We start from the raw sequence: 56978 nt of genomic DNA on the forward strand, positions 1-56978 counted from the left end.
AAGGCCGCCGCCGATGCCTTTGGCGTAGGGCCAGGCCTCGTAGATCGCGGATTCGATGCCGGCGCGGCGCAGCAGGATCGCGGTGACGGGTCCGGCGATGCCGGCGCCGATGATCAGGGCCTTGCGGGGACGGTTGGACATTGTCTTGCTCCCGACGTTTCCGTGGTGCTAGGAGAAATTACGGTCGCTAAATCTCTTAGTGACTAAGATATATATCAACTAAGATATGAGGCCGGCCTTGTCAAGGACGAAGGCGCGCGCTGCGCTGTTGCAGGAGCTGGAAGAGGCGATGCGCAGGTCGTCCGCGCAGGGCGTGCTCTATGGCCAGACCGTTGCCAACGTTGCCGGAATTGCCAATTCCGACCTCGAATGCATGGACATCCTGTATCTCGAAGGCCGCGTCACCGCCGGCCGGCTCGCCGAAGTCACGGGCCTCACGACCGGCGCCATCACCGGCGTGGTTGACCGGCTCGAGAAGGCAGGACTCGTGCGCCGCGAGCGGGATGAAAACGACCGGCGCAAGGTCTTCATTGCCGTCGTGCCGGAAGCAGCCATGAAGATCGGCCAGTTCTACGTGCCGATGCAGCAGGCCATGGAGAAGGTGTTCAACGTCTATTCCGACGAGGAACTGCGGCTGCTGTTGCGCTTCGCGACGGAGGGTTACAAGGGCGTGCTCGCGGCGACCGAGGCACTCAAGGGCCTGATCGATACCCCGCCCGAGAAGCGTCCGGATCTCAAGCTGAAGAAGCTTCGTCGCTAGAGCATTTTCGAGCGAAGTGGATACCGGTTCGCGACAAGAAAACGCGTCAAGACAAGAAACCAGACATCACCGTTCCGATTCTATCGGAACGGTGATGTCCCTGATCTTGTAGATCTGCGCAGCCGCGATCATGCCCCACATCGCGCCCAGCATCATCCAGAAATGCCGCCAGTGGTCGGTGTCGATCACGAAACTTTCGCCGACGGTGCCGACGAAGGCGGAGAACACGGCCAGATAGGCGCGCTGCCATGGGACTCGCACGAAGATGTGCCGGAAGCCCATGATCATCGTGGTGAACACCAGCGCGGGATAGCAGACGCCGGACAGCCAGCCGCCGGACATGAAGGCGTTGAGATAGGAGTTGTGGGTGTCCTCGGGAAAGAAGCGGTGGAATTGCAGCGGGCCGATGCCGAAGGGCAGGTCGAGCGCCATCTCCGCACCCAGGATGTGCCGGCCGAACCGGCCGAACCGGCCCTCGTCATAGCTCTGGTCGAAGCTCGCACGCTGCTTGAACATCTCGGCGGTGGACTCGAACGACATCAAAACCGCGATCAGCGCGAGGCCCAGCACCGCGGCCAGGACCGCCATGACGATGATGCGCGAGCGCTGCGCGTTGGTGCGGCTGGTCAGCACCATCAGCGCCAGCATGAAGGCGGATGTCAGCACCAGCCCGCCCCAGGCGGCGCGAGAGAACGCGAGCAGGATCGCCAGCGACATGATACAGAAGGCGATGACGTTGCGGAACGCCTTGCCGAGCTTGTCCGAAACCACGCTCTGGAGCGCGAACAGCGCCGGCAGGATCAGGAAGGCGCCGAGCACGTTCGGGTCCTTGAACGTGCCGCGCGCGCGTCCGTAGAGTGTGAGAAGGTCGTCGCCACCGGGAACCAGGTGGAAGTAGCCGGCGACCGCCGACAGCGAGGCGACCATCGCGCCGACCACGAGCCCGCGGCGGAGCATGTCGAGCCGCGCCGCTGTGTCCTCCGACGTGACCATGGCGAAGAACACGACCGTCACCGCCATGTACCAGGAGGTCGCAATCCAGCTCACCACCTCGGATTGTTCGAAGAGCGGGATCGCGCTGATGGTGTAGCCGACGTTGAGCAGGACCAGCATCAGCACCAGCGGCATCAGCGCGAGCCGCAGGCGCAGGCCGGTGGCGAAGAAGATGACGGTGGCGAGCAGCGTCACGATCTCGTAGGGGCTCGGCTCGATGAAGACGATCGCGCCGGAGGCGCCGACCAGCCACACCATCGCGCGCTGCAGGGCCAGCACGCCGGGCGCAGCGCGAACCGCTGCATTCATCTCCCCGGCTGTCGCCGCATACGCCATCACACGCTCACACCACTCGTACGCCAGAATACCGCTGTCATCGCCAGGTCAGGCCGGGGCGCGACCGCAACTCAATACGCGTTCTCGTTCTTGGTCAGCAGTGCGATCGGCGTCTTCAGGAGAATGACGAGATCGAACAGCACCGACCAGTTCTCGATGTAATAGAGGTCGAACTCGACGCGCTTCTGGATTTTCTCCTCGTTGTCGATCTCGCCGCGCCAGCCATTGATCTGGGCCCAGCCGGTGATGCCGGGCTTGACGCGGTGGCGGGCGAAATAGCCGTCGACGGCTTCGTCGAACAGGCGGCTCTGGAGCTTGCCCTGCACCGCGTGCGGGCGCGGCCCGACCAGAGAGAGATTGCCTGAGAACACCACGTTGAAGAGCTGCGGCAGTTCATCGAGGCTGGTCTTGCGAATGAAACGGCCGACGCGGGTGACGCGCGGATCGTTCTTGGTCACGACCTTCGAAGCAGTCGGGTCGGCCTGGTGATGATACATCGAACGAAACTTGTAGACGTCGATGCGCTCATTGTTGAAGCCGAAGCGCTTCTGGCGGAACAGCACGGGGCCGGGGCTGTCGAGCCGGATCGCGATCGCCACGAGGGCCATGACCGGTAGCGCCGCGAGCAGCGCCAGGCTGCCGACGACGCGGTCGAACAGCCATTTCATCACCAGGTCCCAGTCGGTGATCGGCGCCTCGAACACGTCGAGCGTCGGCACCTCGCCGAGATAGGAATAGGAGCGGGGACGGAAGCGCAGCTTGTTGGTGTGCGCGGAAAGGCGGATGTCCACCGGCAGCACCCAGAGCTTCTTGAGCATCTCCAGGATGCGCGTCTCGGCCGAGATCGGCAGCGCGAACAGCACGAGATCGACGCGGGTGCGGCGGGCAAACTCGACGATCTCGTCGACCTTGCCGAGCTTGCGCGCGCCGGCGCAGGTGTCGAGCGCGCGGCTGTCGTTGCGGTCGTCGAAGACGCCGAGCACGTGGATATCGGAATCCTCCTGCGTGTTCAGCGCCTCGACCAATTGTTCGCCGTTGCGGTCGGAGCCGACGATGATGGTGCGGCGGTCGAGCCGGCCCTGGCGCGCCCAGGCGCGCACCAGCGAGCGCAGCACCAGGCGCTCGCAGATCAGCGCGACGAGGCCGAGGAAGTAGAAGGCGGCAAGCCACAGCCGCGATATTTCGCTGCCGAACTTGGCGAAGAACGAGATGCCGATGAACAGCAGGAAGACGAACGACCAGGAGGAGATCATGCGCGTCATCTGGCGGAGCTGACCGCGGAACAGCTGCACCTGATAGATGTCGGCTGCCTGGAAGCAGACCACGGCGGAGACGGCGACGGCGACGATCTCCGCGGGATAGGCCCAGCTGAAGGCGCCGGCGAGCGGCATGACATAGCCGACATAGACCGCGATGCCGACGAGGCTCAGCAGCGTGAAGTCGGCGAGGCGCACGATGCCGGTGATCACGATCGGCGAATAGGCGCGGGCGACCTTCTGGTTGACGACGTCGAGCGCGGCGGGCGACAGCCGGCGGCGGCGCTCGACAAAGGGCTGGTCAACCGGTTTCGCCGCGGCACTGGTCGCGGCGTCGAGCATCGAGCGTGCGTTGAGCGGTTCCACGGGTGTCCACGTCCATTCCAAAAACCCGTGGGCACGGCCTTGCGCCCCGGGCAGCATCCCCTGGCACATCGATTATCGAACAAATCGGAAGATTCTCTAAAGCAGGCCCTAAGAATGGTTAATGATTGGCAAATGCGTCGCGGTAGCCCGCAAGCACGCCGTCGACCATCGCCTGCTGGGAGAAATGCGCGGAGATGCGCTCGCGCAAGGACACCGCGCGCTGCGCGGTTACCTGCGGATCGTCCAGAGCCGCAGCAATCGCCCCGGCCATGGCCTCGGGATTGCTCGGTGCGAACAGGGCGGGGCTCTCCGCGCCAAGGATCTCGGGAATGCCGCCGATCCTGGATGCGATCATGGGAATACCGGCGGCGCCGGCCTCGATCACGACATAGGGCATGGAATCGCCGCGCGAGGGAACGACCAGCAGTCGCCCCTTGGAGAAGCCGTAGCGCGCCTTGACGTGGCCGACGAAGCGGATGGAGCCGGCGAGGCCGAGCCTCTCGACCTGCGCCTTCAGTGCCGCGGTCTCCTCGCCATCGCCGCCGAGCGTCAGCGTGACCTTCCTGCCGCCCTCGTGCAGGCGCGCCACCGCATCGACCAGCAGATCGGCGCCCTTGATGTGCCTGAACTCGCCGACATAAGCGAGGTCGGTGGCATCGTCGGCGATGACGATCGGCTCGAATTCCTCCGGTGTCACGCCGTTGAAGACGCAATGCACCACGCCCTTCGGCGTGCCGACGATGCGCTGATAGGTGTCGCGGGCAAACGCGCTTTCGAACAGGAACAGGTCGGTCGCGCCCATCAGCGCGCGCTCGAGCCGCGCGTAGAACTCGCCCTTGAAGGTGTTGAGGGGATAATGCAGCGAGCCGCCATGGGGGGTGTAGATGCGGATGGTGTCGTCGGAACGCCGCCGCATGCGGATGAAGGCGCCGGCCTTGGCGCCGTGGCCATGCATGACGTCGGGCCTGAGTGTGGCGATCAGGCGCCGCATGCGAAGCCACACCAGCGCATCGTCGGGCGACGGCTCGCGGCGCATCGCCATCCGGTGCACGCCGAGCTTCAGCCGCGGCGCGAGCTCGGCAAGGGCCTTGTCGGCGCGATCGCCGCCGGTGAGGCTGTCGGCGAGGATGCCGACATGGTGGCCGCGATCGACCTGGCCATTGGCGACGTCGAGGATGTGGCGGAAGATACCGCCAACCGGAGCGCGTACGGCGTGAAGGATGCGAAGCGGCTGGTCGGGAGAGGGGGGCATGATCAAAACCAGCGCTCGGCGAATGCTCGAACAATGCTCACGAAATATCGAGACGGATTAAGGGCCCTCGTGGTTAACAAACGGTGACGAGCGCGCCCGCGCGAGCTGCAGGATGCCGCGATTAACCCAGCGGCAACCTTAATGGAGTGTAATCGCCCCGGTTGAGGTAGGTTCGTGGCGTTGCCCTGCGGGAGTGTTCGATGCGTTTAGCGTTCTGGCGTGCCGGCAAGGACAAGGCGGTTGTCGAGCGGGCCGTTTCGAAGGCCAAAGCCGAAGCCAGGCAAGCCGAATTCAAGCAGGCCGACTTCAAGCAAGCCGAACTCGAGCCCAGGATCGAAGCCAGGCCGGTATCCGCCGCGCCGAGGCAGGCGCCGTCCGAATCCGGCGACATCGACCTGCACGCGCTCGGCGCGGCCCTGGCGCGCAAGCGCGGCTGGATCATCGTGCCGACGGTGCTGGCGCTCGTCGCGTCCCTCGCGGCCGTCAATCTCGTCACGCCGCGGTACAAGTCCGAATCCCGCATCCTGATCGACGGCCGCGAGAACGTGTTCCTGCGCCCGAACAGCGACCGCACCGAGGAGCGGCAGGCGCTCGATCCCGAGGCCGTCACAAGCCAGGTGCAGCTCGTGCTGTCGCGCGATCTCGCACGTGAGATCATCAAGAAGAACAAGCTTGCGGAGCGGCCCGAGTTCGATCCGGTGCTGCAGGGGGTTTCTCCGCTGAAGTCGCTGGCGGCCCTGATCGGCATCGGCCGAGACCCGTTCTCGATGACGCCCGAAGAGCGGGTGCTCGATGCCTATTACGACCGGCTCCAGGCCTACGCCGTCGACAAGTCGCGCGTGATCGTCGTCGAATTCCAGTCCGCCGATCCTGATCTTGCCGCGCGCGTCGCCAACTCGATCGCCGACGGCTATCTGGTGCTGCAGCAGAATGTCCGTCAGGATCAGGCCAGGAACGCGAGCCAGTGGCTCTCCGGCGAGATCGACAGCTTGCGCAAGAAGGTTTCCGAGGCCGAGGCGAAGGCGGAGGATTTCCGCTCCAAATCGAGCCTGTTCGTCGGCACCAACAACACGACGCTGTCGAATCAGCAGATGGGCGAGGTCAACACCCAGCTCAACAACGCGCGTTCGATGAAGGCGGATGCGGAATCCAAGGCGCGGCTGATCCGCGAGATGCTCCAGAGCGGCAAGCCGATCGAGTCATCGGAAGTGCTGAACTCGGAATCGATGCGGACGCCGTCCCAGCAGCGGGTGGCGTTGCGGGCCCAACTCGCCGAGCAATCGTCGACACTGCTCGGCAATCATCCGCGCATCAAGGAATTGAAGGCGCAGCTCGCCGATCTCGACACCCAGATCCGCGACGAAGCCGCCAAGATCGCCCGTTCGCTGGAAAACGACGCACGCTTTGCCAGCGGACGTGTGCAGGAATTGACGTTGAGCCTCGAGCAGTTGAAGAAGCAGGCGACGTCGACCAACGGCCAGGACGTGCAGCTCCGCGCGCTCGAGCGCGAGGCCAAGGCGCAGCGCGACCTGCTGGAGACTTATCTTGCCAAGTACCGCGAGGCCAACACCCGCGAGACCATCGACACCGCGCCGACGGACGGCCGCATCATCTCGCGCGCCATCGTCTCGAACATGCCGGCCTACCCGAAGAAGCTGCCGATCGCGCTGATCGCGACGATCGCGACGCTGCTGCTCTCGTCCGGCGTCGTCATCACCGGAGAGCTGTTGCGCCAGACTGCGCCCCGTGCGGCAGCCGTGTTCGCTCCAGCGCAAACGCGGGCGCCGGCTCGTCAGGAACCGGTTGTCCAGCCGGCGTCCGCTGAGCCGATCGTCGATCCGGTCATGGCGGAGTCCGCGCCGCTTCAGCCGGAGATGGCCTCTGATGCCGATGCCGACGAATTCGCTGAGATCGAACATCTCGCCGACAGCCTGCGCACCGCGGGGACTGCGGCGAAGAAAGTCACGGTGCTCGGCACCGCCTCGGGCGAAGCCATCACGCTTTCGACGCTGACGCTGGCCCGGCATCTGGCGCGCGATACGCGGGTCGTCGTGGTCGATCTTGCCGCGTCCTCGCCGACAATGGCCGCGATATCCGTCGATGCTTCGGCGCCCGGCCTTGCCGAGCTGATGCAAGGCGAGGCGTCGTTCGCGCAAATCATCACCCGGGACAAGCTCTCGCGGCTGCATCTGGTCATGGCCGGCCGTCCCGGCTTCGACCGCAGCCTGTTGCAGTCGCCGCGGGTGGCGCTCGCGATCGACGCGCTGCTTCGCGCCTACGATCACGTGCTGCTCGACGCCGGCAGCGCTTCGGACCTCCCGGCGGAATTGCTGACGGCGAATGCCCGCGCCGTCGTGGTGCCCGACGCGTCGATGGCCGCGGATGCCCGCGCGCTGATGTGCGAGCAGCTGAGGGCCGTCGGCTTCGGCGAGGTGACGATGCTGGGCAAGCCCGTGCAGCCGTCAGATGCGGTGGAAGCACCGCGCGTGGTGGCAGCGTGACGTTCTTGCCTTCGCTGCGGGCCTGAGCGAGCGCCTCGTCCTTCGAGACGACCGCTTCGCGGTCTCCTCACAGGATGAGGCTTTGCTGGATCGGAGTCCGTTGAAGCTGCTGCCGCGAATTCCGTCCTCATCCTGAGGGCCCGCCGAAGGCGGGCGTCTCGAAGGATGCGCCGCGGGAGCGCGTCTCCCAACCGCAGGATACCTACCCGAACGCCTGGCGCAGCCGTCGGGCCAGATCGAACAGCATCTGGTTCTGCTTCACTAGCCGCTTGCCGTGGCTCAGCGAGGACATCGCCATCGCTGCGAGCCTGCCGCGCGAGGTCAGGGGCACGAAGCTGTCGAAGATGGCTTCGTCATCCTTGCAGAACATCCGCTTGTACTCGTCCGAGCCGATGCCGAGGTCGAGCGAGCGGTAGCCGCGCTCGGCGTAGCGGTCGATGATGTAGCGCATCAGGATCAGCCCGGGGCTGAAGCGGGCGTGCTCGGACATCGTGTAGGTGTTGAACATCATCGAGAAGCGCTGGCCGTCGGCGACGCCGGCGAAGATCGCGATCACCTCGTCGTCGCATTCGAGCGCGTGGATGTCGATGACGCGGCCTTCGCCGCGCGGCGCATGGCAGGCGCTGCGGATGAACGCTTCGACGCCCGGTTCGGCGAAGACGTCGGGGAGCTTCTGCTCGGCCATCCGCACCGGCTTGACGCGGAAGAACCAGTCGAGCAGGCGGGTGATGTCCGCGTCGGTGGTGGCAAGGTGATAGCGATAGCCGGCGAGCGTCTGGAGCTTCTTCTCCTTGCTCTTGAGGCGGCGGCGGAAGGAATTGCTGATGCGCGATGCGGGCGGACCGCCGGGCTCCATCACCAGCAGCGGACAGCCGTTGATCGCGCTCTGCCGCGGGAAAGCGGCAAACGGGTTCTGCTGATCGTGCCAGCGCAGCGGCTGCTGCGTCAGTGCGAGCACGTCGACATGTTCGCGCAGCGGCGCCTGCAGCGCGTCGAGATCGGCGGCAATCACCTGCGCTGCGAACTCGGCGTTCCACAGGCCCATGTTGAAGGTGGTATGTTTGCCGCCCATGAAGCAGGCCGTGCGCACGCCATGGGTCTGGCGCAGCGAGAGCGGCAGCAGCAGGAGCGGCCTGTGCTCGGCGTCGCGGGCGATCACGATGAAGGGCCGGGCGCCCTCGCAGCCACCGACCAGACCATGCCAGGGACTCAGCAGATCAAAGCGCTGATAAGGCGTGAAGAGGTGACCGGGCTCTTCGAAAGTGCGCCAGACCGCCTCGGCGGCGCCGAGATCGGCAACGATGTCGACATGCGCGATACGGCTCGCTTTCGACCGCGCTGGCGCTTCTGCCGTCCGGCTTTGCATCGCCGCAGCCATGGTCATTCGCGAAACCTGTCGAGAAATCAAAAATGTGCGTAATTCGGCCTGTGGCCGACCTTTGCAAAGAAATGTCAACAAAGGGTAATGACTATAGGGGAGGAAACAGGCGCCAACGCGTCAGGTGGGACATTGGCATCCGACGACAGATGGCTGGAACGGCTGCGGCTCGAGCTGACCTGGTTCAGCGGCCAGGCTGCGCTGCGCAGTCGTGGTGCCGGCGCCATCCTGCGCTTTGCCGATGTGCGGCCGCGACGTCGCGGCGGGTTTCAGCCGCTGCGCGAGAACGAGATCACTCCGCGCTTCCTCGACCGGGCCATCCGCGCGCTGAAGCGGTGGAGATATGATTTTGTCGGAATGGACGAGGTGTGCCGGCGTGCGGTGACGCTGCCGGAAAAGCGGCGCTTCGTGGCGCTCACCTTCGACGGTGCTGCCAAGGATCTCATCACGTTTGCCTACCCGGTGCTGGCCCGCCACGCCGTACCCTTCACGATCTACGTGCCCACCGCGTTTCCCGACGGCGTCGGGGAAGCCTGGTGGCTCGGACTGGAGCAGGTGATTGCGCGCGAGAGCCGCATCAGTCTGATGATGGGCGAGAGGGAGCAACGCTTCAACGTCACCGGCAATGCCGAGAAGCAGGCGCTGTTTTCGTTCGTCGAGGGCTGGCTGCTCTCACTGCCGCCGGCGGATTTGTCGGCTGCGATCGCCGACCTCTGCACGCGCTACCGGATCGACCTTGCCGCGCTTTCGCGCGAGGCGTCGATGAATTGGGAGGATCTGGCCAAATTGGCGGCCGATCCGCTCGTCACGATCGGCAGCGCGACCGTGAACTATCCCGTTCTCGCCAACATGAAAGACGCCGCCGCGCTGCGCGAGATGACGATGGGCAAGGCGGTGGCGGAAGCGGCGTTCCACCGCGAGATCGAGCATCTGGCCTTTCCGTTCGGCGATCGCGCCTCGTTCCGGCGCAGCCACGTCGTGATGGCGGAGGAGGCCGGCTTTGCCAGCGCGGTGTCGACGATCCCGGGCATCGTGGATGCCGGGGGGCGCACCAACCTGCGCGCACTGCCGCGGATTTCCTGGGACGGAAGGGGGCGCTCGTTGCGCATGCTGCGCGTGCTGGCGTCGGGCGTTGCCTTTGCGCCGGTGAAGCCGACCGGCACTCTTACGAACCAGACTTGACCCGGTCGGGCCGCTGCATCCAGCTCACGATCGGCATCGCCGGCAGCACCCAGCCCATGCCGACCACCACGTAATAGATCGCCTGCCGCCAGCCGGATTCGGCAATCCACGGCATCTGCGCCAGCGCCATGCCGAGCAGGGCCCAGACAGTGGCGAGCACCAGGAGGAGGATGGCGCCGAGGAACTTGCGGGTACGGATCGTCATGACGGAATGCTGCGGCTTTCGCGTAACTTGCGCTGCGGGAGCGGGGGACTATAAGGGGCGCGCAGTCCGGTTCAAGCCTCAAGTCGCTTAGGTACAAGGTTTGGTTTCGCCCTGAAATGACGCCGATTTCCACCCTCTCCGAGCCGTATCGCGCCGTGCGCTGGTGGCTGATTTCCGTGGCCGCGCTGATCGCCCTGATGGTGCTGGTCGGCGGCGCGACCCGGCTGACGGAATCCGGGCTCTCGATCGTCGAATGGAAGCCCGTCACAGGCAGCGTTCCGCCGCTTTCGGAGCGGCAGTGGACCGAGGCCTTCGAGGCCTACAAGAAGATCCCGCAATATCGCGAGCTCAACGCGGGCATGAGCCTGTCCGAGTTCAAGGAGATCTTCTGGTGGGAATGGAGCCACCGGCTGCTCGGCCGTTTCATCGGCGTGGCCTATCTGCTGCCGTTCCTGTTCTTCCTATGGCGCGGCGGTCTGTCCGGTGAATTGAAACGGCGGCTGTGGCTGCTGTTCGCGCTCGGCGGGCTCCAGGGCGCGGTCGGCTGGTGGATGGTGGCGTCGGGCCTGACGGAGCGCGTCGAGGTCTCGCAATATCGGCTGGCGACGCATCTGGTGCTCGCGCTCCTGATCTTCGCCGGCATCGTCTGGACGGTGCGGCGGCTCAAGGAACGTCCGCAGATCGCAGTGCCTGCGCGGCTGAGATTCACGAGCGTGCTGCTCCTCGTCGTGACTTTCGTGCAGATCTATTTCGGTGCGCTGGTCGCGGGCCTGCGCGCCGGCCGCGCCTACAACACCTGGCCGCAGATCGATGGCGCGTTCATTCCCTCGGCGGATCGGCTGTGGTTCGAGACGCCGTGGTGGCGCAACATGTTCGACAATGTGCTGACCGTGCAGTTCGAGCACCGCATGACGGCCTATGTGCTGTTCGTGCTCGCGGCGTGGCACGCCTTCGATGCGGTGCGCTCGCGCGCGGCGGCGGGCGGCGCGCTGTTGCTGCTGGGCGCGGTAAGCCTGCAGGCGGTGCTCGGCATCCTCACGCTGCTCAATCAGGTGCCGATCGATCTCGCGCTCGCCCATCAGGCGGTCGCCATCGTGGTGCTGACCCTCGCGGTGATGCAGACCGAGCGGCTCGCCTCGCGGCAATCTGCGCAAGCGCAGCCGCGCGCGGTTCCGCTCGGTCAGGCCGGCTGATCACCATCAGCCGGCTGATCAGCAATAGCCGTAGATGCCGCACGAGTAGGGCAGGCGCCAGAAATAGTCGACCTGCTTCCCGCCGTAATACGAGCCCTGATAGTCGTAGTCCCAGGGGCGGCCGTAATAGCCCGGCAGCGTGTGCGCGCCGGGCAGCAGCGGCGTGCCCGGCAGGTTGCGGATGTAGCTGCCGATGCCATAGGCCGGCGAGATCAGCGCATCCGGATCGGTTTCGACGTAGACTTTCGGCGGCTCTTGCGGCGGAGCCGCGGCCCGGCGCTTCGGCGTGGCCGGCAGATCGGCGGCGAGCGCGCCCGAGACCGTCAGCATTGCCGCAAGGGCAGGTACCATCCAGCGCAGCATCGTCGGCTCCGAATCAAAAAGGGCGATCCAAGGACGATGTATGCGGCCAATATGGTTAATGACTATTAACCGGCGGCGCGGTTCCGGGGCGGCTGTTTGCACCGCCCCGGAATGACAACAACTACGCGCCCAGTGCCTGTTCCAGATCGGCGATCAGATCTTCCTTGTCCTCGATCCCGATCGAGAGCCTGACCACGTCGGGGCCGGCGCCGGACTTGATCTTGGCGGCGTCGTCGAGCTGGCTGTGCGTGGTCGAGGCCGGGTGGATCACCAGCGAGCGGGTGTCGCCGACATTGGCCAGATGCGAGAACAGCTGCAACTTCGACACCAGCCTGACGCCGGCGTCATAGCCGCCCTTCAGGCTGAAGGTGAACACGGCGCCCGCGCCCTTCGGCGCGTATTTGCGCGCGAGCCGGTTGTACTTGTCGGTTGGCAGCCCCGCATAGCTCACCGAGGCCACCGCCGGGTGACCGGCGAGGAATTCGGCGACCGCTTTCGCATTGTCGCAATGCCTCTGCATGCGCAGCGGCAGCGTCTCGATGCCGGTGAGGATCATGAAGGCATTGAACGGCGACAGCGCCGGGCCGAGGTCGCGCAGGCCGAGAACGCGGCAGGCGATCGCGAAGGCGAAATTGCCAAACGTCTCCTGGAGCTTGATGCCGTGATATTCCGGCCGCGGCTCCGACAGCATCGGATATTTGCCGCCCGTGGACCAGTCGAACGTGCCGGCATCGACGATGATGCCGCCGAGCGAATTGCCGTGGCCGCCCAGAAACTTCGTCAGCGAATGCACGACGATGTCGGCGCCGTGGTCGATCGGGCGGATCAGGTAGGGCGAGGCCAGCGTATTGTCGACGATCAGCGGCACGCCCGCCTTGCGCGCCACCGTCGAGATCGCCTCGATGTCGGTGATGCTGCCGCCGGGGTTGGCGATGGATTCGATGAAGATCGCTTTCGTGCGCGGCGTGACCGCGCGTTCGAAGCTCGCGATGTCATCCGGATCGGCCCATACCACGTTCCAGCCAAAGCTCTTGAACGCGTGCGTGAACTGGTTGATCGAGCCGCCATAGAGCTTTCGCGCGGCGATGAACTCGTCGCCGGGCTGCATCAATTGCTGCAACACCACTACCTGCGCGGCATGGCCCGAGGCCACGGCCAGCGCGGCCGTGCCGCCTTCGAGCGCGGCGACGCGCTCTTCCAGCACCGCATTGGTGGGATTGCCGATGCGGGTATAGATGTTGCCGAATGCCTGCAGGCCGAACAGCGAGGCGGCGTGGTCGGCGTCGTTGAAGACGAAAGACGTCGTCTGATAAATCGGCGTAGCGCGCGCACCGGTGGTGGGATCGGGCTGTGCACCGGCATGCACGGCGAGGGTCGAAAATCCCGGAAGGCGATCGCTCATTGATGGCGTCCTGTTCTCATGATCTGAAATCGCGCGGCATGCTGATCGTCGCAGCGTCTGCCGTCAAGGCGCCGGTTCACATCAGGACAATCGTGCTACGCATTGTCGCGTTCGCGAAAGGAATCCTTCGCAAGTGCGTCAGCTCTGCTCGGTCTTGTTCTTGGCGGCGCGATCGGACGCCGCGGTGTCACCGCCGCCGACACTCATCCGATTGAGGGACAGCCGCATGCCTTGTGTCGGTGCCGGCGGGCGCTTGGAACTCAGCGTGCGCGAATTGACGCCCATCCATGAGATCTCGGACGACAGCCGGCCATATTCGATCTTGGGGCAGCGGTTCATCACCACCTTGATGCCGACCGATTCCGCCTTTGCCGCGGCGACATCGTCACGCGCGCCGAGCTGCATCCAGATCACCTTCGGCAGCGGATCGAGCGTGAGTGCTTCTTCGACGACAGGCAGGATGTGGCTGGAATTGCGAAAGATGTCGACCATGTCGATGGGATGGCCGATGTCGGACAGCGAGGCGACGAATGGCTTTCCGAGCAGCTCCTTGCCGACATGGCCGGGATTGACGGGGATCATGTCGTAGCCGCGTTGCGCCAGATATTTGAACGCGAAATAGCTCGGCCTCACGTTGACCGGCGAGGCGCCGACCATCGCGATCGACTTCACGCTGTTGAGGATGGCGCGGATGTAATTGTCGGGATAGGCGTCGTGGTTCATTGGCTCTTCTTTTTGCTGTCATTGCGAGGAGCGCAGCGACGAAGCCATCCAGTCTGTTTCCTCGGTGGGATTTCTGGATTGCTTCGCTTCGCTCGCAATGACGATTCTACTCATCCCGCCATGTCGGCGTGCGCTTCTCGATGAAGGCGCCGATGCCTTCCTCGGCGTCGCGCGCCATCATGTTCTCGGTCATGACCTCTGCCGCATAGCGATAGGCTTCCGCAAGGCTCATCTCGGCCTGGCGGTAGAATGCCTCCTTGCCGAGCTTGACGGTGTAGGCGGATTTCAGCGCAACCTGTTCGGCCAGCGCAAGCGCGGCGTCGCGCTCGGTGCCGGCGGCGACGACGCGATTGATCAGCCCGATCTCGCGGGCGCGGGCGGCCGGGATCGGCTCGCCCGTCAGCAGCATCTCCATCGCCTGCTTGCGCGGCACGTTGCGCGACAGTGCCACCATCGGCGTCGAGCAGAACAGGCCGATGTCGACGCCGGGGGTGGCGAAGCTCGCAGCGTCCGAGGCGATCGCAAGATCGCAGCTTGCGACGAGCTGGCAGCCGGCGGCGGTCGCGATGCCCTGGACGGCGGCGACCACGGGCTTCGGCAGGTGGACGATCGCCTGCATCATCGCGCTGCAGGCGGTCATCATCTCGGCGAAGAAGGCGCGGCCGCGATCCGGATCGGCGCGGCGCGCGGTCAACTCCTTCATGTCGTGGCCGGCGGAGAAGGCGGGGCCGTTGGCGGCGATCACGACGCCGCGGACCGCCTTGTCGTCGCCGATCTCGTTGAGTTCGGCATGCAGGCTTGCGATCATCGCCTCCGACAGGCTGTTGCGCGCGGCCGGGCGATTGAGCGTCAGGACCGCGATGGGGCCGACGGTCTCGCGCAGCAGGATCGGTGGTTGCGGGGAGGGGGCGCGGGCCTGGACGGGCATCGAAAGCGTTTCCGGTTGGATTCTTGCACTTGGATGACGCGGATGGATGATGCAGATAACCTAATGTAGCAGGCGAAGTGAAGCGAGGGTGAGGCGAAGCATGGCGTTAGCGAAAATGAGCGTGGTGGAGGTCGAGCAGTTTCTCCGTGAGGAATTTCCCCAGGCCTTCGGCGGCGACGACATCACGATCGAGAGCGCGGACGGCCAGACCTGCCTGCTGCGCCAGCGCTACAGCGAAAGGATGCTGCGGCCGGGCGGGACCGTGTCCGGCCCGACCCTGATGGCGCTTGCCGATTTCGCGATGTACGTGGTGCTTCTGTCCGCGATCGGGCCGATCGGGCTCGCCGTCACCACCAATCTCAACATCAATTTCCTGCGAAAGGGCCAGCCCGGCCAGGATGTGCTGGCGGAAGCCCGGCTGCTCAAGCTCGGCAAGCGCCTGGCGGTCGGGGAGGTAAAGCTGCTGTCCGGCACGTCGCCCGATCCGATTGCCCACGTCACCTCGACCTATTCCATTCCAAATGTTTGAGCTTTTCGCAGGTAATATCGCACCATATTTTTAACTTATTGATTTTACTTATGTAATTTCCACATTCGGGCATTGACCGTTGCACGTCTCTTCTCTAGAAAACCGCGCAGTCCGGTGCGGTGTTCGCGCCGATGCTCCCCGTCCACGGAAACTCTGACATGAAAACCTTTTCGGCAAAGCCGGCTGAGGTGACGAAGAAGTGGGTACTGATCGACGCCAAGGGTCTGGTCGTCGGCCGTCTCGCCACCATCGTCGCCATGCGCCTGCGCGGCAAGCACCTCCCGACCTACACCCCGCACGTTGATTGCGGCGACAACGTCATCATCATCAACGCGCAGCATGCGGTCCTCACCGGTCGCAAGCGCGAGCAGAAGACCTATTACAAGCACACCGGCTATGTCGGCCATATCAAGGAGCGCACCGCGCGCCAGATCCTCGAGGGCAAGCATCCCGAGCGCGTGCTCGAGAAGGCCGTCGAGCGCATGATCCCCCGTGGTCCCCTCGGTCGCGTCCAGATGGGCAACCTCCGCGTCTATGGCGGCGCCGATCATCCGCACGAGGCCCAGACGCCCGAGAAGATCGACATCGCCAAGTTGAACCGCAAGAACACGAGGGCCGCATAACATGGCCGAATCCATCCAGTCGCTCGATCAGCTCTCGCAGCTCAAGACGGCGGCCGCGCCCGACGCGCCCAAGCACGAGAAGAAGGTCGACAAGTTCAACCGCGCCTATGCCACCGGCAAGCGCAAGGACGCGGTCGCCCGCGTCTGGATCAAGCCGGGCGCCGGCAAGGTCACGGTCAACTCGCGCGAGGTCGAGGTCTATTTCGCCCGTCCCGTGCTGCGCATGATGATCGAGCAGCCGTTCTCCGTGGCTGCGCGTTCCGGTCAGTACGACGTGATCTGCACCGTTGCCGGCGGCGGCCTCTCCGGCCAGGCCGGCGCGGTCCGTCACGGCATCTCCAAGGCGCTCACCTATTTCGAGCCGGAGCTGCGCGGCGTGCTCAAGAAGGGCGGCTTCCTGACCCGCGACTCCCGCGTCGTCGAGCGCAAGAAGTACGGTAAGGCCAAGGCCCGCCGGTCCTTCCAGTTCTCGAAGCGTTAATCGCTTCGGTCACATTCGCCGCGAAAGCGGCTTCAATGAGATGCAAAAGGGCGCTGATTTCAGCGCCCTTTTTGTTGTTCGTTTGTACGCAAATTGATGACGAGTTTCCTGAAAAGTTGGGCTTGCGTGAAAACCTGAATGGAACCCGCGAGACATAGCGTCGCATTTGGAAGGGCGCGCAAATCGGCTGAGCCGATCGCGTAATTGCTATGTTCAAGAGGGGGCCGACATGATGTCGCTCGATAGCATCACGCTCTATTTGGTCGCCACCATGGTTGCCGCACTGCTCGGCGCCATGATGGTTTTCTTTGGCAGGCAGGAGAACAGCCCTGCGCTGAAATGGTGGGGCACCGCCTATCTTCTCGGCGCCGCCTCGGTCGCGCTATGGACCGCAGCCGGCGAAAGCCTGGGCCCGCATCTTTACCTCGCGCTGAACGCGGTCGGTTTCGTCGCCTGCGGCATGGTGTGGAATGCGGCGCGTGTCTTCCACGGCCGCAAGCCGAACTGGCCAGGGCTCCTCGTCGGTGCGCTCGTTTGGACCGCCGCCGTTACACTGCTCGATCCTGCGGCTTCAATGCTGCGCATGATCGTCGGCGCCGGCATCGTGTCGGTCTATGCGGCGCTGACCGCGAGCGAGCTCTGGGTCGAGCGGCGCAAGAGCCTGCAACGGCGCTGGCCGGCCTTCGTGGTGCCGGTGATGCACGGCTGTGTCCTGATGCTGCCGATCCTGCTCGGCAGCTTCCTGCGCCCGCACGATGCCGGTTTCTCCACCAGCATCTGGGTCACCGTGTTCGCGGTCGAGCTGGTGCTCTATGCCGTCGGCACCGTGTTCGTGATCTTCATGCTGGTCTCGGAGCGCACCGTCACCGCGCACCGGACCGCGGCGTCCACCGATCCGTTGACCGGCATGCTCAACCGCCGCGGCTTCTCCGAGGCCTGCGGACGCGTGATCGAGCGCGAGGCCAAGGCCGGGCGTCCCGTGACCGTGATGATCTTCGACATCGACCACTTCAAGTCGATCAACGACCGCTTCGGCCATCCCGCCGGTGACGAGATGCTGAAACTGTTCTCGACCGTCGTCGTCAGCAATCTGCGCATGACCGACATGTCGGGCCGTATCGGCGGCGAGGAATTCGCGGCGCTGCTGCCGTGTTCGCTGGAGGAGGGCGTGCTGGTCGCCGAGCGCGTGCGCGAGGCGTTCGAGACCTCCGGTATCGTGGTCGATGAAGGCCCGGTCGACACCACCGTCAGCATCGGCGTCGCCGGCGGTCCGGCCGGCACCGAGCTCGAGGTGCTGCTGGCCTCGGCCGACACCGCGCTCTACCAGGCCAAGCGCGGCGGCCGTAACCGCGTCGAGGCGGCCGAGGAGCTGCCGCTGTCGCTGGAGAACTGGCGCCGCCAGAGCGCGGCGCGGATCGGTCCGCCGCAGGCGCGTCCGGTCACGGCTTGAGGCAAAGGGGCCCTGCGGTAATCCCCTGTTTACCATTCGATTCCTACCATCGTGGCCATGGAATCGATCCGTCGACAGAACCCGCAGGCCGCCCTGATGTCGCTCGAAGCCGCTGCAGCCTCGGCACGCGGCGGCTTCGCCTGCCTGTTCTCCACCGCGGACGAATACGAGAGTGCGCTGATCACCGAGCGCCGCGCCCAGGGGCGCTACGCGCAAGGCCGCAGCTATTGGCCGGCCGCGCTGTTCGTCGGTTGCGTTCTGATCGTTGCCGGCACCGCTTTGCTGTTCGCCTGAGAGCGCCGCATTTTTGGCCGATCAGGGCGCCGTTTCGGCGCCTTTTTCTTTGCCGCCGTCTGCGGTAGACACGCCCATCAAACAAAGAAGGGTGGAAACCGATGATCACCGAGATCGCGCAAATCGACGTCAAGCCGGGCAGCGAGAAGGACTTCGAGGCTGCCGTCGCCAAGGCCAAGGCCGCCTTTGGCCGCGCCAAGGGCTTTCACGGTTTCGAACTGCACAAGTCGATCGAGAAGCCGCAGCGCTACCGGCTGATGGTGAAATGGGACACGCTGGAAAACCACACCGTCGATTTCCGCGGCTCCGAGAACTTCACCGAATGGCGCGGCCTCGTCGGCCAGTATTTTGCCACGCCCCCCGAGGTCGAGCACACCGAGACCGTGCTGACGACCTGAGCGGCTTTATGTCGGGAGCATGATCTCCGCGCAAACGCGCTCCGCGTTTGTCGCGAGGAAAAACCGCTGCAAACTTTTCCGCAATCTTGTCCTACGCCGCCTCCGCCAGAGGCGGCGCCTCATACGTCTTGAAATGGTCGATCATGACCTTGGCGATGGCGACGAGCGGCAGCGCCAGCGCCAGGCCCCAGATTCCAAACACGACGCCGAGGAGGATCTGGAACGCGAACAGCGTCGCCGGCGGAATGTCCAGTGCCTGCCGCTGCAGGATCGGCGTCAGCACATAGCTCTCCATGGCGTGCACGCCCATGAAGAGGAGAAAGGCCGACAGCGCAGGGATCCAGCCCGAGGCGAGGCTCGCGAGCACCACGACGACGCCGGCAATGATGGCGCCGACGGTCGGGATGAAGGCGAGGAGGCCGGCCTGGATTCCCAGGATGAAGGAGCCGGGAATGCCGATGACGGCAAGCCCGATCCAGGTCACCACACCGACCGCAAGCATCACGATGATCTGCGCGATCAGCCAGCGCTCCAGCGTCTCGCCGATGCGGTCGATGATGAGGGTGACGCGGGTGCGGTGTCTGGCCGGCGCAAGGAACAGCAGGCCGTCGTGATAGACGCTGGGCTGGGCGGCGAAGGCAAGGCCCAGGAACAGCACGATGAAGATGTTGCCGACGGCGCTGATAGTTCCGAGCAGCAGCTTGAAGGTCTGGCTTACGATCGCTCCGCCGCTGGAGGCGAGCGCGCCTGCGCCCGACAATCCGCCGTGCGAGCCTGGGCTCGAGGCGGGTGTCGGGCCCGTGTCGGTCGAGGCGGCGGGGGCGGCATTGCCGAGGTCGAACACGCTGGTGTCGATGCCGTGGTTTTCGAGGAAGGACCGGACGTTGGTGATCTGCGACCTGATGGTCTTGCTCAGCAGCGAGGCCTGGTCGGCGATGGTGGCACCGCCGAGATAGGCAACGCCTCCGAGCATCGCGGCCAGCAACGTGCAGACGATCGCCAGCCGCACCGCATGCGGCAGGTGCAGGCGGCGGCCGAGTGCGTTGGTCAGCGCATTGAGGCCGACGCCGAGCAGCATGCCGGTGAAGATCAGGAGCAGGGTGGTCGCAAAATACCAGGTGAAGACCAGCATGGCCGTGAACAGCACGATACCGATGCCCCCGACCGAGATCGACCAGGCCAGATCGGTGCGGATCCGGGTTCGTTCGTCGGCGGAGACTGGCACGTCGCTTCCTCTTTCAAGCTGTCCTTGCGAAGCCACTCTTTCTTCTATTGCGGCCGGGATCAAGCCGCATCAACGTCGCTGGGACGATGGCGGTCCTTGAGATCTCGTTGGCCCAGACGTCGTCACGAGCCGCGGCATTGCGCGAGGAACGTGTCGATCGCACCCGTTGATTGACTCAACCGCTAGTTCTGGCACAGACTCGATTCAACGTATTTTTCGACGCCTGTTTCGAGAAGCAGTTTGATGAAGAGAATGAAGGCTCTTTTTGCAGCGATGCTCATCGTGGCGTCGCTTGGGGCCGCCAACTACGTGGCATGGCTCAGGTTGCATCCCGAAGTTTCGGCCGTGGAATCGATTAATGAGAAGGCGAAATACAACGCCCATGTTGTGATGCTTCACCAGCGCGCCATGGAGCGCGTCGATCCGGGCACGAGCGAATCATATTTGCCGGTCTACGACGCGCAAAATCCCGGATTGTTCCTGCTGGTGGCGGAACTCGCCATACGAGCCGGCGCGACGACTCCACTCCCGCTCGAAGTTCTTTCCATCCTGCTGTTCAATATTGGAGCCTTGTGCTTCTTCTTTTGGGTCTATTTGCTGTTCAGCGACGTCATCGCCGCAACGTTTGCCACCGTATTCCTGGTGCTGTCGCAGTTCTTCCTGTTCTTCTCCGGCGTCACGCACACGATGCCCTATGAGTTCGTGTTCTTCAACCTGACGCTGCTGCTCTTTCTGCTCTACTTGAAGCGAGGCGAGCGGGTCTATCTCGTGGGGTCGCTGCTGGCCATGTTCCTCATGGCCATGAACTACTGGTTCTACTATATGTCATCGTGGATCGTGATGGTCGGTCTCTGGTGGCAGTATCGAGGTCGCCCCCGCCTGCGTGACGTTGCGCTGATTTCCGCTCCGCTTGTCGCGGCCGCCACGCTTACAGCCGCCATGATCATGTTCATCGTCGGCGGCTTCACAAGCGGAATTCTGCGGATGCTGGACCTGTTCGTGGCTCGAACCGTCGACGCTCGCATGCCGAACAGCCATTGGTATCCTGGCGTCAAGTTTGTTTCTGCTGCGGATTGGGATCGCTATCCCGATGTCGTCGCATCCCGACTGGAATGGGCATATAGTTTTGACCTGCAATCCTTCTCGATTGCGGCCGGCTGTGCGGTGATCTTGCTGTCAATCCGCAAGCGCAGCTCTGCTGTGTCGGCTCTGATTCTTTTGCTTGGAAGCCTGTCCTGGTACTTCGTGATGCTCCAGCACACGTTTGTCCATTCATTCAGTGGTATGTATAGCTTCCTCGGCATATGTCCGCTATTTGGCTTGATGATCGCCGAAGCGGTTGTCCGCCTCTGCGACGCGCTGAGTTCCACCCGAGCCTGCTTCACGGGCGGAAGCATTAGGCGCGCGGTTCTTTCGACATGTGTTGCGGGGGTGATGGTCGTCGTGTCGTGGTGGGCGGTGGTTCCGTTCTATCGGAACTCCGTCGGGTTAATCAAAAAGACGGTCGCTATCGCGGCCGACGTCGAGAAGAAATATCGGCTGGCGGTCCAGGACGCCTGTCGCGATAATTCAAAGGTGACCCTGGAAGAGTTGAAAGGGGCCGCGCAAGCGTGGGGCTTCCAGTGGACCCCCGAAATCCTCGCTGCCACCAACCAAATGCCGACCTGTTCCCGTTATAGCAGCGTGCAATGAGAGCCGACTGATGTCGGTCGACCGGGACCTGCCGGTCTGGACCGACGGATTTGGGCGGCAACTGCAGCGCGACATGACGCGCGTATTCCCTTGAGAAGCGCAATTTGCCCTGCTAATCGATGGATCGGAAAGCAAGGTCCGCATGGTTCAAGCCTCTCGTCCGCACCAGCCTGTTTCATCTGACAGTCTCAAGACTGGTGCCGATACCTATTCGAGCGCGATTGCGGACGCCCAAAACTACATGGATTGGGTGATCGAACAGTTCCGCCCCTATTTGAAGGGCGAGATTCTCGAAGTCGGTTTCGGCCACGGTCACTACAGCAACAGGCTCAGCCAGTTCGGCGACTATTGCGGTGTCGACCATGATCGCGAGAGCGTCGAGCATGCCAGGACCGCGATGCCCGGCCGGAAGTTTGCCGTCTGCGACATCTTGGCGCGAGAGCAACTGCGCGGACTGTTTCCGCAGGGCGTCGATGCCGTCTTCACCATCAATGTGCTCGAGCACATCGAGGACGACGCCACGGCGATCGCCAATCTTGTCGACGTGCTGAAGCCGGGAGGGCACCTCCTGATCAGCGTGCCGGCTCTGATGCTGCTCTACAACGACCTCGACCGCCTGGCGGGGCACTGCCGCCGTTACACCACGACGCGTCTGGCCGATCTGCTTGCGGATCAGCCGGTCGAACTCGTTCGGCTCAGCTACTTCAATCCGATTGGCGGATTGGGGTGGCTTGCCAATCGCCTGAAGCGGCATCAGTCGCTGAACGATGACGCCGTCAACGGGCAGATTGCGCTATTTGACAAATATATCGTGCCGCTGTCGCGGGCGCTCGATCCGCTCTCGCGAAGTTTCTTCGGGCAATCCGTCACCTGCATTGCACGTCGCCGATGATCTCAGTCGTCATTCCCGCACTCAACGAGCGCAACGGCATCGTTGAAACCATTGATCGGGCCAAGGCGGCTCTCGACGGCGCTCAGCTCACTCCCTATGAAATCGTCGTCGTCGACGATGGTTCGGTCGACGGGACTGGCGCGCTCGCCGAGGAGGCGGGGGCAAAGGTGCTCAGGCATCCCCACAACATCGGCTATGGCCGCTCGCTGAAGGATGGAATTCGCGCCGCATCCTACGATACGATCGTCATCAGCGATGCGGATGGTTCCTACCCGATGGAGGCGATCCCGGCACTGGTCGCGCGCTTTGGACAGGGTTTTGACATGGTCGTCGGCGCTCGGACCGGGCCCAACTACCGGGAGTCGATGCTGAAGTCGCCGTTGCGCGCCGTCCTGAAGGCGATCGTCGAATTCACCGCCAACCGCGACATTCCCGACATCAACTCCGGCCTTCGTGTGTTCGGCCGGCAGGTCGCCATCTCCTACTTCCAGCACGTCAGCGATCTGTTCAGCTTCACGACGTCGCTGACACTGGCCTACATGATGAACGCAAAATTCGTCGACTACGTCAACATCGACTACAAGACGCGGATCGGTCGCTCCAAGGTGAACCTGTTCCGCGACTCCGTCAGGACCCTGCAATATGTCCTGGAGGCCTGCACCTACTACAATCCGCTGAAGATCTTCGTGCTGCTGGCAATGATGTGCATGGCGCTCGCACTGGTCTCGCTGGTCGGCGGGATCATCCTGCAGCTCGTCAGTGCCTTCGTCCTGGGCGTCGGCGCGATCCTGCTCAGCATTCTCGTCGTCGCGATGGGACTGCTCGCGGTGCTCCTGAAGCAGATCATGAACCAGCGATCATGACCTTCCTGTGCGAGGGAACGCGATGTGCGGCATAGCGGGCGTCGTTCATCGTGACGGTCGCGCCGCCGACGGCCGTGCGGCGGCGGCGATGTCGGCTGCGCTGCTCCATCGTGGACCGGACGGCGAGGGCACCTGGCCAGGAACAAACGCATGCCGGACCTGAAGGATCAGACGATCAGCGATTTCGGGGAGCAATGGACCGCGTTCCGCGACAACCCCGGCTATTACGGGTCGGCAGCTCTCCTTGCCGATCTGTTCGGGCCGTTGCTCGCCCTGGATGACGTCAAGGGCAAGCGGGTCGCCGATATCGGCAGCGGCACGGGGCGCATCGTCAACATGCTGCTCGATGCCGGGGCCGGTCATGTCGTTGCGGTCGAGCCCTCCGCCGCCATGACGGTCCTGAAGGAAAACACGGCCCAGGGCGCCGACCGCGTCGCGTATTTGCAGGTGCCCGGCGATCAGTTGCCGCCCGATCTCGAACTCGACTACGTGGTTTCGATGGGCGTCCTGCATCACATCCCCGCGCCGGCGCCCGTCGTCCGCGCGGCCTACGATGCGTTGCGCCCCGGCGGACGCTGCATCGTCTGGCTCTACGGCTACGAAGGCAACGAGACCTATCTGTCGCTCGCGATTCCGCTGCGCAAGCTCACCGTTCTGCTGCCGCATCGGCTGCTCGTGGCGCTGTCCTATGGTCTGGAGTGGGTGCTGACGGCCTATATCGGGCTGTGCCGGATATTGCCGCTCCCGATGCGGTCCTACATGCGCTCGGTGCTGGCGAAGTTTCCGCGCAGCGTTCGCCGCTTGACCATCTACGACCAGCTCAATCCCGCTTACGCGAAATACTACACGCGCGCCGAGGCAGAGGCGCTGCTGTCGGATGGCGGATTCGGGGATATCAGGCTCTACCATCGCCACGGCTATAGCTGGACGGTGTCCGGCACCCGGCCGGCATGAGGTGATCCGCCCTGACGTTCTTGGCGAAGGCCCGTCGCCGCCTTCGCGCAGTCAATCGATCCGGAGAAGCCATTGCCAGCTACCGACATCAAAGGCGCAGGGGCGCCGCCTACGGGCCGGCCGGCACTGGCCGCATGGACCGGCCGTCTCGCATGGCTCGGGATCTGGTTCTGGGTGGTCGCCCTCGCGCTGACGGTGCATCTCGCTTTTCTGGTGGCCTGGCCGGACCATTTCCTCCACGAGGATGGCGGCGCCTATCTGGACGAAGCGGACGCCATTCTGAAGGGCCACTATCTCGACGATGCGGGGAAGCGGCCGTACGGCGTGGCGGTCTTCCTGGTGCTGCTCTCCAAGCTGTTCGGGCCGCATATCCTGGTCTTCGTCATCGCCCAGCATCTGCTGAGCATCGGCACGGCCCTGCTCATCGCCGCGACGGTGCGCCTTGCCGGTGCGCCCCGTATCATGTCGGTGCTGGCCTTTCTGATCGCCGCGCTCTATGGGCGCACGGTTCACTACGACAACACGATCGGCGCCGAGACCATTTCCAATTTCCTGGTCAGCCTTGCGGCCTTCATCGCCGCAGGCCTCGCCTTCAGGAAATGGCCGCCGTACCTCGCTGCGGCGGCCGCAGGGGCGACCCTCGGGGCCGTCATGACCTGCAGATCGGCGGCGGTCGGACAGGCCGCCGTCATCCTGCTCTGGCTGGCCGTGGTGCTGGATGCCGGATGGGGCCGCCGACTGGCCGTGCTCGCACTGGCAAGCGGCCTTGCCACCGCCGTTTATCTGATCCCGACGGCGGTCAATTACGCGATCGGAAAGCGTTCGGTCGGCAATGAGAGCCTTGCGGTCATGGCTTTCGTTGTCGGCTATTCCGCCGACTACGACCACGGTATCTATCTCGACCGGAAAGCCAACGCGCGGGCGTTTGTCGAGAAGATGAGGGCGGCCGACACCCCGACCGGCTGGGCCGATCCTGGCGTGTATCAATGGCCCTTCCGCGCCATCCAATTGCTGCCGAAACCCGGCGATAGCCAGGCCGAGATCGAAAAGATGGTTCGCGATATCTTTATCGAAACGCTGACCACCCCGTCGACGCTGTATCGGCATGTCACCAGGCATTTTTTGCGCGAGATGTACTTCCTGCTGTTCGATGGAAATACCGTGGCGCGGCGTGCGTCCAGTCCGCAGGGTTACGAGTACTTCGCCCAACGGGACCTGTACCCGCTCTTTGGAAGTCCGACCGGGTTCAAACGCGGGCAACTGGTTCACGACTATTACAAGCCATATTCTCGGCTGGAGGGGCGGATCCTGCCGACGCCGGATCAATTGCAGCAGGGGCTGGATTTCCTGCTGGCGCGCGGCTACCAGCCGCGCGGGGATCGGGCCAAGCTGTGCTGCGGAGTGACCGTCTCGAGCGAGTACGATGACCTCCCAGGACCGATCCGGTGGATGTCTGCCGCGATGCTGATCCTCGCAGTCGTCCTGCTCGCGGGCGTCGTCGGCGCACGGCTCGGATGGGCGCCGCCCTTGCCTGCGGACCTGGTGACGGGTGGCACATTGATGGTCCTGCTCGCGCTGGTCAGCGCCGCGTTTCCGGCATTCCTCATCTATGGGCTCAATCGCTATGCCTACTACGTCATCCCGTTCCTCGGCGGCGCCAGCGCCATCCTGGGGGCCGTTCTGCTCGACCGGATCCGGCTCTTGGCCGGCTCCTGGCCCTTGCGGCGCGCAGGTACCTGAGGGACCGCCCGGCCGCCGAGGCGGCACAGGTGGCGCGAAAATAGCATTGCCGTCCCGCGATCCCTTCGGTTGAATTTGCTCCATCAGAAGGGCATGTTTGGAGAATCTTCTTACGCGGAGGTCGGAACGGGAGATGAGAAAGCCGGTCGTCGGCGTGATCGGGAACGCCCATCGCGTCGAAAATCGATTTCAGGTCCAGATGGTCGGCGAGCGTAATCTGCGCGCCGTGGCCGAGGTTTCCGGCGGCCTGCCGGTGATGTTCGCGGGCTCGCCCGACATCACCGATATCGCGGCGTTGCTCGATACCGTCGACGGCGTCATCCTCACCGGCGCCCGCGCCAACGTGCACCCGACCCGTTTCAACGTCGACCCCTGCGAGAAGCACGAGCCCTACGACATCCACCGCGACGAGGTGGCGCTGGCGCTCTCGGTGGCCTGCGTGGCCCGCGGTATCCCGCTGTTCGGCATCTGCCGCGGCCTGCAGGAGATGAATGTCGCCTTCGGCGGGTCGCTGCACCCCGAGATCCGCGAAATCCCCGGCCGGATGAACCACCGCATGCCCAGGCTCGAGAACGGCGAGATCCATCCCGACCCGACCGTGGTGTTCGCCGATCGTCACGACGTCGAGCTGACGCCCGGCGGCGCGTTCGCAACGCTGCTCGGCTGTGAGCGGATCCGGGTCAATTCGCTGCATGGCCAAGGCATCCTGGAGCCCGGAAAGCGCGTGCTGATCGAAGGCATCGCCGAGGACGGCACCATCGAGGCGATCCGGATCGCCGAAGCCCCGACCTTTGCGCTCGGCGTGCAATGGCACGCCGAATACGATCCGCAGCGCAATCCGATCAACCGCAAGCTGTTCGAGGCGTTCGGCGAAGCGCTGGTGGAGCGGCAGCGCGCGGCGGCGTAGATCACTTTCTTGCCCCGGACAGGCGAAGCGCGGATCCGGGACCCACGCCGGCCGGAGGTCCTCCTGGGTGATGGTTCGTTTGGCGGACAGTCTGGCCTAGTTTCTGGCTCGGATGAACGCTTGCATCTCTTCCGGCGTGAGCTTGCCATCCTTGTTGCTGTCCATCGCCTTGAAAATCCGCTCGTGGGCTGCCTGAAACTCTGCCAACGAGATGGCTCCGTCACCGTCGGCGTCCATCAGTGCGAACATCATGCGGAACATGATCGGAGGCCCCATCGCGTCCACGCCCATCGTGCTGCGACCCTTCATAGCGTTACCCATCATGCCTCCACCACCCATCATGCCTTGTCGCTCTCCGGACCGGCTTGCGGGGGGCGTCGTTTGCGCGGGCGTCGACACTTGGTCCGATCCCGGATGATGGCCCTCGTGATCAGATGCCGTCTGAGCGAATGCGGGATGGTTCAGGGCAGCAAACAACAGCGCCGCAGCAATGGTTGGACGTCGCATGGTTGTTTCTCCGACGTTGATCCGAAATCCCGACGATGCCGATCCGGACCGGGTTCGGCTTGAGGCAGATCAATATGGCGGGTAGGGAACGCCGCTCGGTTTCGAGGATGTCTGCGGTCCTGTGCTACGCCATCATTTGCCGCGAGGCAGCATGCGGTTCAGCGTATTGTCGCGAAAAACAACATGATGGATCAGAGCTGCGCCGGCATGAAAGAACGCGACGAATACAAGCGCGTGGGCTGCAATTTCGTGGATCTCCTTGACCGAATGGGCAAAGGCTCGATCTCGTATCCATGGCGATGAGATTTCGTAGATGCCGAGCAGCGGCAACGCCTCGCCACGCGCAAACTGCGTGACGATCCCGGCGATGGGAACGACAGCGAGCAAGGCGTAGAGCGCATAGTGAAAAAGACGGGCGGTTGGGTCGGCGAAGGCGCCAAGCCATCTGCGGAATTCGTTTGGCTCGGGAGGCGGCGGCGGAACGGCCGCCCTCCACGCCACGCGCATGATCAGCGCGGCCAGGATCAACAGGCCGGCGGAAACATGAACGAGCAGGCCCGTCTCGCGAGCGCCACCCTTGGGCAAGTCATCGCCAAATATGCCGAGCGTCCACGCAACGATCACCAGGACCGCCGTCGCCCAGTGGAAGAACTGGGGAACGGTCCCGTATCGGTCGGGCGAATTCGTCAATTGTGCCTCCGTTGATCTTCGATCCGGTAGCGCGGGCCAGCCCTTCGAGGACCAATGCATCAGAAAATTCGCTGCGACTCTTTGATCCGCCTCATGGCGCGACCTGTTTCTTGCGCGAGGCGGCATCTCGATAATCGGGCGAGGGCTGAATTTTGCGACCCCTGAGGCGAGTTCCATCCCGGGCGAGCAAGTTGCCATGCTCGGTCGAACACCCTTGGTGCGCGGCTACGCGGCTCGCTCCATCCGCCGCGCGCGATAGGCCTGCGGTGACATCAGGGTCAGCTTGCGGAACGCCTTGCGAAAGCTGCTCTCGTCCTCGTAGCCGGCCGTGCGTGCGATGGTCTTGACCGGCTGCGTCGTCGTCTCCAGCAGCGTGCGCGCGTGCTCGACGCGGCGGCGCGTGATGAAGGCTTGCGGCGGTTCGTGCGTGAGCTCCTGAAACTTCCGGTTCAGCGTGCGCTCGCTGAGGCCGAGCGCGCCGGCGAGGCGCTTGACCGTCATCGGCCGCTTGCCGGTGCGGCGAACCAGCAGGTCGGCCCTGGTCAGCAACGGGTCCTGCGACAGCAAATAGCCGACGGGCATGAAGATCGACTGGCTGCGCTGCGCGGTGTCGATCACGACGTAGTCCGCGCAGAGTTTTGCGATCTGCTTGCCGTCGACCATCTCGATCAGCCGGAGCAGGAGGTCGACCCACGACATCGGTCCGGCCGCGCAGACGATGCGGTCCGCCACGGTGATGACGGCGTCGGCGGCAAGGTCGATCGTGGGGTGGCGCTGCCGCAACTCGCCTTGCAGCCACCAGGTGATGGTTGCGCGGCGGTTGTCGAGCAGGCCCGCCCCCGCAAGCAGGAACACGCCGCTGCAGAACGCGCCGATCAGCCGGCCATTCGCGTGCTGCTGCCGGAGCCAGGCACCGGCACGGGCATATTGCGGTTGCAGGCGCTCGGCAGTGACGTGATCGACGAGGTTGCCGGGGACGATGATCGCATCATGGCGAGCGCGTCCGCCGATCGCGCCGTCGACCGCGACCATCTGGCCGCCGCCGGCACGCACGGCCTTGCCGTCGAGCGAGAGCGTCTCCCAGGCGAAGCGCGTTTTCGCGCCGCTCTGCTGCATCACGTGGTTGGCGAGCGACAGGATGTCGGCGACGCCCGAGATCGCCGAATGCATGCAACCTTCCAGCGCCAGAATTGCGAGCTTCATGGGACCTCCGGGGGTGATGCCGCGATCCTATCCGATCGGCACGGATGGCGCGTGGCGGAAATTGCCCGATCTCTGTCTTGTCCGCCACTGCCGTCCGGGCGGTGTCAGGTCCAATCTCGCTCCGTCGTCACACGACATGACCGGAGAGAGACATGCCTTACATCACCATTTCCACCGTTCGCGGCATTCTGGATGCCGCGCAGAAGAAGACCCTGCTCGAACGCGTCACCGACCTCCTGGTCGAGGTCGAAGGGCAGGGCAACCCGGAATTCCGCCGCAACGTCTGGGTCAGGATCGAGGAGCAGGAGCCCTCGCACTGGTCGCTCGGCGGCATGCAGCCGACCAGCGAGATCATCGCGAGCACGTTCGGCACGATCGGGGCGGACGGGGTGCGGGTCGGGCGGCTGAAGACGTAGCCAGAGGGTGAGGCGAAGTCCATGCTGGTCCCAGGTCTGCAAGATGGGCTTCGTCTCGCTATGCCGCGACATCAGCAGCGGGCGCGGTCTTCACGCGATGTTCCCAATATGGGAATATCGTTTCGTGCGGATCATCAAACAATCCACGCTGGCCAAATTCGCCGCGGCAAACCCCAAGGCGAAGCCCGCGATCGCCCGATGGGTCAAGCTCGTCAGGGCCGCCGGATGGGCTTCGATGAATGAGATTCAGACGACTGTACCGGGAGTTGTCGTTCTGAACGGCGAGCGGGCCCGTTTTGAAATCGCGGGCGGCAGTTTTCCCCTGATCGTGGCATTCGCGTTCAAGCACCAGATTGCGTTCATCAAATTCACCGGTACGCATGCAGAGTACGACAAGATCGATGCGTTGGCGGTTGCGATGTACTGAGGGAAGAACCATGGAAATCCATCCCATTCGGACAGAGGCGGACTATGATGCTGCTGTCGCTGAAATCGAACGGCTCTGGGGGGCGGAGCCCGGGACTGATGATGGCGACAAGCTCGATATTCTCGCAACGCTCGTTGAGAAGTACGAGACCTCACATTGGCCGATCGATGTGCTGCGTCTCGACCCGATCGATATGCTGAACTATCTGATCGACGAAGGCGGACACACTCAAGCAGAACTCGCGGAGCTATTGGGGTCGCGCTCGCGTGCGTCCGAGATATTGAACAGAAGACGCGCGCTGACGGTCGAGATGATCTTTCGGATCAGCGAGGCCTGGAAAGTGCCTGCCGAACTCCTGGTCAAGCCGTATCGGTTGAATGCGGTTTAGCATTTGGGATGGTCCTCGCTTCAGCGAAACCCGTCGTTTTCTTGCGAGGGCGACACCGCTCGATGGCGAGAAAGTCGCGCTAAGTCTTCTCGGAGAGAAACCCATCGAGCGCGTTTCAATCCGCTCGGACACAGGGGGCCTGTCGATTTCGCTTCCTGGCAATGTCGCCCTGGAAGTTCTCAACATGTCGTCTGGTTACGAGGGATGGCAGAAGGGCATTCCGGGGCTATCCATCATTGCGACCGGAGGCGGAGAATTAGCTAGCGATCATCGCCAAGAAGCACGAGCATTAGTCTCACAAAACGAAAAGGCGCCTCCTTTCGGAAGCGCCTTTTGCTTGTCGCAGTCGGTTCGGGCCGCTTAGCCCGAATAGTACATCTCGAACTCGACCGGGTGCGGGGTCATCTCGAAGCGGGCGACTTCCGTCATCTTCAGCTCGATATAAGCATCGATGAAGTCGTCGTCGAACACGCCGCCGTTCTTGAGGAAGCCGCGGTCCTTGTCGAGGTTTTCCAGCGCCTCGCGCAAGCTGCCGCACACCGTCGGGATCTGCTTGAGCTCTTCCTTCGGCAGGTCGTAGAGGTCCTTGTCCATCGCCGGACCGGGATCGATCTTGTTCTTGATGCCGTCGAGGCCGGCCATCAGCATCGCGGCGAAGCCGAGATAGGGATTGGCGAGCGGATCGGGGAAACGCACCTCGACGCGCTTGGCCTTCGGCGAAGCGGTGTAGGGGATGCGGCAGGAGGCCGAACGGTTGCGCGCGGAATAGGCGAGCAGCACGGGGGCCTCATAGCCCGGGACCAGACGCTTGTAGGAGTTGGTCGACGGGTTGGTGAAGGCGTTGATCGCCTTGGCGTGCTTGATGATGCCGCCGATGTAGTGGAGGCAGGTCTCGGACAGGTCGGCGTATTTGTTGCCGGCGAACACCGGCTTGCCGTCCTTCCAGATCGACTGGTGCACGTGCATGCCCGAGCCGTTGTCGCCGAAGACCGGCTTCGGCATGAAGGTGGCGGTCTTGCCGTAGATGTGCGCGACCTGGTGGATGCAGTACTTGTAGATCTGCATGTGGTCGGCCATCAGCGTCAGCGTGTCGAACTTCATCCCGAGCTCGTGCTGGGCGGAGGCGACCTCGTGATGGTGCTTCTCGACCTTGACGCCCATCTTGGCCATGGCGCCGAGCATCTCGGAGCGCATGTCCTGCACCGAGTCCTGCGGCGGGACCGGGAAATAGCCGCCCTTGGTGCGGACGCGGTGGCCGAGATTGCCGCCTTCGTATTCGGTGTCGGAGTTGGTCGGCAGCTCCGAGGAGTCGAGGCGGAAGCCGGTGCTGTAGGGGTTGGCGGAGAACCGCACGTCGTCGAACACGAAGAACTCGGCTTCGGGGCCGACGAACACGCTGTCGCCCACGCCCATCGACTTCACCATGGCCTCGGCCTTCTTGGCGATGCCGCGGGGGTCGCGGTTGTAGGGCTCGCCGGTGGTCGGCTCGAGCACGTCGCAGGTGATGACCATCGTGGTCTCGGCGAAGAACGGATCGATCGTCGCGGTCACCGGATCGGGCATCAGGCACATGTCGGACTCGTTGATCGCCTTCCAACCGGCAATCGAGGAGCCGTCGAACATCGTCCCTTCGGCGAAAATGTCCTCGTCGATCATGCTGATGTCGAACGTGACGTGCTGCCACTTGCCGCGCGGATCGGTGAAGCGCAGGTCGACGTACTTAACGTCGTTGTCCTTGATCGATTTCAGGACGTCTTTGGCGGTCTTCATGCATACCCCTTTTGGCTCTGCGGGACGGTTTCCAGATGAGCAAAATTATTCTCGCTTTTCGGCGAGTTTTGCGCGACCGCACAAACGAAATCAGGCCGCCGAAGCAGCCTATTTCTTGTCAGAGTGTCGCAAAACGCGGGATAGCACCCGGCTCAGATAGCGTCCAGCCCGGATTCGCCGGTTCGGATGCGGATCGCCTCTTCGATGTTGGAGACGAAGATCTTGCCGTCGCCGATGCGCCCGGTCTGCGCGGCGCGGCGGATCGCATCGATCGCCCGCTCGACCAGATCGTCGCCGATCACGATCTCGATCTTCACCTTGGGCAGGAAGTCGACGATGTATTCTGCGCCGCGGTAGAGCTCGGCGTGACCCTTCTGCCGGCCAAAGCCCTTGGCTTCTGTGACGGTAATGCCTTGCAGGCCGACTTCCTGAAGCGCTTCCTTCACCTCGTCGAGCTTGAATGGCTTGATGATGGCTTCGATTTTCTTCACTGCGCGCCTCCCGGCCTTTCGATCAAATAGCAACGTCTTCGTCAGGATGCGCTTTTCTTAACGCACGATCTTGTCTTCGCAATGCCGGGATCCCTGACGAGACCGGCAACGTCGGCCGGCCACACCCTGATAAATGCCAGTGAGCACGACGAACCGAAGCGGCTTCCTCGAAAGCAGGGTCTATGCCAAGTTGCAAATGCCCTGATTATTGGAGCGTTATCAGCCTTTTAACGAGCATCCCTGATAGGTGGCGCCGACCGGCACAAAATACCTAAGACTACGAAATAGGCAATCGGTTCAATATGTGTGCAGATCGTCGTTCCGGTCACCTCATCGGCACGGAAGATGCCTGTTGAAAAGGCGTTTGGACAGGGAAGTGGCATGGAAGTTCTGACCAATGCTGAAATGCAGCGCGCCGACCAGCTCAGCATCGCGGCAGGCACGCCCGGCTTCAAGCTGATGCTCAGCGCCGGCCAGGCGGTCGCGGAGGCGGCCAATGCGCTGGCGGAGGAGGGACCGATCCTGATCGTCGCCGGTCCCGGCAACAATGGCGGCGACGGTTTTGTTGCAGCGGCCGAGCTCGCCGCCCAGGGCCGCGAGGTCTCGGTGATCCTGATGTGCGAGCGCGACCAGCTTCAGGGCGATGCGGCCTCCGCGGCGCGCGGCTGGAAGCTCCCGGTGCTGCCGTTCAACCCGCAGGCGATCGGAAAGCCCGCTTTGATCATCGATGCGCTGTTCGGCGCAGGCCTCAGCCGTCCCGTCGACGGCGAGGCGCGTGCGATGATCGAGGCGATCAATTCCAACAGCGCGCCCGTGCTGGCGGTCGATCTGCCGAGCGGCATCAACGGCACCAATGCGGCGGTGATGGGCGCGGCCGTGAACGCCACCGAAACCGTCACCTTCTTCCGCAAGAAGCCGGCGCATCTGCTCTTGCCCGGCCGGATGCATTGCGGCCGGGTGCGCGTCGCCGACATCGGCATCGAGGCTCAGGTGCTGGACGAGATCGCGCCGCAGATATTCGAGAACGATCCGGATTTCTGGGGCGCCGCCTTTCCGGTGCCGCGCATCGACGGCCACAAATACGCACGCGGGCATGTGCTCGCGATCTCCGGCGATGCCGCCGCCACCGGTGCGGCGCGGCTCGCCGCGCGCGGCGCGCTGCGCGCAGGCGCGGGTCTGGTGACGCTGGCGAGCCCGCGCGATGCGCTTGCGATCAATGCCGCCGCGCTGACTGCGGTGATGGTTCGTCCCGTGGACACCGCGATCGAGTTCGGCGAGCTGCTCGGCGACAAGCGCTACAACACCTGCGTGATCGGCCCGGGCGCCGGCATTGGGGATCGCACCTGCGACATGGTTCACACCGCGCTCACGGCGCAGCGGCACCTGGTGCTGGACGCCGATGCGCTGACGAGCTTTGCCGCGACGCCCGAGCGCCTGTTTGAATCGATCAAATCCTCGCAGGACAATGCGGTGGTGCTGACGCCGCACGAGGGCGAGTTTCCGCGCCTGTTCTCCGATCTCAGCAACAAACATCCGGGCCGCTCGAAGTTCGAGCGCGTGCGCGTCGCCGCCGAGCGCTGCGGCGCGGTCGTGCTGTTGAAAGGACCTGACACCACGATCGCCGCGCCCGACGGCCGTGTCACCATCGCCGCCAACGCGCCGCCCTGGCTCGCCACCGCCGGCGCTGGCGACGTGCTCGCCGGCATCATTGCGGGGCTGCTGGCGCAAGGCGTGCCGGCGTTCGAGGCGGCCAGCATCGCCGTGTGGATGCATGGCGAAGCGGGAAGCGAGGCAGGGCCGGGGCTGATCGCCGAAGATCTCACTGAAACGCTGCCGGCGGTGCACCGGCGGATCTATAGCGCGCTCGGGGTCGAATACTGAGCGTTCACTCCACCGCGTACCAGCGCACCAGCCGCGGTGCGGCCCAGTCGGTCGCAACGGATTCCATCAGCCATCGCCCGGGGGAGGTCGCCGCGAAGGCGATGCGCTGGGTCTGGCCGGGCTCGATTGCGAGCGTGTCGAGCCAATAGGGCTTCCAGCCATCGTCGAGCTTGTCGAGCAGGCGGAAATGGTGGCCGTGGAGATGAAAGACGGTGGTAACCGGCGCGGGGTTCTTGAGCGCCAGCGCGATCGTGCGGCCCGCCTTGGCGCGGAAGGCGGGGGCGGAGCCGGTGGAGAAGCTTGCGGGCCGGATCCACCCGGCTTCGGGCGCACCGAGCGCGACATCGAACCGCATGGCCCCCTTCAGATCGAGCTTCTCGGGCAGGTCATTCGAAGGAAGTGGCTGCAGCATCGGCGCGCGCCGTTCCCGCGCCCGTTCGCCGGAAATGGTGAGACTGCCGACACGGCGCGCCTCCTTGCCGTCATGCAGCAGGAATGGGGCCGATGTGGCCGCATCCACGACCGCGTCGGCGCGCGCGCCGGGGGCCAGCACCAGGGCGCCGTTGCGCGCCGGGAACGGTTCGGCCGGCTGTCCGTCGAGGGCGATCATCCGGACGTCGTGGTTTTCCAATTTGATCGCCAGAACAGACCGTTGCGAGCCGTTGATGAAGCGCAGCCGCAGCCGTTCGCCGGCGGAGGTTGAGAGTTCGAATGAAGGCTGCCCGTTGATGGTATAGAGCGGTGTCGTGTCCTTCGGTTCGCGGCCGGGGGGAAGCGCGGTCCCGTCCTGCCTCACGCGCCATTCCTCGATCAAAAGGACCACGTCACGATCGACGGCGACCCGGTCCGACTCGGCGGCGATGATCGGAAGCGGACGCGCGGGATGCTTCAGGCCGTCCTCGAAGAGACGGAAGTCGGCCAGCAGGGTTCCCGCATTTGTTATTGAAATAATTGATGTTTCAGTCGCATCCGGTGCGGTCGGCGCGCGCCCTCTGAGCGGGTCTGCCGCGGTCGGGCCATTGAGGCCGTACCAGACTGGGGCAAGCGGCACAGGTAACTCATTGCGGAAGACCACCTCGCAACGGTCGCCGCGCTTGAGACGGACATTCCCAAGGTGACTTACTGCGGCCAGCTCCCAAATCGGTGTAGCCGGCTGACCCGGCGTCAGAACCAGAGTTGCCGGCCTCGCCTGAAGGGCGAGCTGGGCGGTTACGAGCGGGGCTGCGCCGCCGGCCATCAGCCCGGCCGCCGAGGCGGCAAATCCGGCGCCAAATCCGGCGCCAAGGCCGGTCAAAACCTCGCGCCTCGTCGGGTCGAAGATCCGCGTTTTCATGCGGCGATCCGGACCACGCCGCGCTGGATAAGTCCAGTCGCCATGCCTACTTGATGCCTGCCTCGATCAGGCCATTTTTTTGCTGCGAACAGGCGGGCACATGCTATAAGCCCGCCGCCCGCGGCATCGCGGCCGGTCTTGATGCAAATTACGCGGGCGTGGCGGAACTGGTAGACGCGCTGGATTTAGGTTCCAGTGACGAAAGTTGTGGGGGTTCGAGTCCCTCCGCCCGCACCAAGCGCTTTCAGCGTTTGCACGGATTACGAGGGCCTGCTTCGGCGCGGATGTTTGTCCGCCTGAAGCCGGTCCGATCAACCGCCGGCGTTGAGGCGTTTGCCTCGCGCCGGATCGATTAATGACAGCGTCCCGACGCATGCGCGCCGGGACCGAACGAGAAGAAGATTGGACGCCATGCAGGTCACAGAAACCCTCTCGGAAGGTTTGAAGCACGAGTTCAAGATCAGCGTTCCCGCGTCTGATCTCGACGCCAAGGCCGGGGCCAAGCTCGTCGACCTCAAGGACAAGGTCCGCATCAACGGCTTCCGTCCCGGCAAGGTGCCGGTCACGCACCTGAAGAAGGTCTATGGCCGCTCGGTGATGGCCGAGACCATCGACCAGACCATCCGCGACACCAACACGCAGCTGTTCTCCGAGCGCGGCTTCCGCCTTGCGACCGAGCCCAAGATCACGATGCCGACCGAGCAGGCCGAGGTCGAGGAGCTGCTGAACGGCAAGACTGATCTGACCTATACGGTCGCGATCGAGGTGGTGCCGTCGATCGCGCTCGCCGACTTCAAGACCTTCGAGGTCGAGAAGCCCGTCGTCGACGTCACCGACGCCGACGTCGACGAGGCGATCAAGCGGATCGCCGATTCGAATCGCGGCTATGCCGCCAAGGGCGAGGGCGCCAAGGCCGAATCGGGTGACCGCGTCACCGTCGCCTTCAAGGGCACCATCAACGGCGAAGCCTTCGAGGGCGGTACCGGCGACGGCATCCAGGTCGTGATCGGCTCCAACACGTTCATCCCCGGCTTCGAGGAGCAACTCGTCGGTGTCGCCGCGGGCGAGACCCGCACGCTGAAGGTGTCGTTCCCCAAGAACTACATGAACGACAAGCTCGCTGGCCAGCCGGCCGAATTCGAGACCACCGCGACGCTGATCGAGGCGCCGCAGGATCTCGCGATCGACGACGAGTTCGCCAAGACGCTCGGCCTGGAATCGCTGGACAAGCTGAAGGAAGCGGCGCGCGAGCGTCTCTCCGCCGAGTTCACGACCGCGACGCGCCAGCGCGTCAAGCGCGCGCTGCTCGACCGCCTCGACGAGGCGCATCGCTTCGAGGCACCGCCCTCGCTGGTCGACGAGGAGTTCAATCTGATGTGGAACTCGGTGAAGGCCGAGATGGACTCCGCCGGCAAGACCTTTGCCGACGAAGACACCACTGAGGACGCCGCCAAGGAAGAGTACCGCAAGATCGCCGATCGCCGCGTGCGGCTCGGTCTCGTGCTCTCCGAGATCGGGGAGAAGAACAAGATCACCGTGACCGACGACGAGGTCGGCCGCGCCGTGATCGAGCGCGCGCGCTCGATGCCCGGCCGCGAGAAGGAGGTCTGGGACTATTACCGCAGCAACGCCCAGGCGTTGGCCCAGCTTCGTGCACCGATCTATGAGGACAAGGTCGTCGACTTCATCCTCGAGCTTGCCAAGGTGACCGAGAAGAAGGTCTCGCGCGAGGACCTCTACAAGGACGACGAAGCGGAAAAGACCGCAGCCTGAAGGGTTTGAGAACGTCTTCCATTAAGAATGATCAGCGAAGAGGTCGAGCTAGCCAGATGGTTGGCTGGGCCTCTTTGCACGAATCAGCTTCAAGTGCTTCACCGATTAAGCCTTAATTCGCTCCGCACTTGTCAGGCGCGAATTGGGCTATATCTGTCGCTACGCCCTCTCGTTCTACAAGTTCCTGCATCACGGGACGTCCATCGGCCTTCCGGCAGATCCAGCCACGACTGGCAGCCAAGACTGGCGATGTCCGCCTCTTAAAACCCTAGGTGACTCATGCGCGATCCGGTTGAAACCTACATGAACCTCGTGCCCATGGTGGTCGAGCAGACCAACCGTGGCGAGCGCGCCTACGACATTTTCTCGCGGCTTCTGAAAGAGCGCATCATCTTCCTGACCGGACCGGTCGAGGACGGCATGTCGACGCTGATCGTCGCTCAGCTCCTGTTCCTCGAAGCGGAAAACCCGAAGAAGGAAATCTCGATGTACATCAACTCGCCGGGCGGCGTGGTGACGTCGGGCCTCGCGATCTACGACACCATGCAGTTCATCCGTCCGCCGGTCTCGACGCTCTGCACGGGGCAGGCGGCCTCGATGGGGTCGCTGCTGCTCGCCGCCGGCGAGAAGGACATGCGCTTCTCGCTGCCGAACGCGCGCATCATGGTGCACCAGCCCTCCGGCGGCTTCCAGGGCCAGGCCACCGACATCATGCTGCACGCGCAGGAAATCCTGAACCTGAAGAAGCGGCTCAACGAGATCTACGTGAAGCACACCGGCCAGACCTACAAGGCGATCGAGGATGCGCTGGAACGCGACAAGTTCCTCACCGCGGCCGACGCCAAGGAGTTCGGCTTGGTCGACAAGGTCATCGACAAGCGCGCCGAGGAACCGGCGTCGGCGAAGACCCCGTAGCATTACCGGCGGTGCAACAGCGATCCCCGGCATGGCAGGGGATCGTCAGGGCCGCGTTCACGTTAAGGGCGCATCCGCTGGGCGCGAAAAGCAGTTTTGCGCCCTGCGACAGGCAGAAAGTTCTGCTTTCGTGCTTTTTTTTCGTGTCAATCCAGCAACGCCGGGGTGATTTCGGTCACTTCGTCCGTACCAAGACCTGAAATCACGGTATTGTCACGGGTAGCCGGCGAACCCCGATTAGCGAATTCTTGATAGTCGGGTGACAGCATGGTTGGCTACGATCGATCGGCTATGATCGCGGAGAATCGAGTGACCGTGATTCGCACGGGATATAACGCGTAGGGTCTTTTTTGGTACGGAATTTGCTCTATTTAAACTTCATCCCGGCCGTCGTGTCGGAATGGAGCGATCGAGCGGAACGGGATCGAACCGCGGACGGAGACATGAATGAGTAAGGTCGGCACGAGCGACTCCAAGAACACGCTATATTGCTCGTTCTGCGGCAAGAGCCAGCACGAAGTCCGCAAACTGATCGCGGGTCCCACGGTCTTCATCTGCGACGAGTGCGTCGAGCTCTGCATGGACATCATTCGCGAGGAGAACAAGTCCTCGCTGGTGAAGTCGCGCGACGGGATTCCGACGCCGAAGGAAATCTGCAAGGTGCTGGACGATTACGTCATCGGCCAGAGCCATGCGAAGAAGGTTCTCTCGGTCGCGGTGCACAATCACTACAAGCGCCTCAACCACCAGACCAAGCACAACGACGTCGAGCTCGCGAAGTCGAACATCCTGCTGATCGGTCCGACCGGTTCGGGCAAGACGCTGCTCGCGCAGACGCTCGCCCGCATCCTGGACGTGCCCTTCACGATGGCCGATGCGACGACGCTGACCGAAGCCGGCTATGTCGGTGAGGACGTCGAGAATATCATCCTGAAGCTGCTGCAGGCCGCCGACTACAATGTCGAGCGTGCCCAGCGCGGCATCGTCTATATCGACGAAATCGACAAGATCAGCCGCAAGTCCGACAACCCCTCGATCACGCGCGACGTGTCGGGTGAGGGCGTGCAGCAGGCGCTGCTCAAGATCATGGAAGGCACGGTGGCTTCGGTCCCGCCGCAGGGCGGCCGCAAGCATCCGCAGCAGGAATTCCTGCAGGTCGACACCACCAATATCCTGTTCATCTGCGGCGGCGCGTTTTCGGGCCTGGAGAAGATCATCTCCGCCCGCGGACGGTCGACCTCGATCGGTTTCGCCGCCCAGGTGCTGGCGCCGGAGGACCGTCGTACCGGCGAGATCTTCCGTCACGTCGAGCCAGAGGATCTGTTGAAGTACGGCCTGATCCCCGAATTCGTCGGCCGTCTGCCCGTGGTCGCGACGCTGGAGGATCTGGACGAGACGTCGCTCAAGAAGATCCTGGTCGAGCCGAAGAACGCGCTGGTGAAGCAATACCAGCGGCTGTTCGAGATGGAGAATATCGAGCTGACGTTCGCCGACGAGGCGCTTGGCGCGGTTGCCCGCAAGGCGATCGAGCGCAAGACCGGCGCGCGCGGACTGCGTTCGATCCTCGAGGCGATCCTGCTCGAGACCATGTTCGACCTGCCGGGCCTCGAAGGTGTGGAAGAAGTCGTGATTTCGCGCGAAGTCGTGGAAGGAACGGCGCGTCCGCTCTACATCTACGCCGATCGGTCCGATCGCGCCGTCGAGAATGCCAGCGCCTGATCTGCGGCGCTGGAACGCTCCAATCGCCTCATCATTCGAGGGCTGCGGAAGGTATCTCCGCAGCCGGTGTTGCGTCGCTTATTTGCGTGCGTAAGCGCCTGATGGCGCGCGTCTTTCAATGACTTGACACCCCCCGGGGCGATAGCCACCTAATGTCGGCGGCGAGCGAGCATTCTCTTCAAGATTCGCCTCAGTTCCGATCCGGCAAGCCGGTCCAACTCGAAAAGGACCGACCGGTTCTGCGGATCACCTCGGCACCTTGTGGCGGTTGCGCATGAGCATGGCGGACTGCGTGCAAGGGGGCAAAGCAAAAGGAAAAGGCCATGACCAATCCAAAACCCAGGCCAACCATCGTCCATGGCGAAACGCACGCCTATCCCGTGCTGCCGCTGCGCGACATCGTCGTCTTCCCGCACATGATCGTTCCGCTCTTCGTCGGCCGCGAGAAGTCGATCCGCGCGCTCGAAGAGGTGATGAAGAACGACGCGCTGATCATGCTCGCGACTCAGAAGAATGCGTCCGACGATGATCCGGCCCCCGATGCGATTTACGAGACCGGTACGCTTGCCAGCGTGCTGCAGCTCTTGAAGCTTCCCGACGGCACCGTGAAGGTGCTGGTCGAAGGGCTCGAGCGTGCGCGCGTGCAGAAATACACCGATCGCGCCGACTATTACGAAGCGACCGCAATTGCGCTCGCCGACACCGATGCGAAGTCGGTCGAAGCCGAGGCCATGGCACGCTCGGTCGTGTCCGACTTCGAGAGCTATGTGAAGCTCAACAAGAAGATCTCGGCCGAGGTCGTCGGCGTCGTGCAGGCGATCACCGATTTCGCCAAGCTCGCCGATACCGTCGCCTCGCATCTCGCCGTCAAGATCGCGGATCGGCAAGGCATCCTGGAGACGCTGTCGGTCACTCAGCGCCTGGAGAAGGTGCTGGGCCTGATGGAGAGCGAGATCTCGGTGCTCCAGGTCGAGAAGCGGATCCGCTCGCGCGTCAAGCGCCAGATGGAGAAGACCCAGCGCGAGTACTATCTCAACGAGCAGATGAAGGCGATCCAGAAGGAGCTCGGCGACGACGATGGTCGCGACGAGCTCGCTGATCTCGAAGAGAAGATCTCCAAGACCAAGCTCTCCAAGGAGGCGCGCGAAAAGGCGCAGCATGAACTGAAGAAGCTGCGTCAGATGTCGCCGATGTCCGCGGAAGCGACCGTCGTGCGCAACTACCTGGATTGGCTGCTGTCGATCCCGTGGAACAAGAAGTCCAAGGTCAAGAAGGACCTGGAATCGGCGCAGGCCGTCCTGGACTCCGATCACTACGGGCTCGAGAAGGTCAAGGAACGTATCGTCGAGTATCTCGCGGTGCAGTCGCGCGCCAACAAGCTGACGGGCCCGATCCTGTGCCTCGTCGGGCCTCCCGGCGTCGGCAAGACCTCGCTCGGCAAGTCGATCGCGAAGGCGACGGGGCGCGAATTCGTGCGCGTCTCGCTCGGCGGCGTGCGCGACGAGGCCGAGATCCGCGGTCACCGCCGCACCTATATCGGCTCGATGCCCGGCAAGATCATCCAGTCGATGCGCAAGGCGAAGTCGTCCAATCCGCTGTTCCTGCTGGACGAGATCGACAAGATGGGCGCCGATTTCCGCGGCGATCCGTCCTCGGCGCTGCTCGAGGTCCTCGACCCCGAGCAGAACGCGACCTTCAACGACCACTATCTCGAGGTCGACTACGATCTGTCCAGCGTGATGTTCATCACGACCGCGAATACGCTCAATATTCCCGGCCCCCTGATGGACCGCATGGAGATCATCCGGATCGCGGGCTACACCGAGAACGAGAAGGTCGAGATCGCGCGCAAGCATCTGATCCCGAACGCGGTGTCAAAGCACGGCCTGGACTCCAAGGAGTTCTCGATCGACGACGACGCGCTGCTGCTTCTGATCCGCCGCTACACCCGCGAAGCGGGCGTGCGCAACCTGGAGCGTGAGCTCTCCACACTCGCCCGCAAGGCGGTGAAGGAGCTGATGATCTCCAAGAAGAAGTCGGTCAAGGTCACCGAGAAGTCTCTCGAAGAGCTTCTGGGCGTGCCGAAGTACCGCTACGGCGAGATCGAGAGCGAGCCGCAGGTCGGCATCGTCACCGGCCTTGCCTGGACCGATGTCGGCGGCGAGCTGCTGACCATCGAGGGCGTCATGATGCCCGGCAAGGGCAAGATGACGGTCACGGGCAATCTGCGCGACGTCATGAAGGAATCGATCTCGGCGGCGGCGTCCTACGTCCGCTCGCGCGCGATCGTCTACGGCATCGAGCCGCCGCTGTTCGACCGCCGCGACATCCACGTGCACGTGCCGGAAGGCGCGACGCCGAAGGACGGTCCGTCCGCGGGTGTCGCCATGGCCACCGCGATCATCTCGGTCATGACCGGCATCCCGGTCCGCCATGATGTCGCGATGACCGGCGAGATCACGTTGCGCGGCCGCGTGCTGCCGATCGGCGGCCTGAAGGAGAAGCTGCTGGCTGCTGCGCGCGGCGGCATCAAGACGGTGCTGATCCCCGAGGACAACGCCAAGGATCTCACGGAGATTTCCGATGCGATCAAGGGCGGCATGGAGATCATCCCGGTCTCCCGTCTCGACGACGTCGTCGCCAGGGCGCTGGTGAAGAAGCCGGTGCCGATCGTCTGGGAAGAAGACACCAAGGTGACGGTGAAGCCCGACGGCGACGAAGCCGCCGGCGGCCTGACCGCTCACTAAGCTCCATCGAAAGATGATAAAACGGCGCCTTCGGGCGCCGTTTTTGTTTTGGGGCAGGGAGCGGCGGACAAGGGGACGAGGACGATGCAGATCGACGGGCAATGCCATTGCGGGCGGATCACCTTTGAAGCCGAGATCGACCCCGAAGCGGTCTCGGTCTGCCATTGCCGGGACTGCCAGACCCTCACGGGATCGCCGTTCCGGGTGACCGCGATCTGCACCAGCGTCGACGTCAAGCTGACCGCCGGCACCCCAAAGGTTTACGGCAAGCGCGGCGACAACGGCCGGATGCGCTTCCAGCATTTTTGTAGCAATTGCGGTTCCCCGCTGTTCACCAGCGGCGAGGGCGAGGAGGCCGGCGATTGGGGGATCCGCTGGGGCAGTATCCGCCAGCGCGACGCCTTGCGGCCGGTGCGGCAGATCTGGTGCCAGTCGGCGGCTGTGTGGATCGATGCGGTACCGCAACTGCCGGGGAGGCCGGGGGACTGACGTTCCATACTTGCCGACCAAGGGCGGGTAGGGATAAAGAAGCGGCGAGGGGCGGTTAGCTCAGCTGGTTAGAGCATCTCGTTTACACCGAGAGGGTCCGCGGTTCGAATCCGTGACCGCCCACCAGCCCCAATTGCATTTTGGAAGAGGGGCTTCGCTCGACGGACAACGACAAATCCGGGCGCTGGCGGCTACCCGAGCTGCCCAAATTTTCGGAGACCCTATGCAGCAGCCAAGCGGACACGAGCAGAACGCCGACCAGATCGCCTATTGGAACGGCCCGAGCGGACAGCGCTGGGCCGATCGCCACGCGGCGCAGGAGAGACTGCTCGGACCCATCGCCGACGTGCTGATCGACCGCGCCAGGCCGAAGCCCGGCGAGCGCGTGATCGACGTCGGCTGCGGCTCCGGTGCGACGACGTGCGCGTTCGCGAAAACGGTGGCGCCCGATGGCTTCGCGCTCGGCCTCGACGTCTCCGATCCGATGCTGTCGCAGGCGCGTGCACTCGCGCCGAAAGGCCTGCCGCTCGATTTCGTGCTGGCGGATGCGACGGTGCATCCGTTCGAGCCGGCGAGCTTCGATCTCCTGGCCTCGCGCTTCGGCGTCATGTTCTTCGCCGATCCCGTCGCGTCATTCACCAATTTGCGGCGTGCGCTGAAGCCGTCGGGACGGCTCGCTTTCGCCTGCTGGCGCGAGCCGAAGGAAAATCCCTGGATGATGGCGCCGCTGATGGCGGTCTACAAACACGTCCCCAAAATGCCGCCGGTCGGGCCCGAGGAGCCCGGGCCTTTCGCCTTTGCCGCGGAAGAGCGCGTGATGCGCATCCTCAGCGGTGCAGGCTTCGTCGATGTGGCGATGGAGCCGCATAATCTGCCGATGGACATCGCGATCGGCGGCGGGATCGATGCCGCGGTCGACGGCGCGTTACAGATCGGTCCGGCCAGCCGCGCGCTGCAGGGCCATCCGCCGGAGACTTACGAGGCCGCCAAGGCCTCGATCCGCGACATGCTGGCGCCATTCCTCAAAGGGCAGTCGGTGGCACTTCAAGGCGCGATCTGGATCGTGACGGCGAAAGCGACGTAGTCACCTCAGCCTGGCTGCCGACCAAACATGGTTGGCGGTCTGCGCGTCACCGCTGCCGGGCCCGGTCATTTGTCGAGCCGGACGTCTGACTCAACTGGCGGATGAAACAGCTTCCGGACGCGCTTGAGAAACCCTGCTCTTGCTGCTAATCCCGGACCTTAATAGAGGTTCAGGACCCATGGCCCAGGTCTCCCGGCTGCCACAGCCCGCGTCTATGGACGGTCTCAAGACGGGGGCGGCCACGTATTCTAGCGGCATCGCCGATGCGCAGAACTACATGAACTGGGTCATCGAGCAGTTCCGCCCCTATCTCACCGGACGCATCGTCGAAGTCGGGTTTGGCCATGGCCTCTACAGCAGAGTGCTCGGGGAACTCGGCGACTATTGCGGCGTGGACCACGATCGCGAAAGCGTCGAGCGCGCCGCCCAGGCCATGCCTGACCGCAGCTTTGCCGTCTGCGACATTCTGGCCGCGGAACAGTTGCATTCGCTGTTTCCGAACGGCGTCGATGCCGTGTTCACCGTCAACGTGCTCGAGCACATCGAGGACGATGCCAGGGCTGTCGCCAATCTGGTCGGCGTGCTGAAGCCGGGCGGACATCTTCTCATAAGCGTCCCGGCTCTCATGCTGCTCTACAACGATCTTGATCGGCTCGCAGGGCACTTCCGGCGCTACAGCACCGCGCGCTTGCGCGATCTCATGACGGGACAGCCGGTCGAGATCGTCCGATTGAGCTATTTCAACCCGATCGGCGGACTGGGATGGCTTGCCAACCGCTTGAAGCGGCATAACTCGCTGAACGACGACGCCGTGAATGGACAGATTGCGCTGTTCGACAGGTACATGGTTCCGTTGTCGCGGGCGCTTGATCCCCTGTCGCGAAGCTTTTTCGGGCAATCCGTCACCTGCATTGCACGGCGCGTATGATTTCCGTCGTCATTCCAGCTCTGAACGAGCGCAACGGCATCGTTGAGACGATCGCGCGGGCGAAATCGGTTCTCGATCGCGCCGAGCTCGCTCCTTATGAGATCATCGTCGTCGACGACGGCTCGAACGACGGCACCGGGGCGCTGGCCGAGCAAGCCGGCGCAAAAGTCCTGAGGCATGCCCACAACATCGGATACGGGCGCTCGCTGAAGGACGGTATTCGCATCGCGGCCTACGACACGATCGTCATCAGCGACGCGGACGGCTCCTATCCGATGGAAGCGATCCCGGCATTGATCGCACGCCTCAATGAAGGTTTCGACATGGTCGTCGGCGCCCGAACCGGCCCGAACTACAGGGAGTCGATGCTGAAGTCGCCGCTTCGTGCGGTGCTGAAGACCATCGTCGAGTTCACCGCCAATCGCGAAATCCCGGACATCAATTCCGGGCTTCGCGTCTTCCAGCGTCACATCGCCATTTCGTATTTCGAGCACGTCAGCGACCTCTTCAGCTTCACGACCTCGCTGACGCTCGCCTACATGATGAACGCGAAATTCGTCGACTACATCGACATCGACTACAAGGAGCGGATCGGCCGATCCAAGGTCAATCTGTTCCGCGATTCCCTTCGCACGTTGCAGTATGTCCTGGAGGCCTGCACCTACTACAATCCGCTGAAGATATTCGTGCTGCTGGCGATGATGTGCATGGCGCTCGCCGTGGTTTCGCTGATAGGCGGGATCATTCTGCAGGTCGTCAGCGGTTTTGTCCTCGGGGTCGGCGCCATCCTCCTCAGCATTCTCGTCGTCGCGATGGGGCTCCTGGCTGTTCTTCTCAAGCAGATCATGAACCAGCGGCCATGACGACTCCTGACGGCAAAGCGCGATGTGCGGCGTAGCCGGAATTTTTCACCGCGACGGCCGCCCGGTCGATCGCGGCACGGTCGCGGCGATGTCTGCCGCGTTGATCCACCGCGGACCGGACGGCGAGGGCTCCTGGCTGGATCAATCCGTCGGTTTCGCCCACCGGCGGCTCGCCATTCGCGACCTTTCGGAAGCCGGACACCAGCCGATGCTCGATGCGTCCGGCCGCATCGCCGTGACCTATAACGGCGAGATCTACAACGACGGCGAACTGAGACGCGAGCTCGAACGTTCCTTCGGCTTCCGGTTCCGGGGACATTGCGACACGGAAATTCTTCCCTACGCCTATCTCGCCTGGGGCGAGGCGATGTTCGAGCGGCTGGAGGGCTTTTTCGCCCTCGGCCTCTGGGACCGTCAGGAGCGCCGCCTGATCCTCGCGCGTGACGGGATCGGCATCAAGCCGCTCTACTACTTCGAGGACCGCAGCGACGTCGTGTTCGCGAGCGAAGTCAAGGGAATCTCGGCGAGCCGGCGCGAGGCGCCGCGCATCGATCCCGGTGCACTCCACACCTTCCTGGCCGCCGGGCACACCGGGACGCGGCAGAGCCTGTTTGGCGGGATCAAGCAGGTCCCGCCCGGTACGGTGATGAGCTTCACTGCCGGCGAGCGGACCGAGCGCCGCTTCTGGCGGCCGGTCCGCGCGCCGGCGATCAGCCGCCTGGACGAGGCCGTCGACCGCCTCGAGGCCACGATCCAGACGGTGGTCGAAAGCCAGATGGTGAGTGACGTTCCGCTCGCCGTGCTGCAGAGCGGCGGTATCGACAGCTCGCTTATCAGCCTCACGCTGAAGCGCCTCGGATTGAAGCCGCCTTTGTTCACGGCGGGGTTCTCCGAGAAGAGCCACGATGAATCGGCTGCAGCGAAGGAGATCGCCGCCGCTGCCGGCTTGTCGGTCAGCGTGGTCGACGGGGAAGGAGGGGAGGACGCCGAGACTGCGCTCCGCGCGGTCGTCTATCATTTCGACGGGCAGTGTGCCGATACGGGCGCGCTCGGCTTCTATCGTCTGGCCGGCGCAGTCCGGCAGCATTGCAGCGTCGTGCTGTCGGGCGACGGCGGCGACGAGTTTTTTGCCGGATACGAGACTTATGCTGCAACCGCCATGGCGGAGTCCGTGCGCCGCATCGTGCCGCGGGGCGTTGCGGGCATGACCGGTCGGCTTGCCTATGCCGCCGTTCGCGGCGATGAAAGACGTCTTCCGGCGGCGGCGCAGCTGGCTCGTTTTGCGCTGGGTCTCGGCGAGGAAGGGGATCGTCCGCATCTGCAATGGCGGCGGCTGGTTCCCCGGTTTCTCGCCGCGAAGATCTATGGGCGCGAGATGGTCGATGTTGCGGCGGCCGACCCGTTCGCCGAATACGCGGAATACTATTCGGAGCCGCACGACAAGGTGCTGGATCGGGCGCTGGTGGCCGACCAGCGCTTTCACCTCCAGAGCGTGCTTCAGAAGGTCGATGCGATGAGCATGGCGCATTCGCTCGAAGTGCGCGTTCCGATCCTCGATCGCCGGGTCATGGACCTCGCCGGCACGATTGACGTCGCCCTCCTCAATCCCTGGCCGAAGGGCGCGCCAAAATACGTCCTACGCAAGCTCGCCGAGCGCCTGGGAATGCCCCGGGACGCCGCGTGGTCGCGCAAGCGCGGGTTCAACGTTCCCATTGCGCAATTGATGAGACGCGGAGGTCTGCAGGCAATTTGCGATCGTGTGTTCAATCAGGAGCCGGATGTTTTCGCGCCCTACCTCAATCCGGATGCGATCCGCCTGCTGTGGAAGGACCATCTGGACCGGCGTAGCGACAACGCCTTCGCGCTGTGGCCCGTTCTGACGCTGGGGATATGGCTGATGGGGCTCGCTGCCCCCCGGCCGCGCTGAGCGAGCCGGACCAGCGCCGATGCCGGACCTGAAGCGACAAACGATCGACGATTTCGGAGAGCAGTGGACGGCCTTCCGGGACAGCCCTGGCTATTATGGTTCGGCGGAGCTGCTCGCCGATCTGTTCGGTCCACTGCTGACGCTCGATGACGTCAAGAGCGCGCGGGTCGCCGATATCGGAAGCGGCACGGGACGTATCGTCAACATGCTGCTCGACGCCGGGGCCGATCGCGTCGTCGCGGTCGAGCCCTCCGCGGCATTCGAGGTCCTCAAGACCAACACCGTCGCCCGTGCTGACCGCATCGACTATCTCCAGGTGCCCGGCGACCAGCTGCCATCCCGTCTGGATCTCGACTACGTCGTCTCGATGGGTGTCTTGCACCACATTCCCGCGCCAAGCCCTGTCGTCCGCGCTGCGTTCGGGGCGCTGCGCCCTGGCGGACGTTGCATCGTGTGGCTCTACGGCTTTGAAGGGAACCAGACCTATCTGTCGATCGCGATCCCGCTGCGCAAGGTCACGGTTCGAATGCCGCACGGGATGCTGGTCGCGCTCTCGCATCTGCTGGAATTCGCGCTGACGACCTATATCGGTCTCTGCCGGATTCTTCCTCTTCCGATGCGGAACTACATTCGTTCCGTCCTGGCAAGGTTTCCGCGTTCGGTTCGCCGCCTGACCATCTACGACCAGCTGAACCCCTCCTATGCGAAATACTATACCCGCGACGAGGCGCAGGCCTTGCTGTCCGATGCCGGATTCGCCGGTGTGGAGCTCTATCACCGGCATGGTTATAGCTGGACCGTGTCCGGCACGCGCCTGGCGCAGTCGCCCGATCAATCCGCGAGCAAAGATAGCGAAGGCGGGCATTGAAAATGGATGGAGCACGGGGCGGGCGCGGGGAGTTTTCCCCTGGATGGCTCGGATGGACGAATTCCGTCGCGTGGTTCTGGGTCTGGGTCTGCGTGATCGGCCTGGCCCTGATGATTCACCTCGCCTTCCTCGTGGCTTGGCCGGATCACTTCATCCACGAGGACGGCGGGCCCTACCTGATTCAGGCAGAATCGATTCTAAGGGGCCAATATATCGAGGACGCGGTGAAGCGTCCGTACGGGGTCGCCGTCTTCCTTGTGCTGCTGTCCAAGATGTTCGGCCCCCACATCCTGGTCTTCGTCATCGCGCAGCACTTGATGAGCGTCGGCACCGCTCTCCTCGTCGCCGCGATCGTGCGTTTTGCCGGCGCGCCCCGCTTCTTCTCGCTTCTGGCCTTTGCCCTTGCGGCGCTGCATGGCCGCATCATCCACTATGACAACACTATCGGCGCAGAGACGATCTCCAATTTTCTGGTCAGCCTTGCGGCCTTCTTTGCCGCCGGAGCAGCGTTGCGCAATTGGCCGGCGTTCCTCGCTTCGGCATGCGTGGGCTTGGTGCTCGGGGCGCTGATGGTTTGCCGCTCGGCGGCGATAGGCCAGGCCGCTGTCATTCTGCTGTGGCTGGCTTCGACCCTGGACACCCGGTTCCTGCGCCGGCTCGGCGTGCTTGGACTTGCGGTCTTTCTCGCTTCGGCCGTCTATCTCACCCCGGCTGTCGTCAACTTCGTGATTGGAAAACCTGCCGCAGGCAACGAGACCCTTGCCGTGATGGCTTTCGTCGTCGGCTATTCCGGTGATTTCGATCACGGCGTTCATCTCGACCACAAGGCGCAGGCACGGGAATTCGTCGAGAAGATGCGAGCCGCGGACACTCCCAAAGGATGGGGCGACACCGACCAGTATCAATGGCCGTTCGGCGCAGTGCACCGGTTGAAGATGTCCGGGGAGAGCGACGAGGATCTCGAGAGGGTCGTGCGTGATATCTTCATCGAAACGCTGACGAGGCCATCGACGCTCTATCGGCACGTCACGAAGCACTTCCTCCGGGAAATGTATTTCATGTTGTTCGACGCAAATCCGATTGCGCGCCGGGTCCCTTCTCCGCAGGGCTACGAGTACTTCGTGAAACGGGATACCTATCCCTTTTTTGGAAGTCCGACCGGCTTCAAATCCGGCCAGTTGGTTCACGATTACTACAAGCCCTGGTGGCCGCTGTCTCGGCTTCTGCCGACCGCGGATCAGGTGCAGCTCAGACTGAGCCAACTCATGGGGCATGGCTACGCGCCGAGTTCGGACTTGGTAGCGTTCTGCTGCGGGGTGAAGGTGTCGACCGAATACGATGACCGTGCCGGACCGATCGTGTGGTTCTCCTCGGCGACACTGTGTCTCGCTCTCGTCCTGCTGATCAGTGTCCCGGCGGGCCGTGCGGGTTTCATTCGCCGGAGCCCTCGCGGCCTCGTTGCCGTCGGCACGCTGATGGTCCTGCTCGCGCTGGTCAGCGCTGCGTTGCCGGCGTTTCTCATTTATGGGCTTAATCGCTACGCGTATTACGCCATTCCGTTCCTCGGCGGCTCGAGCGCCATGCTGGCGAGCTTGCTGTTCGATCGGATCAGGGCTTTTCGCAGCCGCGCCGGGGACACGGCGGGCCGGGCGAGCGCGTGACTTTGCGGCGCAAGCGGCCTCACACCACATCATCCGGCGCCAGCGCGCAGCCATTGTCGGGATGCGTCTCCACCTGAAGCGTGGTGTGGCCGATGCGGAAGGAGGCCTTCAGCAGCTGCGCGGTCTCCATCAGGAATCCGTCGCCGGCGCCGGCGGGCATGACGAGGTGGCAGGTCAGCGCCGTCTCTGTGGTCGAGATCGGCCAGACGTGGAGATCGTGGATCGCGGACACGCCCGGGCGCGCCAGCAGGAACGTCCTGATCGCGGCAAGGTCGGTGCCTTTGGGCGCGGCCGCCATCGACATGTCGATGGAGGCGCGGAGCAGGCTGGTCGTGCTCCAGAGGATGGTGACGCAGATGACGAGGCTGGTGACGGGATCGAGCCAGAGCCAGCCGGTCCAGATGATCAGTGCCGCCGAGATGACGACGCCGAGCGAGACCGCGGCGTCGGCGGCCATGTGCAGATAGGCGCCTTCGATGTTGATGTCGTCCTTGCGTCCGCGCGCGAACAGCATCGCCGTAAAGCCGTTGACGAGGATGCCGATGCCGGCGACCGCCATCACGGTGAGGCCCGCGATCGGCTCCGGCTCGCGCAGTCGCAAGATCGCCTCCCAGCCGATCGCGCCGGTCGCGACCAGCAGGAAGACCGCGTTGGCAAGCGCCGCCAGGATGGTGGAGGCGCGCAGGCCGTAGGTGAAACGTCCGCTCGGCGCGCGCCTTGCCGCGATCGATGCGCCCCAGGCCACGACCAGGCCGAGCACGTCGGAAAGGTTGTGGCCGGCATCGGCAAGGAGGGCGGTGGAGTTGCCGATATAGCCGTAGACGGCCTCGGCAACGACCAGCGCGGTGTTGAGCGAGATGCCGATCGCGAATGCCCTGCCGAAACTGGCGGGCGCGTGGACATGCGTGTGGCCAAAACCATGATCATGCCCATGCCCATGCCCATGACCATGCCCATGACCATGACTGCGGTCGTGACCGTGCCCATGATCGTGGCCGGCATGGTCATGATGGTGATGACCGTGATGGTCGTGGCTGCCCAAATCTACCGCTCCCCGGAAGCTAACAAATCAGGTCCCATTGTAGGCGTTTCGGTGCCTGCGTCACGGCGGAACAGCAGGTAGAGTGCAGGCAGCACCAGGAGCGTCAGCACGGTCGAGGAGATGATGCCGCCGATCACCACGGTCGCGAGCGGCCGCTGCACCTCGGCTCCGGCCCCGGTGGCAAGGGCCATCGGCACGAAGCCGAGCGAGGCGACCAGCGCCGTCATCAGCACCGGACGCAGCCGCGTCAGCGCGCCCTCGCGAACGGCCTCCGGGACGGGACGCCCCTCGCTGCGCAGCCGCTCGATGAAAGTGATGATGACGAGCCCGTTGAGCACGGCGACGCCGGAGAGCGCGATGAAGCCGACACCGGCGCTGATCGACAGCGGGATGCCGCGCAGCAGCAGCGCCATCACGCCGCCGGTCAGGGCCAGCGGCACGCCGGAGAACACGAGAGCCGCATCGGCCGCCGATCCCATGCCCATGAACAGCAGCAGGAACACGAGCAGCAGCGCCACCGGCACCACGATCGTCAGCCGTTTGGTCGCGGAGACCAACTGCTCGAACTGTCCGCCCCAGCCGATCCAGTAGCCGGGCGGCAGCTTGACCTTCTCTGCCACTGCGTTCTGGGTCTCGGCGACAAAGGAGCGAAGGTCGCGCCCGCGAACGTTGGCCATGACCACCACGCGGCGCTTGCCGTTCTCGCGGCTGATCTGGTTGGGGCCGGGTGCGATCTCGATCGTCGCGACGGAGGACAGCGGCACGTAGCGGAGCGCTGCGTTTCCGCCCGGCCATGCGGTTTTGGTGACCGCCGGTGCATCCTCGCCCGGCGGCAGCGGGATCGGCAAGGACTTGATCGTTTCAGGGTTGGCCCGCAGGCTTTCCGGCAGCCGCACCACGATGTCGAAGCGGCGATCGCCCTCGAACAGCTTTCCGACCGGTTTTCCCCCGATCGCGATCTCGACGAGGTTCTGCACCTCGCTGAGGCTGAGGCCGTAACGCGACAGCGCCTGGCGGTCGAGCTTCACCGTGAGGATCGGCAGGCCCGCGATCTGCTCGGTCTTGACGTCGGCCGCGCCCTCGATGGCGTGGACGACGCCGTTGACCTGCTGGGCGATGCCGGCAAGCACGTCGAGATCGTCGCCGAATATCTTCACGCCGACGTCGCTGCGGATGCCGGCAATGAGCTCGTTGAAGCGCATCTGGATCGGCTGGGTCATGCCATAGGCCGTGCCGGGCAGGGTGTTGGCGGCGCGTTCGAGCTCGGCGACCACCTCGTCCTTGGGCTTGCCTGAATCGGGCCATTCGTCGCGTGGCTTGAGCGTGACATAGGTGTCGGTCATATTCGGCGGCATCGGATCGTTGGCGATCTCGGCGGTGCCGATCTTGGAGAAGATGGTCGCGACCTCCGGTACCTGCTTGATCGCCTTTTCCAGCCGGAGCTGCATGTCGACGCTCTGGGTCAGGCTGGTGCCGGGAATCCGGATGGTCTCGATGGTAATGTCGCCTTCATCCAGGCTCGGGATGAATTCGCCGCCCATGCGCGTCGCGGCGAAGACGCTGCCGGCGACGATCAGCATGGCGCCAAAAGCGACGCTGCCGCGGTAGCGGATGGCGCGATCGAGCAGCGGCACGTAGAAGCGCCTGGCCGCTCGCATGAAGATGTTCTCCTTCTCCGAGATCCTGCCGGTGACGAAGATCGCGACCGCGGCCGGGACGAAGGTGATCGACAACAGCGCCGCACCGGCAAGCGCCATCAGCACGGTGAGCGCCATCGGCGTGAACATCTTGCCCTCGGTCCCCGTCAGGGTCAGGACCGGCAGGTAGACCACGGCGATGATCAGCGTGCCGAACAGGCTCGGCTTGATGACCTCGCTGCTGCCGGCGCGGATCGTCTCCATCCGCTCTTCGAGCGACAGCGGCCGGCCGCGCAGGTGCTGCTCGGCAGCGAGCAACCGCAGACAGTTCTCCACGATGATGACCGCGCCGTCGACGATGATGCCGAAGTCGATCGCACCGAGGCTCATCAGATTGGCGCTGACCTGGCTCTCGACCATGCCCGTGATCGTAAACAGCATGGAAAGGGGAATGACACAGGCGGTGATCAGCGCAGCGCGGATGTTGCCGAGGATCAGGAACAGCACCGCGATAACCAGCGCGGCGCCCTCGATGAGGTTCTTCTCGACGGTCTGGATGGTGGCTTCCACCAGGTGCGTGCGGTCATAGACGGCGCGCGCGATCACGCCATCAGGGAGCGATTTCGCGACCTCCGCGAGCCGCGCCTTCACGCGCTGGGCTACCGTGCGGCTGTTCTCGCCGATCAGCAGCATGGCGGTGCCGAGCACGGTTTCGCTGCCGTTTGCGGTCGCAGCGCCCGAGCGCAGGTCGTGGCCTTCCTGGACGTCCGCGACGTCTCGGATGCGCACCGGGACGCCGCCGCGCGAGCCGATCACGATGTCGCGGATTTCCGCGATATTGGCGACCTGGCCCGGGGCGCGGACGAGATATTGCTCGCCGTTGCGCTCGATATAGCCGGCACCGACATTGGCGTTGTTGGCAGCCAGCGCCGTCATGATGTCGCGAAAGCCGAGCTTGTAGGCCATCAGCCGGCCGGGGATCGGCAGCACGTGGAACTGCCGCTCGTAACCGCCGATCGAGTTGACCTCGATCACGCCCGGAATGGTGCGCAGTTGCGGCTTGATGATCCAGTCCTGGATGGTGCGCAGCTCCGTCGGCGTGAACTCGGCACCGGTCTGTGACTTCGCGCCGGCCTTGGCCTCGACGGAGTAGACATAGATCTCGCCAAGGCCGGTCGAGATCGGCCCCATCGCGACCTCGGTTCCGGCTGGAAGCTGGTCCTTTGCCTGCTGGATGCGCTCGTTGACGAGCTGCCGCGCGAAATAGATGTCGGTGCCGTCCTCGAATACGACGGTGACCTGGCTCAGGCCATAGCGTGAGATCGAGCGGGTGTATTCGAGCTTGGGCAGCCCGCCCATCGCGGTCTCGATCGGGAAGGTGATGCGCTGCTCGGATTCGAGCGGCGACAGGCCCGGCGCGCGCGTGTTGATCTGGACCTGCACGTTGGTGACGTCAGGGACCGCGTCGATCGGCAGGCGGGTGAAATTCCAGGCGCCGAAGGCGCCGGCTGCGAGCGCGAACAGGACCACGAGCCATCGTTGGCGAAGGGAGAAGCCGAGGAGCGCGTCAATCATGGTCGGCGTCTCCCTTGCCCATCTCCGCCTTGACCACAAAACTGTTCTCGGCGACGTAGCGCTCGCCGGCCGAAAGGCCGGCGCGGATCTCCACGAATCTCGGGTCGGAATCACCTGTTTCCACCGGGCGCGCCTCGATCTTGTCGCCGTCCTCGCGAACGAACACGATGGTCCTGTTTTCCAGCGTCTGGATTGCGCTCTTGCGCACGGCGACCGCGACGTCGCGCGCTGCGAGGATCAGCCGCGCCGTGACGAACAGTCCGGGCCGCAGGCGCCCGTCCGGATTTGGCAGCACCACGCGCGCAAGTGCGGTCTGGGTCTCGCTGCTGCCGATCGGCGCCATGTAGGAGATCGTGCCCTTGATCTCGCCGCGGCCGTCGTCGGGATCGATCAGCACCTCGTCGTTGAGGCGGACGCGCTTCAGGTCCTGCCGGTAGATCGACAGATCGACCCAGATGGAGGACAGGTCGGCGACGACGAAGGCGGGCTTCTGTTCGGAGGCGTATTCGCCGAGCGAGATCTGCCGCTCGATGACGGTGCCCGCGAGCGGCGCCTTGAGCTCGTAGACGGTCAGGCTCTGGTTGCTCTCGATGGTGGCGAGCAGATCGTCCTTGCCGACCTTGTCGCCGATGCGCTTCAGGATCGATTTTGCAACTCCGGGAAAGCGCGGCGTGACCTGAACGACCGCCTCCTGGTTGGCGCGCAAAATGCCGTTGAAGGCGAGCGTGTCGGTCAGCGTCGCGCTGGCGGCTTCCGCCAGCGTCACGCCCGCGGCGGCCAGCTTGACGTCGGAGATGCGGATGCGGTCGGCGCCGTGCTCGTCCTGCTCGACATGGTCGTTCGGCTTCTCCGGCTTCTTATCCGCGGCATGCTCGGCGGGCGTGACCCTGACCGGTGCGAGCAGGGAATAGCCGTAGGCGCCGAGCGCGGCGGCCACGACGGCGACGAGAATGGCAGAGGAGGTCTTCATCGTGCGCTCTCCCGCGCCAGCGTGAAGGGATTGCCGACGAGGCCCTCGATGGTCGCCACACCCGCGTGGAAATTCTGCAGCGCTTCCTGCTCGCGCAGCCGCGCCTGGGCGACGCTCGCCTGGGCGTCGAGCACTTCGAGCAGGGTGAAGCGGCCCTGGCCATAGCCTTGGGAAATGGCTTCCGAAGCTTCCGCAGCCTTGGGAATGGCGGTCTCGCGCAGCACCGCGAGCTCGCGCAGCGAGCCCTGGAGCGAGTCGTAGGCGCGGCCGGCGACCACGATCAGAGTGTTGCGGTTGGCCTCGCGCTCGGCCCTGGTCTTGGCGAGGCTTTCCTGCGCGGAGAGAATATTGCCCTGGTTCTGGTCGAACACGGGGATCGGCACCGAGACGGTGAGCCGAACCGCGTCGTCATTGGTCTCGTTGAAATGGCGCCAGCCGGCGGCGATCCGCACGTCGGGATAGGGCCGGAGCCGCGCCATCAGCAGCTCGGCGTTGCGCTGGGCATAAATCGCGGTCCAGCGCACCAGCTGCGGATTGGCATCGATGGCGGCGACGACCGACTGGAACGTCGGCGGCCGTCCCATGGTGTCGAGCCGCCCCGAGACCTCGCCGAATTTTGCGGCAGGGTCTCCCATCAGCACCGCAAGCTCGCGCCGGGCGCTGGCCAGCGTCGCCTTGAAGCGTTCGCGATCGGCCTTCACCAGTGCGGATGCCACTTCCGCACGGCCGGTTTCGGCCGGCGAGGAGGCGCCGGCTTCGACGCGCCGGCGCAAGAGCGGCGTCAGCCG

At 64.1% G+C, this 56978-nt stretch carries 52 protein-coding genes and 2 tRNA genes (2 of these 54 only partly in view); 33 read left to right on the top strand and 21 right to left on the bottom strand.

Annotation, left to right across the window (positions count from 1 at the left end):
* Positions 1–141 carry the beginning of an FAD-dependent monooxygenase gene (locus JQ572_RS27505; protein ID WP_211385970.1) on the bottom strand. It extends 1056 nt beyond the left edge of the window, so only the first 141 of its 1197 coding nucleotides appear in the window; it begins with the start codon at positions 139–141; its stop codon lies beyond the left edge, outside the window.
* A gap of 148 nt (positions 142–289) precedes the next feature.
* Between JQ572_RS27505 and JQ572_RS27510 the strand changes: the two genes are divergently transcribed.
* Complete coding sequence (locus JQ572_RS27510) at positions 290–760, top strand: MarR family winged helix-turn-helix transcriptional regulator (protein ID WP_211386081.1); 471 nt, start codon at positions 290–292, stop codon at positions 758–760.
* Between the two features lie 66 nt (positions 761–826).
* Here the strand turns inward: JQ572_RS27510 and JQ572_RS27515 are convergent, their stop codons facing one another.
* The 3 genes from JQ572_RS27515 to JQ572_RS27525 form a co-directional block, all read right to left on the bottom strand.
* Positions 827–2089, bottom strand: coding sequence for an O-antigen ligase family protein (locus tag JQ572_RS27515; RefSeq protein ID WP_211385971.1), 1263 nt, complete (start codon positions 2087–2089; stop codon positions 827–829).
* 71 nt (positions 2090–2160) lie between these two features.
* The gene (locus JQ572_RS27520) at positions 2161–3711 is read right to left on the bottom strand and encodes an undecaprenyl-phosphate glucose phosphotransferase (protein ID WP_211385972.1); all 1551 of its coding nucleotides are present in this window, start codon (positions 3709–3711) and stop codon (positions 2161–2163) included.
* Between the two features lie 118 nt (positions 3712–3829).
* A complete protein-coding gene (locus tag JQ572_RS27525; RefSeq protein ID WP_211385973.1) occupies positions 3830–4963 on the bottom strand; it encodes a glycosyltransferase family 4 protein in 1134 nt (377 codons plus the stop codon).
* A 200-nt stretch (positions 4964–5163) separates the two neighbouring features.
* Between JQ572_RS27525 and JQ572_RS27530 the strand changes: the two genes are divergently transcribed.
* Entirely contained in the window at positions 5164–7464 is a 2301-nt protein-coding gene (locus JQ572_RS27530) for a GumC family protein (RefSeq protein ID WP_211385974.1), read from the top strand.
* 202 nt (positions 7465–7666) lie between these two features.
* On the opposite strand, the gene JQ572_RS27535 is transcribed toward JQ572_RS27530, so the two are convergent.
* Positions 7667–8848: a GNAT family N-acetyltransferase gene (locus tag JQ572_RS27535; protein WP_211385975.1), complete on the bottom strand. Its 1182-nt coding sequence runs from the start codon at positions 8846–8848 to the stop codon at positions 7667–7669.
* Positions 8849–8974: 126 nt separating this feature from the next.
* Between JQ572_RS27535 and JQ572_RS27540 the strand changes: the two genes are divergently transcribed.
* Positions 8975–10024 (top strand): polysaccharide deacetylase family protein, encoded by a 1050-nt coding sequence (locus tag JQ572_RS27540; RefSeq protein WP_211385976.1) that lies wholly within the window; start codon positions 8975–8977, stop codon positions 10022–10024.
* Here JQ572_RS27540 and JQ572_RS27545 read toward each other — a convergent pair.
* Positions 10008–10229: a DUF2842 domain-containing protein gene (locus tag JQ572_RS27545; protein ID WP_211385977.1), complete on the bottom strand. Its 222-nt coding sequence runs from the start codon at positions 10227–10229 to the stop codon at positions 10008–10010. The two genes, JQ572_RS27540 and JQ572_RS27545, sit on opposite strands and share 17 nt — an antisense overlap.
* A gap of 116 nt (positions 10230–10345) precedes the next feature.
* Between JQ572_RS27545 and JQ572_RS27550 the strand changes: the two genes are divergently transcribed.
* Positions 10346–11422 carry a COX15/CtaA family protein gene (locus JQ572_RS27550; protein WP_211385978.1) on the top strand — a complete coding sequence of 359 codons (1077 nt, stop codon included), beginning with the start codon at positions 10346–10348 and terminating at the stop codon, positions 11420–11422.
* Positions 11423–11440: 18 nt separating this feature from the next.
* On the opposite strand, the gene JQ572_RS27555 is transcribed toward JQ572_RS27550, so the two are convergent.
* The 4 genes from JQ572_RS27555 to JQ572_RS27570 form a co-directional block, all read right to left on the bottom strand.
* The gene (locus JQ572_RS27555) at positions 11441–11785 is read right to left on the bottom strand and encodes a hypothetical protein (RefSeq protein ID WP_211385979.1); all 345 of its coding nucleotides are present in this window, start codon (positions 11783–11785) and stop codon (positions 11441–11443) included.
* 121 nt (positions 11786–11906) lie between these two features.
* Positions 11907–13187, bottom strand: a complete 1281-nt coding sequence (locus JQ572_RS27560; protein ID WP_211385980.1) for an O-acetylhomoserine aminocarboxypropyltransferase — start codon at positions 13185–13187, stop codon at positions 11907–11909.
* A 138-nt stretch (positions 13188–13325) separates the two neighbouring features.
* The gene (locus JQ572_RS27565) at positions 13326–13910 is read right to left on the bottom strand and encodes a CoA-binding protein (RefSeq protein ID WP_211385981.1); all 585 of its coding nucleotides are present in this window, start codon (positions 13908–13910) and stop codon (positions 13326–13328) included.
* Between the two features lie 106 nt (positions 13911–14016).
* Positions 14017–14838 carry an enoyl-CoA hydratase gene (locus JQ572_RS27570; RefSeq protein ID WP_211385982.1) on the bottom strand — a complete coding sequence of 274 codons (822 nt, stop codon included), beginning with the start codon at positions 14836–14838 and terminating at the stop codon, positions 14017–14019.
* A gap of 100 nt (positions 14839–14938) precedes the next feature.
* Here JQ572_RS27570 and JQ572_RS27575 point away from each other — a divergent pair, with 100 nt between their 5' ends.
* The 6 genes from JQ572_RS27575 to JQ572_RS27600 all read left to right on the top strand — a co-directional run bounded on the left by JQ572_RS27575 (position 14939) and on the right by JQ572_RS27600 (position 18613).
* A complete protein-coding gene (locus JQ572_RS27575; protein WP_211385983.1) occupies positions 14939–15367 on the top strand; it encodes a PaaI family thioesterase in 429 nt (142 codons plus the stop codon).
* 158 nt (positions 15368–15525) lie between these two features.
* Complete coding sequence (gene rplM / locus JQ572_RS27580; RefSeq protein WP_091965253.1) at positions 15526–15990, top strand: 50S ribosomal protein L13; 465 nt, start codon at positions 15526–15528, stop codon at positions 15988–15990.
* Between the two features lies 1 nt (position 15991).
* On the top strand, positions 15992–16471 hold the full coding sequence (rpsI, locus tag JQ572_RS27585; RefSeq protein ID WP_211385984.1) for a 30S ribosomal protein S9: 480 nt from the start codon (positions 15992–15994) through the stop codon (positions 16469–16471).
* Positions 16472–16700: 229 nt separating this feature from the next.
* Positions 16701–17921, top strand: coding sequence for a GGDEF domain-containing protein (locus tag JQ572_RS27590; RefSeq protein ID WP_211385985.1), 1221 nt, complete (start codon positions 16701–16703; stop codon positions 17919–17921).
* A gap of 57 nt (positions 17922–17978) precedes the next feature.
* Positions 17979–18215 carry a hypothetical protein gene (locus JQ572_RS27595; protein WP_211385986.1) on the top strand — a complete coding sequence of 79 codons (237 nt, stop codon included), beginning with the start codon at positions 17979–17981 and terminating at the stop codon, positions 18213–18215.
* A gap of 101 nt (positions 18216–18316) precedes the next feature.
* Positions 18317–18613 carry an antibiotic biosynthesis monooxygenase family protein gene (locus JQ572_RS27600; protein WP_211385987.1) on the top strand — a complete coding sequence of 99 codons (297 nt, stop codon included), beginning with the start codon at positions 18317–18319 and terminating at the stop codon, positions 18611–18613.
* Positions 18614–18704: 91 nt separating this feature from the next.
* Here the strand turns inward: JQ572_RS27600 and JQ572_RS27605 are convergent, their stop codons facing one another.
* Positions 18705–19838, bottom strand: coding sequence for an AI-2E family transporter (locus JQ572_RS27605; protein ID WP_211385988.1), 1134 nt, complete (start codon positions 19836–19838; stop codon positions 18705–18707).
* A gap of 243 nt (positions 19839–20081) precedes the next feature.
* On the opposite strand from JQ572_RS27605, the gene JQ572_RS27610 reads away from it, so the two are divergent.
* The 6 genes from JQ572_RS27610 (at position 20082) to JQ572_RS27635 (ending at position 26886) form a co-directional block, all read left to right on the top strand.
* The gene (locus JQ572_RS27610; protein ID WP_211385989.1) at positions 20082–21530 is read left to right on the top strand and encodes a hypothetical protein; all 1449 of its coding nucleotides are present in this window, start codon (positions 20082–20084) and stop codon (positions 21528–21530) included.
* A gap of 142 nt (positions 21531–21672) precedes the next feature.
* Positions 21673–22422 carry a class I SAM-dependent methyltransferase gene (locus JQ572_RS27615; protein WP_211385990.1) on the top strand — a complete coding sequence of 250 codons (750 nt, stop codon included), beginning with the start codon at positions 21673–21675 and terminating at the stop codon, positions 22420–22422.
* Positions 22419–23285: a glycosyltransferase family 2 protein gene (locus tag JQ572_RS27620; RefSeq protein WP_211385991.1), complete on the top strand. Its 867-nt coding sequence runs from the start codon at positions 22419–22421 to the stop codon at positions 23283–23285. Before JQ572_RS27615 ends, JQ572_RS27620 begins: the two co-directional genes overlap by 4 nt.
* Before the next feature lie 150 nt (positions 23286–23435).
* The gene (locus JQ572_RS27625) at positions 23436–24239 is read left to right on the top strand and encodes a class I SAM-dependent methyltransferase (RefSeq protein ID WP_211385992.1); all 804 of its coding nucleotides are present in this window, start codon (positions 23436–23438) and stop codon (positions 24237–24239) included.
* 174 nt (positions 24240–24413) lie between these two features.
* Entirely contained in the window at positions 24414–25979 is a 1566-nt protein-coding gene (locus JQ572_RS27630) for a hypothetical protein (RefSeq protein ID WP_211385993.1), read from the top strand.
* Positions 25980–26112: 133 nt separating this feature from the next.
* Positions 26113–26886: a gamma-glutamyl-gamma-aminobutyrate hydrolase family protein gene (locus tag JQ572_RS27635; RefSeq protein ID WP_211385994.1), complete on the top strand. Its 774-nt coding sequence runs from the start codon at positions 26113–26115 to the stop codon at positions 26884–26886.
* A 96-nt stretch (positions 26887–26982) separates the two neighbouring features.
* On the opposite strand, the gene JQ572_RS27640 is transcribed toward JQ572_RS27635, so the two are convergent.
* From JQ572_RS27640 to JQ572_RS27650, 3 genes are all read right to left on the bottom strand, one after another.
* A complete protein-coding gene (locus JQ572_RS27640) occupies positions 26983–27393 on the bottom strand; it encodes an EF-hand domain-containing protein (RefSeq protein ID WP_211385995.1) in 411 nt (136 codons plus the stop codon).
* 132 nt (positions 27394–27525) lie between these two features.
* Entirely contained in the window at positions 27526–28083 is a 558-nt protein-coding gene (locus tag JQ572_RS27645; RefSeq protein WP_211385996.1) for a cytochrome b, read from the bottom strand.
* Positions 28084–28308: 225 nt separating this feature from the next.
* Entirely contained in the window at positions 28309–29286 is a 978-nt protein-coding gene (locus JQ572_RS27650) for a GlxA family transcriptional regulator (protein ID WP_211385997.1), read from the bottom strand.
* 152 nt (positions 29287–29438) lie between these two features.
* Here JQ572_RS27650 and JQ572_RS27655 point away from each other — a divergent pair, with 152 nt between their 5' ends.
* Genes JQ572_RS27655 through JQ572_RS27665 form a run of 3 tightly spaced genes read left to right on the top strand, consistent with a single transcriptional unit; the run spans position 29439 to position 30517 of the window.
* The gene (locus JQ572_RS27655; protein ID WP_211385998.1) at positions 29439–29702 is read left to right on the top strand and encodes a tautomerase family protein; all 264 of its coding nucleotides are present in this window, start codon (positions 29439–29441) and stop codon (positions 29700–29702) included.
* Between the two features lie 43 nt (positions 29703–29745).
* Positions 29746–30129 (top strand): type II toxin-antitoxin system HigB family toxin, encoded by a 384-nt coding sequence (locus JQ572_RS27660; RefSeq protein ID WP_249129425.1) that lies wholly within the window; start codon positions 29746–29748, stop codon positions 30127–30129.
* Between the two features lie 10 nt (positions 30130–30139).
* Positions 30140–30517, top strand: coding sequence for a helix-turn-helix domain-containing protein (locus JQ572_RS27665; RefSeq protein WP_211385999.1), 378 nt, complete (start codon positions 30140–30142; stop codon positions 30515–30517).
* Positions 30518–30877: 360 nt separating this feature from the next.
* On the opposite strand, the gene glnA is transcribed toward JQ572_RS27665, so the two are convergent.
* Both glnA and JQ572_RS27675 read right to left on the bottom strand, forming a co-directional pair.
* The gene (gene glnA / locus JQ572_RS27670) at positions 30878–32287 is read right to left on the bottom strand and encodes a type I glutamate--ammonia ligase (RefSeq protein WP_211386000.1); all 1410 of its coding nucleotides are present in this window, start codon (positions 32285–32287) and stop codon (positions 30878–30880) included.
* A 152-nt stretch (positions 32288–32439) separates the two neighbouring features.
* On the bottom strand, positions 32440–32778 hold the full coding sequence (locus JQ572_RS27675; RefSeq protein WP_007603495.1) for a P-II family nitrogen regulator: 339 nt from the start codon (positions 32776–32778) through the stop codon (positions 32440–32442).
* A 381-nt stretch (positions 32779–33159) separates the two neighbouring features.
* Between JQ572_RS27675 and JQ572_RS27680 the strand changes: the two genes are divergently transcribed.
* On the top strand, positions 33160–34659 hold the full coding sequence (locus JQ572_RS27680) for an NAD(P)H-hydrate dehydratase (protein ID WP_211386001.1): 1500 nt from the start codon (positions 33160–33162) through the stop codon (positions 34657–34659).
* 4 nt (positions 34660–34663) lie between these two features.
* On the opposite strand, the gene JQ572_RS27685 is transcribed toward JQ572_RS27680, so the two are convergent.
* The gene (locus JQ572_RS27685) at positions 34664–35992 is read right to left on the bottom strand and encodes a multicopper oxidase family protein (protein WP_211386002.1); all 1329 of its coding nucleotides are present in this window, start codon (positions 35990–35992) and stop codon (positions 34664–34666) included.
* Between the two features lie 152 nt (positions 35993–36144).
* On the opposite strand from JQ572_RS27685, the gene JQ572_RS27690 reads away from it, so the two are divergent.
* From JQ572_RS27690 to JQ572_RS27750, 13 genes are all read left to right on the top strand, one after another.
* Positions 36145–36229, top strand: a tRNA-Leu gene (locus tag JQ572_RS27690).
* A gap of 174 nt (positions 36230–36403) precedes the next feature.
* Positions 36404–37765, top strand: a complete 1362-nt coding sequence (tig, locus tag JQ572_RS27695) for a trigger factor (RefSeq protein WP_211386003.1) — start codon at positions 36404–36406, stop codon at positions 37763–37765.
* A 279-nt stretch (positions 37766–38044) separates the two neighbouring features.
* Positions 38045–38680 carry an ATP-dependent Clp protease proteolytic subunit gene (locus JQ572_RS27700; RefSeq protein WP_211386004.1) on the top strand — a complete coding sequence of 212 codons (636 nt, stop codon included), beginning with the start codon at positions 38045–38047 and terminating at the stop codon, positions 38678–38680.
* Positions 38681–39127: 447 nt separating this feature from the next.
* On the top strand, positions 39128–40399 hold the full coding sequence (gene clpX / locus JQ572_RS27705) for an ATP-dependent Clp protease ATP-binding subunit ClpX (protein WP_211386005.1): 1272 nt from the start codon (positions 39128–39130) through the stop codon (positions 40397–40399).
* Between the two features lie 323 nt (positions 40400–40722).
* Positions 40723–43146, top strand: coding sequence for an endopeptidase La (lon, locus tag JQ572_RS27710; protein WP_211386006.1), 2424 nt, complete (start codon positions 40723–40725; stop codon positions 43144–43146).
* An 84-nt stretch (positions 43147–43230) separates the two neighbouring features.
* Complete coding sequence (locus JQ572_RS27715; RefSeq protein WP_211386007.1) at positions 43231–43635, top strand: GFA family protein; 405 nt, start codon at positions 43231–43233, stop codon at positions 43633–43635.
* A 49-nt stretch (positions 43636–43684) separates the two neighbouring features.
* Positions 43685–43761: transfer RNA gene (locus tag JQ572_RS27720), tRNA-Val, on the top strand.
* Between the two features lie 97 nt (positions 43762–43858).
* Complete coding sequence (locus JQ572_RS27725) at positions 43859–44719, top strand: class I SAM-dependent methyltransferase (RefSeq protein WP_211386008.1); 861 nt, start codon at positions 43859–43861, stop codon at positions 44717–44719.
* A gap of 178 nt (positions 44720–44897) precedes the next feature.
* Positions 44898–45647, top strand: coding sequence for a class I SAM-dependent methyltransferase (locus JQ572_RS27730; RefSeq protein WP_211386009.1), 750 nt, complete (start codon positions 44898–44900; stop codon positions 45645–45647).
* The gene (locus JQ572_RS27735) at positions 45644–46510 is read left to right on the top strand and encodes a glycosyltransferase family 2 protein (protein ID WP_211386010.1); all 867 of its coding nucleotides are present in this window, start codon (positions 45644–45646) and stop codon (positions 46508–46510) included. The genes JQ572_RS27730 and JQ572_RS27735 overlap by 4 nt, the downstream gene beginning before the upstream one ends.
* 22 nt (positions 46511–46532) lie before the next feature.
* Positions 46533–48437, top strand: a complete 1905-nt coding sequence (gene asnB / locus JQ572_RS27740) for an asparagine synthase (glutamine-hydrolyzing) (RefSeq protein ID WP_211386011.1) — start codon at positions 46533–46535, stop codon at positions 48435–48437.
* Between the two features lie 19 nt (positions 48438–48456).
* Entirely contained in the window at positions 48457–49305 is an 849-nt protein-coding gene (locus JQ572_RS27745) for a class I SAM-dependent methyltransferase (RefSeq protein WP_211386012.1), read from the top strand.
* 2 nt (positions 49306–49307) lie between these two features.
* Positions 49308–50966 (top strand): hypothetical protein, encoded by a 1659-nt coding sequence (locus tag JQ572_RS27750; RefSeq protein WP_211386013.1) that lies wholly within the window; start codon positions 49308–49310, stop codon positions 50964–50966.
* A 19-nt stretch (positions 50967–50985) separates the two neighbouring features.
* On the opposite strand, the gene JQ572_RS27755 is transcribed toward JQ572_RS27750, so the two are convergent.
* The 4 genes in view from JQ572_RS27755 to ihpA are tightly spaced (at most 2 nt apart) and all read right to left on the bottom strand, a layout consistent with a single transcriptional unit that may run on beyond the window.
* Positions 50986–52008 carry a cation diffusion facilitator family transporter gene (locus tag JQ572_RS27755; RefSeq protein WP_211386014.1) on the bottom strand — a complete coding sequence of 341 codons (1023 nt, stop codon included), beginning with the start codon at positions 52006–52008 and terminating at the stop codon, positions 50986–50988.
* Between the two features lie 2 nt (positions 52009–52010).
* Positions 52011–55220 (bottom strand): efflux RND transporter permease subunit, encoded by a 3210-nt coding sequence (locus JQ572_RS27760; protein WP_211386015.1) that lies wholly within the window; start codon positions 55218–55220, stop codon positions 52011–52013.
* The gene (gene ihpB, locus JQ572_RS27765; RefSeq protein WP_211386016.1) at positions 55213–56190 is read right to left on the bottom strand and encodes a divalent metal ion exporter adaptor subunit IhpB; all 978 of its coding nucleotides are present in this window, start codon (positions 56188–56190) and stop codon (positions 55213–55215) included. Before ihpB ends, JQ572_RS27760 begins: the two co-directional genes overlap by 8 nt.
* Positions 56187–56978, bottom strand: partial view of a divalent metal ion exporter subunit IhpA gene (gene ihpA / locus JQ572_RS27770; protein WP_211386017.1) — the 3' portion only. The gene runs 483 nt beyond the window's last position; only the last 792 of its 1275 coding nucleotides appear in the window; its start codon lies beyond the right edge, outside the window — the gene reads right to left on this strand; its stop codon occupies positions 56187–56189. The genes ihpB and ihpA overlap by 4 nt, the downstream gene beginning before the upstream one ends.

It is taken from the genome of Bradyrhizobium sp. SZCCT0153 (genome assembly GCF_018129995.1).
In the GTDB taxonomy this organism is placed as follows: Bacteria; Pseudomonadota; Alphaproteobacteria; order Rhizobiales; family Xanthobacteraceae; genus Bradyrhizobium; species Bradyrhizobium japonicum_G.

What these genes read in the sequence shown, in the direction of transcription:
- rpsI (WP_211385984.1), top strand. Translation starts at nt 15,992, where the DNA reads ATGGCCGAATCCATCCAGTCGCTCGATCAGCTCTCGCAGCTCAAGACG.
- JQ572_RS27745 (WP_211386012.1), top strand. Translation starts at nt 48,457, where the DNA reads ATGCCGGACCTGAAGCGACAAACGATCGACGATTTCGGAGAGCAGTGG.
- JQ572_RS27730 (WP_211386009.1), top strand. Translation starts at nt 44,898, where the DNA reads ATGGCCCAGGTCTCCCGGCTGCCACAGCCCGCGTCTATGGACGGTCTC.
- glnA (WP_211386000.1), bottom strand. Translation starts at nt 32,287, where the DNA reads ATGAAGACCGCCAAAGACGTCCTGAAATCGATCAAGGACAACGACGTT.
- JQ572_RS27625 (WP_211385992.1), top strand. Translation starts at nt 23,436, where the DNA reads ATGCCGGACCTGAAGGATCAGACGATCAGCGATTTCGGGGAGCAATGG.
- JQ572_RS27575 (WP_211385983.1), top strand. Translation starts at nt 14,939, where the DNA reads ATGGCGTTAGCGAAAATGAGCGTGGTGGAGGTCGAGCAGTTTCTCCGT.
- tig (WP_211386003.1), top strand. Translation starts at nt 36,404, where the DNA reads ATGCAGGTCACAGAAACCCTCTCGGAAGGTTTGAAGCACGAGTTCAAG.
- JQ572_RS27735 (WP_211386010.1), top strand. Translation starts at nt 45,644, where the DNA reads ATGATTTCCGTCGTCATTCCAGCTCTGAACGAGCGCAACGGCATCGTT.
- JQ572_RS27550 (WP_211385978.1), top strand. Translation starts at nt 10,346, where the DNA reads ATGACGCCGATTTCCACCCTCTCCGAGCCGTATCGCGCCGTGCGCTGG.
- JQ572_RS27615 (WP_211385990.1), top strand. Translation starts at nt 21,673, where the DNA reads ATGGTTCAAGCCTCTCGTCCGCACCAGCCTGTTTCATCTGACAGTCTC.
- JQ572_RS27525 (WP_211385973.1), bottom strand. Translation starts at nt 4,963, where the DNA reads ATGCCCCCCTCTCCCGACCAGCCGCTTCGCATCCTTCACGCCGTACGC.
- JQ572_RS27700 (WP_211386004.1), top strand. Translation starts at nt 38,045, where the DNA reads ATGCGCGATCCGGTTGAAACCTACATGAACCTCGTGCCCATGGTGGTC.
- JQ572_RS27650 (WP_211385997.1), bottom strand. Translation starts at nt 29,286, where the DNA reads ATGAAGCTCGCAATTCTGGCGCTGGAAGGTTGCATGCATTCGGCGATC.
- JQ572_RS27600 (WP_211385987.1), top strand. Translation starts at nt 18,317, where the DNA reads ATGATCACCGAGATCGCGCAAATCGACGTCAAGCCGGGCAGCGAGAAG.
- JQ572_RS27530 (WP_211385974.1), top strand. Translation starts at nt 5,164, where the DNA reads ATGCGTTTAGCGTTCTGGCGTGCCGGCAAGGACAAGGCGGTTGTCGAG.
- JQ572_RS27565 (WP_211385981.1), bottom strand. Translation starts at nt 13,910, where the DNA reads ATGAACCACGACGCCTATCCCGACAATTACATCCGCGCCATCCTCAAC.
- JQ572_RS27685 (WP_211386002.1), bottom strand. Translation starts at nt 35,992, where the DNA reads ATGAAAACGCGGATCTTCGACCCGACGAGGCGCGAGGTTTTGACCGGC.
- JQ572_RS27570 (WP_211385982.1), bottom strand. Translation starts at nt 14,838, where the DNA reads ATGCCCGTCCAGGCCCGCGCCCCCTCCCCGCAACCACCGATCCTGCTG.
- JQ572_RS27750 (WP_211386013.1), top strand. Translation starts at nt 49,308, where the DNA reads ATGGATGGAGCACGGGGCGGGCGCGGGGAGTTTTCCCCTGGATGGCTC.
- JQ572_RS27635 (WP_211385994.1), top strand. Translation starts at nt 26,113, where the DNA reads ATGAGAAAGCCGGTCGTCGGCGTGATCGGGAACGCCCATCGCGTCGAA.
- lon (WP_211386006.1), top strand. Translation starts at nt 40,723, where the DNA reads ATGACCAATCCAAAACCCAGGCCAACCATCGTCCATGGCGAAACGCAC.
- JQ572_RS27620 (WP_211385991.1), top strand. Translation starts at nt 22,419, where the DNA reads ATGATCTCAGTCGTCATTCCCGCACTCAACGAGCGCAACGGCATCGTT.
- rplM (WP_091965253.1), top strand. Translation starts at nt 15,526, where the DNA reads ATGAAAACCTTTTCGGCAAAGCCGGCTGAGGTGACGAAGAAGTGGGTA.
- JQ572_RS27640 (WP_211385995.1), bottom strand. Translation starts at nt 27,393, where the DNA reads ATGCGACGTCCAACCATTGCTGCGGCGCTGTTGTTTGCTGCCCTGAAC.
- JQ572_RS27595 (WP_211385986.1), top strand. Translation starts at nt 17,979, where the DNA reads ATGGAATCGATCCGTCGACAGAACCCGCAGGCCGCCCTGATGTCGCTC.
- JQ572_RS27655 (WP_211385998.1), top strand. Translation starts at nt 29,439, where the DNA reads ATGCCTTACATCACCATTTCCACCGTTCGCGGCATTCTGGATGCCGCG.
- JQ572_RS27680 (WP_211386001.1), top strand. Translation starts at nt 33,160, where the DNA reads ATGGAAGTTCTGACCAATGCTGAAATGCAGCGCGCCGACCAGCTCAGC.
- ihpB (WP_211386016.1), bottom strand. Translation starts at nt 56,190, where the DNA reads ATGAAGACCTCCTCTGCCATTCTCGTCGCCGTCGTGGCCGCCGCGCTC.
- JQ572_RS27590 (WP_211385985.1), top strand. Translation starts at nt 16,701, where the DNA reads ATGATGTCGCTCGATAGCATCACGCTCTATTTGGTCGCCACCATGGTT.
- clpX (WP_211386005.1), top strand. Translation starts at nt 39,128, where the DNA reads ATGAGTAAGGTCGGCACGAGCGACTCCAAGAACACGCTATATTGCTCG.
- JQ572_RS27535 (WP_211385975.1), bottom strand. Translation starts at nt 8,848, where the DNA reads ATGACCATGGCTGCGGCGATGCAAAGCCGGACGGCAGAAGCGCCAGCG.
- JQ572_RS27715 (WP_211386007.1), top strand. Translation starts at nt 43,231, where the DNA reads ATGCAGATCGACGGGCAATGCCATTGCGGGCGGATCACCTTTGAAGCC.
- JQ572_RS27725 (WP_211386008.1), top strand. Translation starts at nt 43,859, where the DNA reads ATGCAGCAGCCAAGCGGACACGAGCAGAACGCCGACCAGATCGCCTAT.
- JQ572_RS27760 (WP_211386015.1), bottom strand. Translation starts at nt 55,220, where the DNA reads ATGATTGACGCGCTCCTCGGCTTCTCCCTTCGCCAACGATGGCTCGTG.
- asnB (WP_211386011.1), top strand. Translation starts at nt 46,533, where the DNA reads ATGTGCGGCGTAGCCGGAATTTTTCACCGCGACGGCCGCCCGGTCGAT.
- JQ572_RS27660 (WP_249129425.1), top strand. Translation starts at nt 29,746, where the DNA reads ATGGGCTTCGTCTCGCTATGCCGCGACATCAGCAGCGGGCGCGGTCTT.
- JQ572_RS27560 (WP_211385980.1), bottom strand. Translation starts at nt 13,187, where the DNA reads ATGAGCGATCGCCTTCCGGGATTTTCGACCCTCGCCGTGCATGCCGGT.
- JQ572_RS27665 (WP_211385999.1), top strand. Translation starts at nt 30,140, where the DNA reads ATGGAAATCCATCCCATTCGGACAGAGGCGGACTATGATGCTGCTGTC.
- JQ572_RS27510 (WP_211386081.1), top strand. Translation starts at nt 290, where the DNA reads ATGCGCAGGTCGTCCGCGCAGGGCGTGCTCTATGGCCAGACCGTTGCC.
- JQ572_RS27515 (WP_211385971.1), bottom strand. Translation starts at nt 2,089, where the DNA reads ATGGCGTATGCGGCGACAGCCGGGGAGATGAATGCAGCGGTTCGCGCT.
- JQ572_RS27545 (WP_211385977.1), bottom strand. Translation starts at nt 10,229, where the DNA reads ATGACGATCCGTACCCGCAAGTTCCTCGGCGCCATCCTCCTCCTGGTG.
- JQ572_RS27555 (WP_211385979.1), bottom strand. Translation starts at nt 11,785, where the DNA reads ATGCTGCGCTGGATGGTACCTGCCCTTGCGGCAATGCTGACGGTCTCG.
- JQ572_RS27610 (WP_211385989.1), top strand. Translation starts at nt 20,082, where the DNA reads ATGAAGAGAATGAAGGCTCTTTTTGCAGCGATGCTCATCGTGGCGTCG.